Source organism: Terriglobus sp. RCC_193 (assembly GCF_041355105.1).
GTDB lineage: Bacteria > Acidobacteriota > Terriglobia > Terriglobales > Acidobacteriaceae > Terriglobus.
In genome coordinates this window covers 1,281,631-1,339,301 of record NZ_JBFUPK010000002.1, presented here as the reverse complement: position 1 = coordinate 1,339,301, position 57,671 = coordinate 1,281,631, and the positions used below count along the sequence as shown (strand labels likewise).

The following is a 57,671-nucleotide window of genomic DNA, read 5'->3' as shown; positions in this document are numbered from 1 at the left end:
ACCAGATTGCTGCCATTGCCGACATCAAGCGCGACATGGAATCGAATCAGCCGATGGATCGGCTATTATGCGGCGATGTGGGTTATGGCAAAACCGAAGTAGCAATGCGTGCCGCATTCAAAGCGGTGCAGGATTCCAAGCAGGTCGCGGTACTTACACCGACGACGGTTCTTGCGTTTCAACACTTTCAATCGTTCAAAAAACGCTTTGCCCGCTTTCCCGTCAACATTGAACTTATCTCCCGTTTCCGCTCTGCAAAAGAACAGAAGAGAATTCTGGAAGACGCTGCAGAGGGCAAGGTCGATATTCTCATCGGCACGCACCGCTTGTTGTCGAAAGACATTGTCTTCCAGGATCTTGGCCTTCTCGTCGTCGATGAAGAGCAGCGCTTTGGTGTACGGCACAAAGAACGCCTGAAGCAGATGCGTGCACACATTGATGTGCTTGCCATGAGTGCCACACCGATTCCGCGCACACTACACATGAGCCTGCTGGGCCTGCGCGATATGAGCGTGATTGAAACGCCACCCAAAGATCGTATGGCGATTCAAACTATCGTGGCCAAGTTTGATGAAAAGCTGCTGCGCACCGCGATTGAGTTAGAGCTCGAACGCAATGGGCAAACATATTTCGTACACAATCGCGTGGAGACGATTTACGAGCTTGCGTCGAAGATTCGTGAACTAGTGCCGCAGGCACGTGTGATTACAGCGCATGGACAGATGGCCGAGGGCGAGTTGGAAAAGGCCATGCTTGCCTTTATGAATGGCGAGTACGATGTGCTGTGCGCCACCAGCATTATTGAAAATGGACTCGACATTTCTCGCGCGAATACGATCATCATTAACCGCGCGGACCGTCATGGATTGAGCGAGCTGTATCAGCTTCGTGGTCGCGTGGGACGCAGCGATCGTCGTGCTTATGCGTACCTGCTGATTCCGCCAGAGAACGAACTTACTGAGATTGCACGCAGACGCCTTGCCGCATTGAAAGAGTTCAGCGACCTGGGCGCGGGCTTCAAGATTGCTGCGCTTGATCTGGAGCTGCGCGGTGCGGGCAACATGCTCGGCGGTGAGCAGAGCGGCCACATTGAAGCCATCGGCTTTGAAATGTACACGTCGATGCTGCAGGAGGCCGTGAGCCGGATTAAGGGTGAGCTGAAGGATGAACGCCCAGGTATGGTGCTGAATCTTGGCATTTCGCTGCGCATTGATCCAACCTATATCGCCGAAGAGAATCAACGCCTGCGCATGTACAAACGCATTGCCGGTGCAACGGATACAGGTGTGCTCGCAGACGTGCGTTCCGAGATGATCGATCGCTATGGCGAGCTTCCTGACTCTGTTGCGAACCTGCTTGCCGCTGCCGAGATTCGTTTGCAGAGCGAACACATCAGCATTGCGCAGCTTGATCGCAAACGTGTGCAGATGGAAGAAAACCGGCAGAAGGTCTTCCGCGAGATGATCATCATCAAGTTCGATCCCAAGGCAAAGATCGATCCCGGCATGCTGATGAAACTGGTTTCGCGCAATACGAAGAAGGGCGCGAAATTTACACCGCAGGGCGTGCTGTACTGGCCTCTCAGCAGCGCGCAGTCAGCAGATGTTATTGCAGAAACGAAATCATTGCTGGAACAACTTGACCTGACGCCGGTGACTGCATGAAGACAAAACCGCAATCTTTTAAAGCCGCTCTCGAAAAGATGCAGGACACGCTTGGTTGGACGATTGTTCCCGTGCCGTTTGATCCAGCGAAAGTGTGGCTGGAGAAGATTCGTCAGCGCGTGAAAGGCACGGTCAACGGCTTTGCATTTCGCACTTCACTCTTCCCTGTCACGGGGAAAACGGGCACTTACTTCCTGCTGGTAAATCGCGCGATGCAGCAGGGCGGCAAAGTAGCTGCGGGGCAGGTGGCCTCCTTCACGTTGGAGCCGGACCTCGATCCGCGTCCTGCGGAACTCCCCGAAGAACTTGATGCGTTGCTCGACGACGAGCCCGGGCTGCGTGAATACTACGAGTCCTTTACCGAATACACACGCCGCGAAATGGGCAAATGGGTGCTGGGTGTGAAGAGCGACGAAGCACGCATGCGCCGCGCACAACAGATGGCGGAACGCTTGCTGTTTGCCAAAGAAGGTGAAGAGGAGCTTCCACCTGCGATTGCCAAAGCACTCAATGCCCGTCCCAAGGCGAAGGCTGGCTGGGCAAAGATGACCGCATTGCAGCAGCGGAACGGGCTGCTGGCTGTGGGCTATTACCAAACACCGGAAGCACGCGCCAGGCGCATTCAGAAGTTGTGCGACGAAGCGGAAAAACGCGCCGAAAAATAATTCACATCGCAGGACGCACAGTAAGATGTTCGCAAGCCATGCGACTGCTTCTATGCACTCTTACCGCTTCCCTTCTAGCCATTACCACATGCAATCTGCATGCGCAACGCATCTCTGCCGATGGCGCCATGCAGACCTTTGATGTGCTGTCGAATCAATACTTCGATGAGTTTTATTTTCCAAACGCACCGACGTCCGGAACAGCCGTCGGCTATCACCAGTTTGATACGCGGCTGGAGGATTACTCTGCTGCGGCACGCGCGAAGCAGATTGCCGGATTGCATGACTGGGAAAAGAAGTTTGAAGAGATTCCGGCGGATGGACTTGATGCTTCTGTTGCTGTGGATCGCGAGATTCTGCTGAACTCCATTCGGTCGCAGCTTCTGACACTGGAAGTGATTCGCCCTTTGGACAAGAACCCGGATGCTTATTCGTCCGGTGTTACCAACAGCATCTTTGTGTTGATGGAACGTCCCTTCGCTCCATCCAATGTCCGTTTGCGTGATGTGATTGCGCGCGAACGATTGATTCCGCAGGTGTTTGAAGAAGCGAAGAAGAACCTGCATAATCCCGCAAAGATTTCCACGGAAATCGCGCTGGAACAGATTGACGGTATCGTCAGTTTTTTCCAGAGCGACGTTCCCTCCGCCTTTAACGATGCGACAGACCGTATTGCAAAGTTACAGTTTGCAAAGACGAATGCCACGGTAATTCAGGTGCTGAAGGATTACAGCGCATGGATGAAGTCTGATCTGCTGCTGCGTTCGAATGGTGACTTCCGCCTGGGCGCGGACAACTATCGCAAGAAACTGCTGTATGACGAGATGGTGGACACGCCGCTGGACAGGCTGCTTGCAGTGAATGAAGTGAACATGCGGCAGAACCGGGCTGAGTTTGCGCGCGTTGCGAAGGAGCTTGATCCGAATAAGACTCCTGTGCAGGTACTGGCAGAGCTAGCCACCATTCACCCCGCACCGGATAAGCTGCTGGATGCCTTCCGCGACAGCTTTGCTGCAGAGATTGCGTTCATCAAAGATCACCACATCATCACGCTGCCGAATGATGAGCGACCTGTGCTACAGGAGACACCGCCGTTCATGCGCGCCACCACATCAGCCAGCATGGATCCGCCGGGTCCGTTTGAAACGCGCTCCACCAAGGCTTATTTCAACGTGACTCTGCCAGATAAGAACTGGACTCCCGAACACATTGCCGAGCACATGGCAGAGTTCAACGTGGGCACGATTGTGAGCACCAGCGTGCATGAGGCCTATCCTGGGCACTTCACACAATTCCTGTGGCAAGGCCAGTTTCCATCGCGCGTTCGCAAACTGATCGGAGCAAATACCAACGTGGAAGGCTGGGCGCACTACACCGAACAGATGATGCTGGACGAAGGCTTTCAGACACCCGGCGCGGATGCTCGTACGCAGAAGTTAATCCGCCTGGGACAACTTCAGGATGCACTGCTACGCAACGCGCGGTTCACAGTTGGCATCAAGATGCATACCGAAGGTTGGAGCACGGAGCAGGCCGAGCAGTATTTTGTGACGGAGGGATACCAATCCCCCTCCGTTGCAAAGATGGAGACGAAGCGAGGCACCTCCGATCCAACCTATCTGTACTACACGCTGGGCAAACTGGAGATATTGAAATTGCGCGTCGATCTGAAAGCAAAACAGGGTGCGGCATTTAATCTTCAACAGTTTCACGATAACTTTATGCGGCTGGGGCCTGTGCCGATCAAGATCATGCGCCAGGCCATGCTTCATGACAATTCGCCGGTACTGTAATTACAGCGAACGACAAGTTTTCATGAAAGCCTATTTGGTTAACGCAGTTAAATCCGATAGCATGACGAAATCGTCCCAGTGTCTTGTTACGAAAACTTCATGGATAAGCCAGAGATGACCAAGACCATTCGTAAAGCTGTTTTTCCCGCTGCAGGCATGGGCACACGCTTTTTGCCCGCAACCAAGGCGACACCGAAGGAGATGCTTCCTCTGGTGGACAAGCCATTGATTCAGTACGGCGTGGAAGAGGCCGTGGCCGCTGGATGCACCGAAATCATCATTGTGACCGGTCGCGGCAAGGGCACGATGGAAGACCACTTTGACCGCGCGCCCGAGCTTGAAGCTTCATTGGAAAAACGTGGCAAGCACGCATTGCTGGAGATAGCACTGTCAACCACGAGGCTGGCGAAGATCACCTACGTGCGCCAGCCTGAGGCGCTTGGCCTGGGCCATGCCGTGCTGATGGCAAAGGAACTCGTAGGCGATGAGCCTTTTGCTGTTCTGCTACCAGATGACATCGTCGACGCGAAGACACCATGCATGAAACAGATGGTGGAAGCCTTCGCCAAGACAGGCTCGTCTATCCTGGGCAGCGAAGTGGTGGAAGGCGATGCCATTCAAAACTACGGCTGCCTGGACTGCACACCGGATGCTTCTGATCCGCGCTTGCTAAAGGTTTCTGACATGGTGGAGAAACCGAAACCCAGCGAAGCACCAAGCCAGAATGCGATCATTGGCCGCTATATTCTGACGCCACGCATCTTTGAGATGCTGGAAACCATCACGCCCGGTGCGGGCGGCGAACTGCAGCTTACCGATGGCATCAAGGCCCTGCTGCAATACGAAAAAGTCTACGGCTTCACGTACGAAGGCAAGCGCCACGATGCGGGCGACAAGCTTGGCTTCCTGAAGGCAACGGTTGAGTTCGCACTGCAGCGGCCCGACCTGGGACCGAAGTTCCGCGAATGGCTGAAGAACTTTCCCTTGTAATCGACACGCAGCAAAGTCAGAGGGGATGCGATCTGTTCGCATCCCCTCTGACTTTTGCATTACTGGTGTAGTGGCGGGGTCTGCTTGCGCAGCCAATCCCGCAATGCCTCGGGATCGTCCGTGATGATGCCATCCACATGCGCGTCCGTCAGCCGCTTCCATTCTTCCGGAGTGTTGGGCGTGTAAGGCAACACCTGCAAGCCAAGCTTGTGCGCCACGGCAACTTCTTCCGGCGTGACGAGGCTGGCATCGGGGCTGAGAATATTTGCGCCGGACACCTTCGCCATGTTCGCGTAGCTCTTGTCCGGTTCATTGATGCCCATCAGCTTGTCGTATTTTGCCTGGCCAAAAAGTGCGGAGCGGCGAATCGCCGGATCAAGTGTCTGCATGGCGTGCAGCGTGCGGAAATCAAAGCTCTGAAGAATCACGCGCTGCTGCAGATGGTGTTTCCGCACTGCGGTGTCGATCATCTCCACGAAGACCTCAGGCGGAGGCGTCATCTCCGGATGCAACGGAAAAATCTTTGTCTCCACATTGAATTGGAAGTTGCCCTGCGGTGCCAGATCCAGCACTTCATCGAATGTGGGGATGTGCGTGTGCGGCACGGCCACCTGCTTTGGAAATGTTGTCAGCGTCTTCGCTCCGCAGTCATATTGCTGCAACTGCTGAAGCGTCAGTGTATGGATAGGAGTGTCTTTTGAGAGCGGTGGGCCAACACACTCGCGCTCGCCGGGAAAGCTTGCATTCAACACCGGTGAATGCGACACCACCAGGACATTGTCCTTGGTGACGGCGAGGTCCAGCTCCAGAACATCGGCTCCGTGAGCAATGGCGTACTGAAAGGCTGGGATGGTGTTTTCCGGCCGGGTAGCACGAGAGCCACGATGCCCATGCACCACGACCATTTGCGCAGGGCACGCAGCGGCGCATAGCAACAAAGTAAAGACGCATTTGATTTGCATACATGCAGCTTCTGCTAAAGCAATCAACGCACGATGAACCGTTCGGAAATTGCTCGACAACAGAGTGCGGAGCTTACTGTTGTTGTGCCTGCTGCATCTGTTGCATGTGTTTAATGTGATCGGCAACTGGGTTTGGCGGTGCAGGAAGCTGCTGTGCTTTTTCCACCAGCATGGACCAGTCTTCCGGTACCGGCATCTCCTGGTCAGGCAGCGGATTCCCCTGACTGGGACTGACATGCACGGCCACCGCCAGTTCCGAATGGGTAGAGCCGCGAAAGATGCCGTGCGTCGGTGGCACATCTGCATAATCGCGGCCAATGGCTGTTCGGATGTGACGGTCGCCCGTCACAAGCCAGTTTGTAGGATCGAATCCTACCCATCCAAGCTGTGGCAGATAGCATTCCACCCACGCGTGCGTTGCCGAGTTGATGCTGCGGTCGTTGTCACGTTCGCCATGATAGAGATAGCCACTTACATAGCGGCATGGAATCTTCAGATACTCACGCACCAGTGCGATCATGACATGCGAAAAGTCCTGGCACACACCACACTTCTGCGTCATCGCGACATCAATCGGGGAGTCCACATCTGTGGATTTGGGAACGTAATCAAAGTAGTGGAAGAGCTTCTGATTCAGGTCGTGCAACACCATCAGTGGATCGTCGCGGCGGCGCACATCCAGAGTCTTTGCCAGCTCTGCCAGCAATGGCGAAGGCTTTGCAAATTCACTGGGGAAGAGGAATTCCCAGAAGTCCCCTGCCTGCACATCGTTATCCAGAGCGACCCAGGCGTCGGGCGACAGAAACGATGGCACGGGTGCAGTCTCGCCCATCTCCACAAGACTTTCCGCAACGATCACAAGCTGCTCATGTGCGCCCGGGATATCGAAATGATGTACATGGTTGCTCAGATGATCGCGATAGGAAAATACGCGGCAACGGGGTGACACCGAAAGCTGAAAGTTCAGGCAGCGCTGCAACGTATCCGAACGAGGATGCATGCGCGTCTCCATGATGCTCTCGCTCACGGAATTGGAATAAACGAACTTGGTCAGATGCCGCACGGTGTAATACATAGTTCGTTTTCCTCACTAACCTGCAAGTGCAGCCTGAATAGAGTAGTCCACATACAGTTCGTAGATGGCGTTATGAATTTCACGGCATTGCCGCTGGATATCGCGCAGGTATGTCACCACATCGCCACTCATAATCTCTTCCACGCTGGAGTAACTCAACGCAGCGCGCAGACGGCCGGAGATGCGCGTCAACTTATCGCCGCGTGTTCCTCCGCTCAGATCCTGAATCACCTCCAGCGCCTGCTGCATGGCATCAATGGAGAAGCGCAGCGAATGCGGAAAGTCCGCATCCAGCAGCAGGAACTCCAGAATCCATTCGGGCGATAAATCGGCGGTGTACACCTTGCAATAAGCCTCGAACGCAGTTGCACTGCGGAGCAGCCCCATCCATTCCAGGTACTCATTCGAATCCGGCAGAGCATCGGTGTTCGCCCACAACTCCGGCTGATACGCCTCCAGCAACATGGCCGTTGCGGATGCGCGTTCCATGAATCGCCCCACCTGGATAAACTGCCATCCTTCGCCGTGGCTCATGGTGGAATCAGTCACACCCTGAAACTGGTGGACACCCTCCATCACCTGGCCAAGAAACTCTGTGGGGCCTTCGTTATGTTGCAATGATGACTCGGCATGAGTTTCGCTCTGCATCTCAGGCCGTGTTACCTGCAAATACAGTGAGTTCAAACGCTGCCACATCTCCGTGGAAATCTGCTCACGCACATGCCGCGCATTTTCGCGGGCCCCGATGATGCATCCCAGCACGCTGGAGCCATTGGAAGCATCGAACGTGAGCCTGCGCACAAGGGCAATGGCATCGCCTTCAAACTGCACATCGCGCGGCGCACCCAGCGCCTGCAGCACACGCTGCCACCGGCGATCAGCCACGTTGCTGGGTTCATCCAGCATCAGGTTCAGGTTCACGTCCAGAAGACGTGTGGTGTGCTCCGCCCGCTCCAAATAGCGGCTCATCCAGTACAGACTGTCAGCAACGCGTGAAAGCATTTGGGGAACAACTCCTGTGGAGAGTGGAGTATAGAGTACCAAGACCAGAAGGAATCGCCTGCTTTTTGTCCGTTTATGGACACTTTATCCATTTATGGACACGTGGACTTTTGGGCTCTGAGCGTAAGTTCTATGAAACCAGCATCTTAATTTTGCTGCGGGATGGTGCATGGCATGCGTATTCATTACGTAACCATGGACATCGCAAGGCCAGATCTAAAGCGTACAAGGGCTCGCCGCCGGTTGGTAATCGGCATCGTTGCGGCGATTGCCGTTGCTGTCATCGTTTACTTCGTCTCCCGCCTGAAGCCCGGGGCTCCTGAGGTGGACCGAGCGTCCATCTGGACGGACACCGTGAAAAACGGCCCACTGCTGAGGCAGGTGCGCGGACCGGGGACACTGACGCCCCGCGAAGATAAGTTACGGCTGGTTCCGTCGCAAACGGAGGCCACCGTGGTGCGCATCCTGGTGCTGCCGGGCGCTCATGTGTCGCAGGACACACCGCTGATGGAGCTGGTGGACCCGCAACTGTCGCAGGAGCTTATGGATGCGCAACTGCAACTGAAAGCTGCGGAAGCGGACCTGGTGAACACCAAGGCCAAGCTGCAGAGTGACCTGATGACGCAGCGCGCTGCGGCGGCTACCGTAACCCAGGACGAGAAGCAGGCCAAGCTGCAGGCTGAAACCGACAAGCACCTGTTCGATCTTGGCGTAATCAGCGGTCTGACCTATTCCGCCTCCCGGGGCAAGGCTGAGGAATTGAACACGCGCAACGGCATTGAAGGCCAGCGCCTGACGCTGAATGAACGCGCGATCCAGACACAGCTTGCAGTGCAACAGACCAAGGTGGATCAGGCACATGCGCTGTTGGGCCTGAAAGAGAAGCAGCAGGCAGCCCTGACGGTTCGCGCCGGAATTGACGGTGTTCTGGTGGATCTGCCGCACCAGGTGGGTGAACACATTGCCGTGGGCACCACATTGGCCAAGGTGGTTCAACCGGACCAGTTGAAGGCCAGCCTGAAGATTCCGGAAACACAGGCGCGCGACATCCAGATTGGCCAACCTGCGGAAGTGGACACGCATAACGGCGTGATCTCCGGACAGGTCATGCGTATCGATCCGGCCGTGGTGAACGGCACCGTCACCGTGGATGTGGAGCTGGCAGGCGCGTTGCCGCAGGGTGCGCGGCCTGACCTGAGCGTGGACGGCACCATCAACCTGGAAAACATGGGCAGCGTCCTGCAGATTGGCCGGCCCGCCAACGGCGCAGAAAACAGCACGATCAGCCTCTTCAAATTGAACTCCGATGGCAAAACCGCCGTAAGAGTCCCTGTACAGGTTGGACGGGGCTCGGTAAACAACCTTCGGGTTCTGAACGGACTGCAGGCTGGCGACACCGTCATCCTGTCGGACATGTCCAAATACGACAACACAGACCGCATTCGCCTGGAATAAGGAGAAGAAACGCATGTCAAGCACGCAACCCGTCATCCACATTGATGGACTCACGAAGGTCTTCTACACCGATGAAGTGGAAACGCATGCGCTCAGCGGCGTCCAGCTTGAGATTGGCCGCGGAGAATACGTGGCCATGAGCGGTCCCTCCGGCTGCGGCAAATCCACGCTGCTGTCCATTGTGGGATTGCTGGATACCGCCACCGCCGGCAGTTATCTGCTGAACGGACGCGAAGTTGCCGGCCTGGATTTTGCGGAGCGTTCGCGCATCCGCAACCAGGAGATCGGCTTCATCTTCCAAAGCTTCAACCTGATCGGCGACCTGACCGTTGCAGAGAACGTGGAACTGCCGCTCACCTATCGGGCAGGGATGTCTTCCACGGAACGCAAGCGTCGCGCACAGGAAGCGTTGGAGCGCGTGAACATGGCGCATCGTATGCGGCATTACCCTGCGCAGCTTTCCGGTGGTCAGCAGCAGCGCGTGGCTGTGGCGCGTGCATTAGCGGGTTCACCCAGCATCCTGCTGGCAGACGAACCGACCGGAAACCTTGATTCGAAGAACGGCGAAGCAGTGATGACGCTGCTGAAGGAATTGCACTCGGACGGCGCCACCATCTGCATGGTGACGCATGACCCGCGCTTTGCCGCGCATGCAGAGCGTCAGATTCATCTCTTCGATGGTCGCGTGGTCAGCGAAGGAGAGTTGAACGCGCTATTAAGCGAAGCGGCATTGGCATAAACCACTGCGGATATGGTTCGGCGCCGGTTGCCCAGAGGGAGCGACAACGATGATGCTTGGTCAAAATTTTCAGTACGCATTTCGGCAGTTGCGGCGCAGCCCCGTGTTTACAGCAACTGCACTACTCACGCTGGCGCTTGGCATTGGCGTCACCACGGCCATGTACAGCGTGGTGCAATCGCTGCTGCTGGAACCGCTGCCTTACACGCAGCCGGATCGTCTTGTCGCGATTGCATTTCAGTTCCCGAAGGAAAAGCCTTCCACATCGCAGGTGGGTTCTGTTGCCGACTTCCTGATGGAGCATGCCCACTCCTTCTCCTCCTTCGGCATTTCGGATGGCGGCACGACGGGTGTGAATCTTGCCACATCCGCCGCGACAGGCGGACGGCCGTTCCAGGTACAGCAACTGCGCGTATCGCGTGATTTCCTATCCACACTGGGACTGCATCCCGCGCTGGGTCGCTTCTTCACTCCGGAGGAAGACCGCAGCGGCGGTCCGCGAGCGGCGCTGATGAGTTATCGCCTGTGGCAGACCGCCTTTCAGAGTGACCCCACCATCGTGGGTCGCACAATACGCATCAACGGTGACGATGTTCCCGTCGTCGGCATTCTTCCAGAAGGCGTGCTAGGCGATCTCTACGGCGGGACTACGCAAGCTCCTCCCGCGGGCCTGTGGCAGCCGCTTCAACTTGGAGCGAAAGACCCAGGATACGAAGGCGACAACTACCAGATGATCGCGCGGCTGCGCGATGGCGTTACGCTTCCGCAGGCACAGGCAGAGATGCAGTCGCTGCTGCCCGCATTCGCGCAGCAGAATGCATGGTATTACCGCTGGAAAGCACCCAACGGTGCATTGAATGAGTTCCGTGTCTGGCCGCTGCAGACGGCACTTGTCGGTGAAGTGCGCGGCAGCCTCATCATCCTGATGGGAGCGGTCGCTGCGGTGCTGTTGGTGGCGTGCCTCAATCTGGCCGGTCTCACGGTCGCGCGCAGCATTGCACGTTCACGCGAACTCGCCATGCGCACCGCATTGGGCGCCAGCCGTTCGGACCTGCTGCGCCTGATGCTTGCCGAGAGCATTCTGCTTGCCTTCGGCGGTGCTCTGCTCGGCCTCTTCTTTGCACGCACATTGGCTGTCGCATTCGTTGCCTATGCGCCCATTACACTTCCCCATTTCCATCCCTCTTCCAATCTCTGGATGATGGCGCTGGTGGAGTGTGCGCTGGCGATGTGTGCCACACTCTGCTTCGGTCTGTTGCCCGCACTTGTAGTGTTGCGCCGCGGCGTGAATGACAACCTGCGCAACGCAGGCTCACAGGGCCAGTCCGCAGGCTACGGCCGCACAGGCCGCGTGCTCGTTGTGGCACAGGTGGCTCTGGCATTCACCTTGTTATCCGCAGCTTCTCTCACACTGCATGCCTTCCTGAGCATGCGTTCCGTTGCTCCCGGTTTTGATACGAAGCAGATCTCTATTGCGCAAGTGACATTGAAAGGTGACGCGTACGCCAACGCGAAGCACACAGTACAGTTTGTTCAGAGCGTGCTGCAGAGCCTTCAGCAACAACCCGGAGTCAGACAGGTGGGCGCGGTCAATGGCCTTCCTCTGGACCGCGGCCTGAACCTGGGCGGCGCTCCCGTAGAACGCAAAGAGCAGCAGCAAGTCATCAATGCACGTTTCATTACGCCGCACTATATGCAGGCACTGGGCATCGCACTCTTGCAGGGACGTGACGTGACGGATGCAGACCGCTCCGACACACCACACATTGCCATTGCCAGCGAGACAGCGGCAAAGAAATGGTGGCCCGGAAAATCAGCGATCGGGCAGCGCATCTCCATTGGCTCCGCGGGTGAGTTTGAAATCGTCGGAATCGCCCACGATACACATGAGCATTCACTGTTGGATCAGCCGCGTGTTCTCTTCTATATCCCGCTGACACAGATCGATGACAAGTTCATGTCCATGATCAACGGCTGGTTTCCCACCAGCTTCGTCATACGGCAGGCAGGAGGTATGGATCTATCTGCAGCAGTGGCAGGTGCCATTCAGCACGCTGACCCGGAGCTTCCTGTCGCGAAGTTTGAACGTATGCAATCGGTGGTGGATGAAACCGTGGCTGCGCCGCGCTTCTTCTCCTGGATGTCCAGCGCTTTCGCTTCATTCACGCTCCTGCTTACCTCCATTGGTGTCTTTGGGTTGCTGAGTTATCAGGTGGTGCAGCGCACGCGCGAAATCGGCGTTCGCATGGCGCTGGGCGCCAGCCGCAGCCGCGTTCTGACCGATGTAATGTGGCAGGGCATGGGCCTTACCGCCATTGGCCTCTGCATCGGTATGCTGGCCGCCTCCTACATGCCGCGATTGATTGACCGCATTCTGTCGGACTTTATCTTCACACCGGACGGCAGCCTGCACATGCCGCTTCTGCAACAGGTGAATGCAGGCGCCATTGCGCTGGCGATGATGCTTTTGATTGCAGCGATTGCCAGCGTGCTTCCCGCGCGCCGTGCCGCTTCCATTGACCCCATGCGCGCGCTTCGCAGCGAATAAAACCGAAAGGACGACAAAGGATGAACGAGCTTCTTCAGAACATTCGTTATGGATGGCGCAGCCTGCGCAACGCTCCGCTGTTTACCTCTGCGGTCATCCTTACGCTGGCTATCGGCGTGGGTCTGAACACTGCCATCTTCACCATGGTGGACTCCGTCCTGCTGCGTCCGCTCGGCTATCATGACGCGGACCGCATCGTCGCCCTCAACACGCTCAACCTCAAGAGTGGCCATGTCAACACACGCATTGGCGGCGCTGACTTTACCGATCTGCAGCAGGTTCATGGCCTTGAATCTGTCGCGTATTACAACGCGGGCGAATCTGGCGTCTCCGTCAACGGCCATGCATACTTTCTGCCGATGGGCTGGGTCAGCCCCGCCTTTGCAAAGGTCATGGGAGTCGCGCCCGTTGCCGGAACCGTTTTCCTTGAAAGTGATACCGCAGCCAACAAGGCCATGGTCAGCGAGGCCTTTGCGCGCGAGCATTTTGGCTCCGCTGAGGCCGCACTCGGGCAAACCGTAAAGTCTCTCGGCACCTACACCATCGTTGGTGTGCTTCCCACCGGATTCAACTTCCCCAAACAAAGCCAGATATGGCTGGAAGAGGCTCCCAGGCCAGACGTTCAGAACCGCACCGCCTACAATCAGCGAGCCATCGGCATACGTCGTGAAGGAGTCTCGCAGCAGCAGCTCGATGCGGAGCTCGACAGCCTTTCGCATCGCCTCCAAGCCACCTATCCGGAAGAGAAGCTCCATGCGCTCACCGCGCTCTCTCTGCAAGAATTTATCGTCGGTAATCTGCGCCCAACACTACGTCTGCTCATGGGATCCGTCGGCGTGGTGTTGCTCATTGTCTGCGCCAACATCACGCATCTGCAACTGGTGCGTTCCACGCGCATGCGCCGTGCGCTCAGCGTCCGTTCCGCACTCGGAGCCACGCGCAAAGATCTCCTCCTCCGCGCCATCACGGAGTCTCTCCTACTCGCACTCGCCGGTGGTGTCGCCGCACTTGGCATTGCCTCCATCGGCCTGCGTGCACTCACGCACATGGCCCCGCCGGACACACCACGACTCGCAGACATTCACCTCAACCGCGATGTTTTTTTCTTCTCACTCGCCGTCAGTGCTGTGCTGATGCTGCTGACATCCATTCTGCCCGTGTGGCGTTCCTGGCGGCTTGATCCCGCCACGGTCCTGCGCGCGGACTCTGAGCGCACCAGCGAAAGCCGCCGTTCCGTGCGCCTGCGCGACGGCCTCATCATTGCGGAAGTTGCTTTCACCCTTGCGCTCTCCGTCACCGCTGTCACACTCACACGTCAGCTCATGCACGATGCACAGCAGCAACTCGGCTTCCAGCCGCAACATCTGCTCATGGTCGACACGCACCACGTCTCCAGCGACGCCTATCCCACCTTCGACAGTGGCGATCCCACACCGGAGCAGCTTGCCATGCGCCAGGCATGGCGTCTGCGCAACACTGCACGCCTTGACGCATTAGTCGCCTCTGTCCGTAACACTCCGGGCGTAGAAGCAGCAGCAGCCATCGACGGCGCGCCCATGGGCGGCGGCTTCCCCAACGTGGGCTATGCCATACACGGACGCACCGTCTTTGCACCCGGCAGCACACTGCCCATCGCAGATATCCACGCCATCACCCCCGAAGCCTTCTCCACCATGGGTGTTCCTGTTCTGCGCGGACGCAACCTCGCCGTCGCCGACAACTTCGACGCCGCCAAAGTCCTCGTCATCAACCAGGCACTCGCCGACGAGCAGTTCCCCGGCACGGACCCCGTCGGCCAGCAGATCATGTGCGGCTTTGACAGCACGCTCGGATGGTGGACCATCGTTGGTGTCGTCGGCAACGTGCGTCATGACGCACCCGGCACACCTGCATCACCCGCCTTCTACGTCCCGCTGGCGCAACATCCCAATCGCGCCACAGACATTCAACTCATCGTCCGCACCAAGTCCGACCCCGGCGTCATGACCGGATCTCTGCGCGCCTCCATCCAGCGGAACTTCCCCGAAGTCGCCACCACCGTCACCACACTGCAACAGAACATCGGCGAAAGCCAGCGTTCTGACCGCTTCCGCAGCACGCTGCTCGCATCGTTTGCAGCAGTCAGCCTGTTGCTCGCAGCCATCGGCATGTACGGCGTCACCGCATACACCGTGGCCCAGCGACGCTTTGAGTTTGCCCTGCGCTTTGCTCTCGGCGCACAGCGCGGACAACTCGCAGGCATGGTGCTTCGCCACGCCGCCATTACCGCCGCACTCGGCATCCTTGCAGGCATCGTCTTCAGCATCGGACTGGTTCGCATCGTCAGTGCAGCTGCAGGCAAGCTGCCACCGGCAGACGCACTCTCCTTCACCATCGCAGCGGCAATCGTCTTTGCCCTTGCGGTCGCAGCCACCGCCATCCCCAGCAGACGCGCCGCTTCCACAGAACTCATGCAGGCCCTTCGCTCCGAATAAGGTCAGGAACACCATGATTGAACTCAAGAACATCGAACGAAGCTACAAGCACGCCGTCGGCGAGACATGGGTTCTGCGCCGCATCAACATCTCCATTCGTCCGGGCGAATTCGTCACGCTGATGGGTCCCAGCGGTGCTGGCAAGTCCACGCTGCTGAACGTACTCGCCATGCTTGACGATGGCTGGCGCGGCGAATACTGGTTAGGTAACGAACCTATCCATGTCATGAATCGCAAGCAACGCGCAGAGATTGCTCGCCGCAAGATCGGCATGGTCTTTCAAAGTTTTCACCTGCTGGATGACCTCACTGTGGCGGAAAACATTGAGCTTCCGCTCAGCTACAAGAACATGCCTCGAGGCGAACGGCAGGCACTGGTAGCGGACACGCTCGATCGCTTCCAGATTGTCGGCAAGAAGGACTTGTATCCTTCGCAGCTTTCGGGCGGTCAACAACAGATCGTGGGTGTGGCACGCGCTGTCATCCATAAGCCTGAACTTCTGCTTGCCGATGAGCCAACCGGCAATCTGCATTCAGCACAGGCTGCAGAGGTCATGGAACTCTTCACAGAACTGAATCGTGCAGGCACCACCATTGTCCAGGTAAGTCATTCCATTGAAAACGCGCGCTTCGGCTCACGCATCATCGAGCTGCGTGACGGCTGGATGACGCCGGAAAACGAAACGCCCGCATGACATTCTTTTCTTCCCCAACAGAACAACCGCAATCTATGAAGGATCGACTGATGGCATCTGCAAAACACGACCGATACCGCGAACTTCTCCACACAACATGCATAGGAGCGCTGACGCTCGCGTTCTCTGCTGTGCACCTGCATGCGCAGGGAGCTGCTGCTCCGCTGCCACAGAATCCTGCGCCCACGACGACGCAATTAAAAGGCACTGCAGCCGTGTTGCCGCCGCCGCTGCCCGACACCGTGCCGCATTCGTGGAATCCCTTCCGCGCCTATATGCCAAGCTCCGTGGCACCGGCCAGCATCGCCAATTCGCCACGCCTGGAAACGCTCACGCGCGATGGCAAGATTGAACTGCATCTTCGCGATGCGATCGAACTCGCACTGGAAAATAACCTTGATCTCGCCATTGCGCGCTACAACCTTCCCATTGCGGAAGCAGACGTGATGCGTACGCGCGCTGGCGGATCAACCCGCGGCGTGAATACGGGCATCGTCTCAAACACACCCAGCGGCGGCTCCGCAGGTTCCGGCAACTCTGGCGGTGGCGGCGCAGGTGGCACCAGTGCCGGCGCGGGTGGTGCGGGTGCTGGCGCATCCGGTCTCGTGCAATCCACACTCGGTACGGGTACTACTGTGTCTTCGTATGACCCTATGTTTGCAGGAGATTTCAATGTGCATCACTTTGCCGAGCCGCTCTCTAACCTGTTGCTCAACGGCGTACCCATCCTGCAATCCAATACCGTTGCGGGCGACATGAGCGTAACACAGGCCTTTGCTACCGGAACCAGCGTGAAGGTCAGTTTCTCCGGTGACCGCGTGGCTACGAACAGTAAGGGAAACTTCCTGAATCCGCAGCTCGACAGCTACTTCCGCGTGCTTGTGCAACAACAATTGCTCGCAGGTTTTGGCCTTGGCCCCAACCTTCGTTATCTGCGCATCGCAAAGAACAACCAGAAGATTTCTGATGCGGCGTTCCGCCTGCAAATCATTGCCACGGTTTCCCAGATTGAAAACATGTACTGGGATCTTGTCAGCGCATGGCAGGATGAACGCGTGAAACAGGAATCGCTTGACTTCGCGCAGAAGACTCTTGAAACCGGGCGTCAGCAGCTTGCGCTGCAGGCCATTCCCGCCATGGATGTCCTCAAGGACGAGGCGGAAGTCGCCAAGCGCGAGCAAGACCTCAGCATTGCAAAATCCACGCTGGAGTTTCAGTCGCTGTTGCTGAAGAACGCATTGACACGCAACCTGGACGATCCCACGCTGGAAGCCATGCCCGTGGTTCCCATGGATGTGTCGCGTCCTCTGCAACCGATGCCCAGCGGCGATGAGCTTGTTACACGCGCATTGGCCTCGCGGTTGGAAATGGAAGAGCAGCAATTGGATCTGTCGAACCGCCAGATCAGCCGCAAAGCAGCCAACAACGCTCTGCTTCCCACCGTTGCACTCACCGGGTACTGGGCGGGTACAGGTCTTGCCGGCGTAAACAACCCGCTTGCCGGTGTCACGTCTGCTGTTCCGTCGGACTATGGCGGAGCGCTCCGCAACGCTTTCAACGGAAGCGCACCGGATTACTACGTGGGCGTCAATGTAAATATTCCTATCCGCAACCGCGTAAACAAGAGCGATCAGTATCGTTCAGAGCTGGAATACCGCCAGGCTGAACTTCTGCTGCAGCAGTTGAAGAAGCAGATTCGTATCGAAGTCCGTAATGCGGAATACGCCCTGCGACAGGCCGAAGCACGCGTTGTCTCCGCGGATAAAGCACGTGATCTGGCGCGCCGCACCTTTGACATCATGCAGCAGGAACAAAGCTTTGGTGCGGGCAGCGCTGTGCAAACTCTCGCAGCCCGCAATGATCTTACGACCGCCGAGTCCGCCTACTTCGCTGCCGTGGATGCACGCGAAAAAGCTCGCGTCGAACTGGAACGTGCCGGCGGAATGACATTGGAAAACAACGGTATCTCGATAGAATCGGCTAAGCAGGGACAAGCGCAGCTAACCGCCACGGCGGCTCCGCAAACCCAAACCCCCTAGCCGCATCAGGAAACACCATTGGACACTGCATCAAACTCGTCGCCTCACGCTGCTTCCCTGGCAACGCAGCAGCGCCCCTGCCGTCTGTTGCTGGCGGATGATCAGCCACACATTCTGGATGCGCTGGAACTTCTTCTGGAACCGGAAGGATATGTGCTGGAGCGCGCAGGCACACCTGCGCTGCTGATGTCCGCACTGTCCAGCGAAGACTTTGACGGCATCCTGATGGACCTGAACTACACCCGCGACACGACCAGCGGCGAAGAGGGTCTTGCACTCATCGAACGCATTCGCGGGCACCACGCGCACCTCCCGATCATTGTGATGACGGCGTGGGGAAACATCGACCTTGCGGTAAAGGCGATGCACAGTGGCGCGAGCGATTTCATTCAAAAGCCATGGGACAACACGCGCCTACTCACCGTGCTGCGTACACAGCTTGAGCTGTACCGCATGCAGCGTTCTGCGGCACTGCTGGAAGCAGAGAACAAGATGCTCCATGCAGAAGGCGCGCCGGTTATGATCGCGACCGCGCCTTCCATGCAGCGCGTGATGGAACTGATCTCGCGCGTTGGCCCATCGGATGCCAACGTTCTCATCACCGGCGAACATGGCAGCGGCAAAGAAGTCGTGGCACAAACACTGCATCGCATCTCGCTCCGTTCGCAGCGCACCATGGTCGCCGTCAATACTGGCGCACTCTCAGAAGGCACCTTCGAAAGCGAACTCTTTGGCCACGTCAAAGGCGCATTCACTGACGCTCGTGCAGAGCGCGTTGGCCGATTCGAACTCGCGCACAGCTCCACACTCTTTCTGGATGAGATCGCGAACGTCCCACTGCGTCAGCAGGCCAAGCTGCTACGCGTACTCGAAACAGGAGAATTTGAACGTCTCGGTTCTTCACGTACACAAAGAGCCGACGTCCGCGTGCTATCCGCCACCAATGCTGACCTTCGTGCCGCTGCAGCCGCAGGCACCTTCCGCCCCGATCTTCTCTTTCGTTTGAATACCGTGGAGATCGCTCTGCCGCCCATGCGTGAGCGCCGCGAAGATATTCCTTTGCTGGCAGCGCATTTTCTTTCGCGCTATGCCGCACAGTATCGGCGTCCCGTGCATGGCTTTGAACCCGCCGCACTGGAGCGTATGTTGCACTACGCGTGGCCCGGTAACGTGCGCGAACTGGATCACACGGTGGAGCGTGCCGTCCTGATGGCACGTGCTGAATACATCTCGCTCTCAGACCTTGCGCTTCAGTCGGATGGTCCCGCAACAACGAACTCTTTGGATGAGATGGATCTGGAGGCAGTGGAAGCGCACCTGGTACGCAAGGCGCTTAACCGTTATCAGGGCAACGTGAGTGCTGCGGCGGAGGCTTTGGGACTAAGTCGTGGCGCTTTGTATCGCCGCATGGAAAAATATGGCCTTTAGCGGAAGTATGCTCTTTGCGCTACCCGCTGGAGTAACTCCATGAAGGAAGAAGAGCGTTCCGAAGTTTTTCTGGACTCCGCGCCCTGGAAACCCGGACAGAACGGCGCAGCCTCCTCACGCAGCGTGAGCTACGAATTGCGCATGCGCCTGTGGCTGGCCGCCATTGGAACGCTGCTTCTGGTGCTGTGTGGCACGTTGCTCCACACATGGGGCGTTGATAGCTTCACCATCTTCATCTGCCTTCTCACTCTCGCCATCCTCTGGCTCTTCCTTGCAGAACGCGCGCTTCACCGCATCGTCACACCACTGCAAACACTCACCAATGTCATTGCGGCCATTCGCAGCGAGGACTTTTCATTTCGTGTGCGTGGTGCGCGTCGTGGGGATGCGGCAGGCGATCTCGCCATGGAAATCAATCGACTCTCTGAGTCGTTGCAGGCGCAGAAACGTGACGCGACCGAAGCAAGAGCATTGGTGGATCGTGTCCTCTCCACCATGGATGCGCCGGTGCTCGCGTTTGCAGAAGACGGTGCATTGGCCATGGTCAATCGCGCGGCACGCACCGCGTTGGGATTGCAGCTCACGGATATGGGCTGCTCCGCGGAGGAGCTTCAAGTCGAATCGCTCCTCGAATTGGAAGACAGCACACTTATGCCGCAACCGCCTCGCGGCCTTGCCGGAAGATGGATGCTGCGGCGCAGCGCTTTCCGCCTGCAGGGACGCAGGCATTGGCTCGTGATGCTGACAGAGATCGGCTCAGCACTCCGCGAAGAAGAACGCCAGGCATGGCAACGTCTCATTCGAGTTCTGGGGCACGAGATTAATAATTCGCTTGCCCCGATCAAGTCCATTGCCGGAACGCTGCAACTGCGTCTCGCCCCTGAAACAGACGCTGAAAGCAATCCATCGCGCGATGCCCAGTTGCGCAAGGGGCTGGGGATCATCGAGTCGCGTGCCGACTCGTTGAATCGATTCCTTCAGGGCTATCGCAAACTCTCCGCGCTACCCGCTTTGCAACGTCAACCCGTTGCAGTCCTTGCATTCATGCAGCAGGTCACGGCTCTGGATCATGGCGTTCCAGTGACCATCACCGAATCTGAAGATCGTGTTGCTTTGATTGACCCGGTGCTGATGGAACAGGCAATGATTAACCTGCTCAAGAATGCAGCAGAAGCCACACTGGAGCGTTCTGCGCAGGAAGGCAGCGCCGCTCGCCCAATTGAAGTCATGTGGCGAGTCGCTGGCGATGACCTTGTCATTGAAATCCGCGACTACGGCCTGGGCGTGCTCAATGAATCGAACCTGTTTGTGCCCTTCTACACCACCAAGCCGGAAGGAAGCGGCATTGGCCTGCTGCTGACGCAGCACGTAGTGGAGGCCCACAGCGGCACCGTGCAGCTTGCAAACCACCCCTCTGGACAAGGCTGTGTCGTCAGCATCACCATTCCGGCGTGACTTTCGTTCGCCCCGCGAAGTAATTGCCACAGCCATGCCCTTCCGGCTATGCTTCAGGCGAGCATTACCCACCTGAACTTCCCGGAGCAGATCCGATGCGACGTTTGATCGCGGCACTTCTTTTCACCACCGTACTATCTGCCAAAGCGCAGCAGCCTGCATATCAAAACACGTCACTTTCTCCCGCGCAGCGCGCCGCAGACCTGGTGGGCCGTATGACATTGGAGGAGAAAGCTGCGCAGATGGTCAATGGGGCCGCCGCTATCCCCCGCTTGAATGTTCCCGCATATGACTACTGGAACGAAGCGCTGCATGGCGTAGCCCGCTCTGGATACGCGACCATGTTTCCGCAAGCCATTGGCATGGCCGCCACGTGGGACGCGCCGCTGCTGAAGACCATTGGCGATGCCATTTCCACCGAGGCACGTGCCAAGAACAACGAAGCCCTGCGGCATAACAATCACGACATCTACTTCGGCCTCACATTCTGGTCGCCGAACATCAATATCTTTCGTGATCCCCGCTGGGGGCGCGGGCAGGAGACATATGGTGAAGACCCGCACCTGACCGCACAGCTTGGCGTGAACTTCGTGGAGGGTCTGCAAGGGATCAACCCGAAGTACTACAAGGTGATCGCCACGCCGAAGCACTTTGCCGTGCACTCCGGCCCGGAGGAAAGCCGCCACCGCTTTGACGTGCAGCCCTCGCCGCATGATCTGTGGGACACCTACCTGCCGCAGTTCCGCGCGGCCATTGTGGATGCCAGGGCCGACTCCATCATGTGCGCTTACAACCGCATCGACGGTGAACCCGCATGCGGCAGCAAGATGCTGCTGCAGGACATCCTGCGCAAAGACTGGAAGTTCCAGGGCTTTGTCACCTCCGACTGTGGCGCCATCGACGACTTCTACCGCAGCTACGGCCACAAAACCGATCCTGACGCCGAACATGCCGACAAGACTGCATTGCTTGCAGGCACTGACACCAACTGCGGCGGAACCTATAAGAAGCTGGATGCCGCGGTGAAGGCCGGACTCATCAAGGAGTCAGACATTGACGTAAGTCTGCGCCGACTCTTCGAGGCACGCATTCGCCTCGGGCTCTTCGATCCTCCTTCGATGGTTCCCTACACTCAGATTCCCTTCAGCGCGGTGAACTCGCCTGCGAATGCCGCAGTAGCCAGGCGCGCTGCGGAAGAGTCGATGGTGCTGCTGAAGAACGATGGCATTCTGCCGCTGCGTGGGGGTAAGTACAAGACCGTCGCCGTCATTGGCCCCAATGGCGCGGCGCTGTCCTCGCTGGAGGGCAACTACAACGGTCAGCCGCATGATCCGGTGATGCCGGTGGATGCCCTGCGCACCTCATTGAGTGGCACGCGTGTGCTCTATGCGCCGGGCGCGCCGTATGTTGCAGGCTTCGCCATGCCTGTGTCGCGCACCATGCTGCATCCCGCTAAGGGTTCGCAGGAGCATGGGCTGAAGGCGGAATACTTCGCCTCCTCCAGCTTCAGTGGCTCACCCGTCATCACACGTGTCGATCCGGAGCTGAACTTCGACTGGTCAGGCGTCAGCCCTTTGCGTGCTGCCCCGGATGGGCCCTTTGCCGTACGGTGGAGTGGCACCATCAGCGCACCGGCTGCGGGTACGTATGAGTTTCTGGTGAAGACCGGGCGTTGCCGCGGTTGCGGTTCGTCGCAGGCGTACACGGTCACCGTAGATGGCAAGCAGGTGACGGAGCTGAAGCGTCAGGCCCCCGTCGCTCCGGGAGGGCGCATCAATGGCACCACCGGGATGCCGGAAGCCGATCGTCCTAATCGTCCCGGCGCGTTCCAGATCACCTTTGATGACGCGAAGCAGGAACACGAGATCACGGTCGAGTTCGCCCGCGACTCTGCCTCCGCTGGTTCCGGCATCCGCCTGGAGTGGACACCGAAGCCGGAAACACTGCTGCCGGAAGCCATTGCCACGGCAAAACAGGCGGACCTTGTTATCGCCATGCTGGGCCTTTCACCCGACCTGGAAGGCGAGGAGATGCCGGTGAAGCTGCCGGGATTCGTTGGTGGCGACCGTTCCGACATCAACCTGCCCGCATCGCAGGAGGAGTTGCTGAAGGAGATCGTCGCCACAGGCAAACCGACGATTGTCGTGCTGCTGAACGGTTCCGCGCTCGCCGTGAACTTCGCCGATGAACATGCCAACGCCGTACTGGAAGCCTGGTATCCGGGCGAGGCCGGCGCGCAGGCTATTGCGGACACGCTGCTGGGCAGGAACAACCCCAGCGGCCGTTTGCCAGTGACCTTCTATAAGGCAGAGAGTGATCTGCCGGACTTCGATGACTACTCCATGAAGAACCGAACCTATCGCTACTTCACGGGAACGCCGCTGTACGGCTTTGGCTACGGCCTGAGCTATACACGCTTCGGCTATTCCGGGCTGAAGCTGTCCACCGCGAAGCTGAAGGCGGGCGAGCCGCTGACTGCCGAGGTGACGGTGAAGAACACGGGCAAAGTAGCTGGCGAGGAAGTGGCGCAGCTTTACCTTCTGCCGCCTGCGGATGGCAACGGCGGGCTTTCGCCAAAGCAGCTTGAGGGCTTCCAACGTGTTTCGCTGAAACCGGGTGAAGCGAAGAAGATCACCTTTACACTTTCGCCGCGGCAGCTTTCCGAGGTGGATGCGCAGGGCGTGCGAGCGGTGCAGCCGGGTAGCTACTCCGTGGCCGTTGGGGGTGCACAGCCGAAGGAGGCGCGGGCCACAACTCCCGCCCAGACGGCTGGTTTCACCATTGACGGGATGCAGGAGCTACCTCGCTAGCCGGGACTAACCAACTAGGCCGTCATCCTGAACGAAGCGCAGCGAAGCTGAAGGACCTGCATTCCCCCTGTGCCACTCCAACGCTCCGGGCGACCACAAGCCAAGCCTCACGACGACCATTATTCGGAGACGGGCCGGTTCACGTTGTCGACGACGATGACTTCGATGGGGCCTTTGGCAGATTGCAGGCGGAGGCCAAGTTGTTCGCGGATGACGGCGAAGAGAGTGGCGTCGTCGGACTCCGGCGACGGGTCGGTGGCCCAGCGGAGTTGGAAGTCGTACCTGCCGGAGAGGCCGGTGTGGTCTTCGATGGTGCGGCCTGCGCGCTTCTGAATGGACTTGGCGAAGTCTGTCATGGAGGCATTGGTCACGCGCATGTCGATGCGGCGGTCGCCATTCATGCTCATGTTCATCGGCGTACCGGGTTTGGTTTCCTTCAGCGCCGGGCCGGTTTTACCCGGCTTGTCCACGACCAGCCAATAGACAGGGCCTTCGCGCTGCTCGCGGTGAAAGCGGAAGCCGAACTGATCCTGCAACAGCGAGAGGATCAGTTGCTGGAACTGTTCCGGGGTGGTGATCTCTGCGTGGTCGGCGATGGTGGCCTGCATGTCGAAGAGTTCGCTCTCGGTCCACGCAGGCGCATTGACGATGGCTTTCGGGTCGATGCCGAAGGCGGTGCGGATGAGCGTCTGCACGGAGGTTGCTGTGGCGATGAAACGTCCGCCGATAACCTGCCGATTGGATGGATCATCACCGGTGGATTTGTGTGGATGGACTGCGGCGACATCGATGTGGATGGGCTGTGTATGCGCGTGCAGTGCGGGGATCGCAAACGCAAAGAAGAGTGCACAGATGGTGGGAAGTCGCATGGTCGGCCAGCCTCCGTATGGAGTACGTGAGGTGTTAGGCTGCGGTTCCGTGCTTCGCTCGTTTGTGCGGCTGAACATGGAAATGCGAATGGCCCCGCCAAAGCAGGGCCATCGCGAAGAGATTGATACGGTGCTTAAGCAGCCGGCTCGATGGAGACGAAGCGGCCGTGGTTGCCACGATCTGAGAAGATCACGCGTCCGCCGACCTTGGCGAAGAGGGTGTCATCCTTGCCGCGACCGACGTTCAGGCCAGCCTTGAGCGGTGTCCCACGCTGACGCACGAGGATGCTGCCACCCGTGACCTGTTCACCCGCGAAGCGCTTCACGCCCAGGCGCTGCGCGTTAGAGTCACGACCGTTGGAAGAGGAACCGCCACCTTTTTTATGTGCCATTGCTTTGCCTCGTTGCGGTTGCCGTCGTCATTAAGACGTGGTCCGCGAATATTCAGAAATAGGTGCCGCTGACGCGGCGAAACAACAAAAATCAAAAACGCAGAGGGCGCGAGTTACTTGCTCTCGACCTTGAAGCTCTTGCCGTTGACCAGGATCTCGTTGATCTTTACTTCAACGAAGTTCTGGCGGTGGCCCTGCAGCTTCTTGTACTGCTTCTTGCGCTTGTAGTGGAAGACCAGGATCTTGTCGCCGCGGCCTTCGCCGACAACGGAAGCGAGCACCTTGGCTCCGCCCAGTTCCTGCTCAAACTTGCCTTCTTCGGCGCTGACAGCCAGGACGTCTGCGAACTCGATCGCGCCGTCGTTGTGTGCTGCCGTTTCAATCTTCAGGGTGTCGCCGGGGGCGACACGGTACTGCTTACCACCGGTACGAATCACTGCGTACATCACAAACCTCCACGCCCGGCCGTGTTGCCGGTGCGCCTGAAACACCATTGAGCTCAATAAAATGAGAGGCGATGCGGAGTGATCTTTGTACAGACCCCACCACGACGCGGCCGGATGCCCCACAGCCATGCGCCAGATGCGCCAAACCTGACAAGAATATCGTGAATCGGAGGTGGGGTCAAGGGTGATTGCGACTGGAAATTCCCTCGATGGCTAAAGTCCCTTGCTCGTTATGGTTGGTACGGTTCATGCCCGTTGAAAGGGACGCGCCTGGTGCGTTGGAGCTTCGCTGGTTCGTGCTTCGCACGAATACCCAGGTTAGCTTCGTGAACCTGGGGCACCCGTTTTGGGCTGCTGGTTCGTTTGGGCTTCCTGGCGCATTGTCGAGGGTTGAGAGGAATGCAGGTCCTTCAGCTCCGCTTCGCTTCGTTCAGGATGACGGTCTGCGACCGTACGAGCACTATGCTTTAGCCGGGTCGGAGGTCACCCGTGCAGGCAGCAGGATATGGAATGTGGTGCCGCTGTGGCCAGGGGTGGTGCTGCTTTCAAAGGTCAGGGTGCCGCCGTGATGCTGGATAATTTCCGCGCAGATGGAAAGTCCGAGGCCGGTGCCGCTGGCTCCCTTGGTGGTAAAGAAGGGTTCCAGGATGCGTTTCTGGGTCTCCTGAGAGATGCCTGCGCCCGTGTCGGCAACGATAATTTCAGCGCCACCGGAAGCGGTTGGGCGGATTTTCAGAGTGAGCGTGCCGCCGTGGGCGTTCATGGCGTCGATGGCGTTGCCCACCAGGTTTGCCAGCACCTGGCGGATTTCTCCCGCACGGCAAGGAACAGAAGGCGTGGCTGGATCCCACTGGCGTACGAGCGCGATGTGATGCTTCTCCAGCCGGTTCTGGAAGACGGCCAGGGTGGATTCCATGAGTTCCGCCAACGAGGTTAGCGCCGGGCCGGAGGGCTGGCGGTAGAACTTCAGGGTGTGCGTGGTGATTTCGGCAACGCGGCGCAGTTCGTTCTGTGCCGTTTGCAGGAATCTGCGCTCCTCGTCACCGACATTCCCTTGCTCCGCCAGGTAGAGCAGATTGGTGACGGCTTCGAGCGGGTTGTTGATTTCATGCGCGATGGAGGCGGCGATGCGTCCTGCCGCGCTCATGCGTTCCGCGGTTCGCTGCGCGTCGATCGCCTTGTTCTGCGCGGCGGAGGTTGTTTGCAGCAGGCGCACCTTATCGCGATAGAAGACGACCAACAGGCACGCCATGAAGACCAGCGCGTTGCCCACGCCGACGCGCGCCAGCGATGTTCCGAAGAATTCGTGAGACTGCTGAATGGAAACAGCTCCGGCAGGCAGCATCATGGCGAGCATGCCGGTGTAATGCATGCCGCAGATGGCAATGCCGATGACCAGCGATGCCGCGATCTGGCGAGGGATGCTGAATGTGCCGCTGTGACGCAGCATGGACATGGCACCGAGCGATGCAAAGATGGCGATCACAAAAGACAGCGCCACGCCCGGGATGCTCCACATGATGGGCTGGGAGAACCGCAGGGCGTCCATGCCGATGTAATGCATGGCACAGATACCGGCGCCCACCGCAAACGATCCCAGAACGATGTTGCGGGTACTGGTGCGATGAGTGACGGCGAGATGCATGGCCAGCCAGGACGAAAGAATCGCCACCAGAACGCTAAGCAGTGTCGGAGTGACGGCGTAATAGAGCGGGAAAGGTGGCTGCCAGGCCAACATGCCGACAAAATGCATGGACCAGATGCCAAGGCCAAGTGTGAGGCCGCTGATCATGGTCCACACGGCAGGGCGGGGGCTGTAACGGGTGTGCTCCATGGACTCAAACGCCACAAACCCCGCAAGCGAGGCAATGGTGAATGAGAACAACACAGTCCAGAGATCAAATGTGCCAGGCACGAAAAATTACTTTCCTTGCGAACGCGTCTATTGACGTTGCGCCTTCCTACTGTATGCGCAGAGACGGGATGTTTTACCAGCGAAAAAGCGCGGGGACTGTGTACTCGCGATATGCTCAGAACCAATCCCATCCATTACTGAGGTGCTTCCGGACCGATGAAGACTCGTTGGCTTGCTGCATGTGTATCGCTGGCTGTTGCCGTTTCGCCGTTTTCCGCGTTGGTGGCGCAGGTTTCGCCCACGCCTCAGCCCGTCCGCACGCAACACGCGATGGTGGTGAGCATTCATCATCTGGCAACAGACGCTGGCGTGGAAGTGCTGAAGCAGGGCGGTAATGCCGTGGATGCCGCCGTGGCCGTGGCGTTTGCGCTGGCAGTGGTGTATCCGCAGGCAGGCAACATTGGCGGCGGCGGATTCATGTTGATTCGTCCGGCGCACAAGCATGGGAAAAAGAAACTGGGCGATGGCAAGGCGCACTTCATTGACTATCGCGAAGAGGCTCCGGCAGCGGCGTTCCGCGATATGTACCTGGACAAAGACGGCAAGGTGATCAATGGGATGAGCCGTCAGGGATACAAAGCCAGCGGTGTTCCCGGCACCGTGGCAGGCATGGCGTATGCGGAGAAGCATTACGGCAAGCTGGGTTTGAAAGCCGCGATGCAGCCGGCGATCCGATACGCTCGCGATGGCTATGTGGCTACCGAAGAAGAATTGGGTACGTGGAAGAGCAAGGTACTGGCGGCGAATCCGGAAGGGCGCAGGATCTATCAGCGCGATGGCAATTTCTACAAAGGTGGCGAGACTGTGAAGCTGCCGGATCTGGCCGCGACACTGGAACGGATTTCGAATGACCCCGATGATTTTTATAAGGGTTCGATTGCCGATGCGATTGCCGCAGATATGGCCGCGCATGACGGCAACATGACGAAGGCTGATCTGGCCGCGTATCAGGTGAAAGATCGCGTTCCGCTGGAGGGCAAGTATCACGGCTACAAATTCGTGACGGCTCCGCCGCCTTCTTCCGGCGGTATTGTGCTGCAGGAGGTGCTGAACATCCTGACCGGCTATGACCTGAAGAAGCTGGGCGCGGACCGTTCGCCGGGGCAGGTACACATCATCACGGAAGCGTATCGGCGTGCGTTTATGGATCGCAGCGACTACCTGGGCGATCCGGATTTCACCACCATGCCGCTGAAGCAGATGGCCGATAAAAACTATGCCAAGGCATGGCGCAAGACGATTGATCCGGTGAAGCCGACTGCTTCCAAAGACCTGGTCCGTCCGGCAGGATTTATGCCGGAACCGCCGAAACAAACCGACAAGCATGAGAGCACGCAGACCACACACTTCAGCGTGGTGGATGCGGATGGCAACGCTGTTTCGAATACTTACACGCTGAACTTTTTGTTTGGTTCAGGAGTCGTGATCAAGGGCGCAGGATTTGCCATGAACGACGAGATGGATGACTTCACCAGCAAGGTAGGTGTGCCGAATGGATTTGGCCTGATTCAGGGGCCGAATAACTCGATTGCTCCTTACAAACGGCCGCTGTCCGCGATGACGCCAACGATTGTGACCAAGCGTGGCAAGGTGCGGCTGGTGCTGGGATCGCCGGGTGGGCCGACGATTATTACCACCGTGGCCAACGACATGATCAGCGTCCTGGATAACGGGCTGAACATTCAGGAAGCAGCGGATGCTCCGCGCTTTCATCATCAGTATCTGCCCGATGAATTGCAGGTGGAGAAGAAGTTCCCGGCGACGACGGCGGATGCTTTAAAGGCCAGCGGCTACGTCATCAAACGTTCCGGCGAGTTTGATGAAAAGAACCCCGGCGTATGGGGCGATAGCGAGTTGATTGCTGTCGATCCGAAGACGGGTGAGCTGCTGGGCGGGCATGACACGCGCAAGCCGTATGGCAAGGCGGATGGGTATTGATACGGCTTGCACCATCGCTCGTATCTAAGCGCAGCTTGCACGCACGAAGCGCAGCTTGCACGCACGAAGCGAAGCTTGCACGCACGAAGCGAAGCTTGCACGCGCGAAGCGAAGCTCGTACGCGCAAAGCAAATTGTACGCACGAAGCGAAGCTCATACGCGCAAAGCGCGTCAGCCGAAGGACCTGCTTTTCTTGTCCCCGATGGGAATGCTTCATGAAAACCATCCTGTGGTTTTCTTGGCGCATGGCAGAGGGCACAGAAGAATGCAGGTCCTTCGACTTCACTTCGTTTCGCTCAGGATGACGAACTTCGTTCGTTTGAGCTTCGCTGTGTTTCCTTACGCGCAGCAAGCACCGTTACGCTTTGGAGGACACCAGCGCGAAGGCGCCGCCCTGCGGATCGGTTGCCTGCAGGATGCGTGATCCACCAGGAACATCCATAGCCGGCAGCGTGATCTTACCGCCGCCTGCTTCGATTTTCGGCACTGCCGCGTCCACATCTTCCACCTGAAAGTAGTAGACCCAGCGCGGCTGCCCCATGCTGCCATCGGGAGGAAGATTCATCATGGCGCCGGTGTAGCGGTCAGTGTCGATGCGGAAGGTCTGATAGACACCCATCGCTCCCATGTCCATGGCAAAGTCCTTCTCCCAGCCATAATGCTTGGAATAGAACTCCCACGCCTTCTCCCCGTCAGAGGTGAGGAGTTCGTGCCAGCCGACGTTGCCCACCTCATTCTGCGCCAGGCGTGGCGGAGCATATTGCGTGGAGGGTTGAAACAGCAGGTATTCCACGCCCTGCGGATCAGCAACCACAGCGAAACGACCGATGTTGGGAATATCCTGCGGCGGACGATGCACCGTGCCGCCGTCGCGCTTGACGGCTTCGGCTTCCTTATCAACGTCCGGCGTGTAGATATGAGCCTTCCACACGCTGGGGCCGTTCATGCCGATGGACTGCCAGCTCATCATGCCGCCAACGTCCTTGCCGCCCTTGCCGAAGAGGAGATATTTCATGCCGGGCATTCCGGCGTCGCGCACGTCCCAGCCCACCACGTCGCCATAAAACTTTGCAGCGGCATCCACATCGCCGCTGGTTGTCAGTTCATACCAGACGAATCCTGCCTTGCCTGCCATTTTCCGCTCCCTCATTTCACCGCATGTGTACGGTGTCCACATTGAACCACCGGACATACGTTTTGTCCATGCGATTTGATGAAACTTCGATTTAGAATTGGTTTTAGCAATCATGGCCAAAACAGAATCGAAGTCGCGAGGACGAAGTCCTGCAAAACGAGCCGCGACGGGCACCCCACGTGACACGTTTCGACATGGCGATCTCCGGCGTGCGCTGCTGGATGCGGCTATTGAAATGGCACGGGCCGGTGGTCCGCAAGCCGTGGTTTTGCGGGAAGCAACGCGACGGGCGGGAGTGGTGCCCAATGCGGCATATCGCCACTTTGCCAACCAGAATGATCTGCTGGCGGCGGTCCGGTCCGAGTGCATTGCAAGATTGGCCGTGGCAATTGAAGCGGAGATGAACAGCCTGCGACCGGGTAAGGATCCCGCGAGTTACGCGCGACGCAGCCTGCGTGCCGTGGGTACGGGCTACCTTACCTTTGCGCTGAGCGAGCCGGGGCTGTTCAAAACAGGATTCAGCGTTCCTGCGCCGGTGTTTGAGACGCCGAACCCTGCGAATGCAGGCGCTACCGGGCTGAATCCGTTTCAGTTGCTTAGCCTGGCATTGAATCGGATGTTGGCTGCGGGGATTTTGAAGGCAAAAGACAGGCCGGGAGCGGAGTTTCTGGCGTGGTCCACGGTGCATGGCATGGCGCTGCTGATGCTGGATGGACCGCTGCGCGGCATTGATGCAGCAACCGCGCAGATGCTCGGGAAACGCCTGCTGGATATGGTGGAAAAGGGGCTGAGCGCCTGAGGCAGAACCCTGTCAGAAGCGCCATACAGGCCCTATACGTACACCCCAGTTGGTGGAGTTGATGTAGTTGTCGTGCGACAGGAAATAAAGGTACGGCGGCGTGCCAATGCCCTCCGGATCGCGGTACGAGCTTTTGTATCGGATCAGGGTGTTATGAACCTCAAAGCGCAGGCCCATGTTGTGCGCCACCTTTACATCGGCGTTGATGCCCACGGTGGCCGCGAAGTCCGTGGTGCGATAGTAGTCGGCGGAAGGCGTGCCCGGCGGACTGTCTGATGTTCTGGAATAACTGACAAACCCGGGCGCGATGGACGCTTTTACGGAAAATCGTTTGCCGTTATAGCCGGAGCGGAGTCCGAACATGGCAGCGCTGATGTTGCCACCAACATTTGTGCTGGACTCCGGGCTGGCATCGGGAGCCATGTTGAAGTCGCCAAATACATCCAGGTAGCGCCGCAGTTGAACCGCCACGGTGATGCCACCGCCACGTACCCATCGGCGGCATTCCATGCAGCCATCGCGGTTGGTGCGCAGATACTGCGATTGGAAATAAAGGGAGACATCACCGCGCTCCACCGGCTCCTTGTCCAGAGCGCGTTGAAAGGCGTGGACCATTGCGGAATCGTATTGGCCGGGATGTTCGTAGTCGCGCCACCAGGGGTAATGGCCACGCAGAACATTTGCCAGCGAGCGCGAGGGATTCGCGCCAGCGCGCAGCAACAGAAACGGAAACGAACCCGGATGCCTTTGCACCAGCGCATCGGTCACGTAGCGGTCCAGAACATCCTCTCCCACCACCCACAGCGTTCCCACCGTGGGTGTGATCACCAGGTCAACCCACCCGGTGTTGTTCGTGTATTTGGAGTTTGGTCCGCAATTGGGTTTGCACTGAATGGGATAGGTAAAGCCGCCCTGGTTGAACACGGCAGATTCACCCAGCGGCCCCAACTCCCACTGTGTGCTGTAAACGGCTGCCCATGCAGTTCCGCGCAGGCGGCTCATCCAGTAATGCCGGTTGTTACCGAACCGCACGGCACGGTCGCGGGGATTGTTCTGGATTTCCAGATAGCCTGCGACAGCTCCCTCCATGGAATGGCCAACATAATTCACAGAGAAACTGTCTCCATCATTCCACCGCCTCCAGTTGAACTGGTCGACAGAGGCCCAATAGTCGCTCCAGTAGGGCTTATTCACCAACAGGTGCATGTCGTGATCATTGGCCATGGCAATGCGGACGCTGTGCTGTAGCAGCAGGAGTCCCATGGACTGCAGAACCAGCCCCTTCCAATGGAATTTCTCGTTGGGTGCGGTATCGGCGGGGCTTTGCTTCAGATGGGGCGCTGGCTTCACCGGGACTTGCAGATTGGCGGGGACCGGGGCCTCTGGCAGGTTTTCCTGCGCTCGCAGGGTGACGCTGGCCAATAGGAGCGCGGAGAGGGCCAGGTGTCCAAATCTGCAGAATCCGACCATTCCTACAGACGGTAACCGGAACGGAAAGGCAGAAAAGCTGGCAAAAGAATCAGTCATCCACTTCCGGGTGAACGGTGTGACGCCCATGTGCGCCAAACTTCGTACAATAGGGGTATCGTGACACTCGACTTTCTCGGCCAACACCAGCGCACACACATGTGCGGAGACCTGCGCGCCGCCGACGCAGGACAGAACGTCACCCTGATGGGGTGGATTAACCGGCGCCGCGACCACGGCGATTTGATCTTTCTTGACCTGCGCGATCGCAACGGCATCACCCAGATCGTGGTGGACCGCAGCAATTCCGGCGCGGAGACGCTGGCCAAGGCCGAAGCCGCCCGCCCCGAGTTTGTGGTGGCGGCATTGGGCACCGTCCGCGTACGCGGCGAAGGCCTGACCAATCCCAATATGCCCACCGGCGATATTGAAGTGGTCTGCACGGAATTGCTGCTGCTGTCCGATGCCAAGACGCCTCCCTTCTCGCCTGCGGAAGACGTGATTGGCAATGAAGAACTGCGGTTGCAGTATCGCTACCTTGACCTACGCCGTCCGGAGATGCAGCACAACTTCCTGACGCGGCACAAGGTTGCGCAGGCCGTGCGTGCGCAGCTTTCCAGCGAAGGCTTCCTGGAGATTGAAACGCCATTCATGACGCGTTCCACGCCGGAAGGTGCGCGCGATTATCTGGTTCCGTCACGTGTGCATCCGGGGAATTTCTATGCACTGCCGCAGTCGCCGCAGATTTTCAAGCAGATTCTGATGGTGGGCGGTTTCGACCGCTACTTCCAGATAGCGCGTTGTTTCCGCGATGAAGACCTGCGCGCCGACCGCCAGCCGGAGTTCACACAAATTGATCTGGAAGTGAGCTTCCCCACTCAGGAGACGATCTTTGGCGTGGCGGAGCGATTCCTCGTGGCTGCGTTTGAAGCCGCAGGGCAAAAGATCAACACGCCATTTCTGCGCATGACGTATGACGAAGCCATCAGCAAGTACGGCATCGACAAGCCAGATATGCGGTTGCCGCATATGGCGGACCTGTCTGCGGTGCTGACCGATGAGCTGCGCACGACGCTGAAGATTGAACAGGGTCTACCCGTCTATGGCTTTGTGATTCCGAAGGTGGGCGAGCTGAGCAGCACGGCGCGCAAGTCGTTGCTGAGCGAGATTCGTACCTTCTTTGGCGATAGCGGCCTGGATGCGCTGGACCTTGTACGTCTTCGCACCGCAGAACAGTTTGTGCCTCTGGCAGAAGAGATTGGCTCACACCTGAACGCGACCACCATTGCGTTTAACGGCGAAAGCTTCACCACGGATGATCTTGCTGTGGTGATCACGCCGAAGCTGGGCACGCCTGCGATGTGGAATTTCGATCGCCAATGGATTCCGAAGCGCGTGGGTGGATTACGCCTCGAACTCGCGAAGAAGTACGCGGATAAACACAAGCTCTTTGAGAAGAAGGGCACCGCTGACGACTACCGCTTCCTGTGGGTGACGGACTTCCCGATGTACGAGTTCAATGAGGAGAAGAAGACGTGGGATGCGGCGCATCATCCGTTTACTTCGCCGCATGAGGACGACATCAAGAGCGGCGCTCTCTTCAACGACAAGGGCGTAGTCCGCGCGCTGGCGTATGACGTGGTGCTGAACGGCCTCGAACTTGGTTCGGGTTCCATCCGTATTCATCGCAAGGATGTGCAGGCGGAGATCTTCCGTTCGCTCGGCATGTCAGAAGAAGAGGCGAAGGAGCGCTTTGGCTTCTTCCTGGAAGCGCTGGAGTACGGCACGCCTCCGCATGGCGGCATTGCGCTCGGACTGGACCGCATCGTGATGCTGCTCACAGGTTCGACTTCGTTACGTGAAGTGATTGCGTTCCCGAAGACAGCGAAGGCTGTGGACCTGATGGTGGATGCTCCGAGTGCGCCCACGGAACAGCAGATGCGGGAGTTGCATTTGCGAACTGCGGTCCGGAGTTAATTTAGTAATCCAACGATCACGTATGGATCCCGTAGGCCACAAGGAATGCAGTTATCTACTGCACTTCTTGTGGCCTATGCGATGAGTACGCAGTCTCTGCCATTCTGCTTTGCCTGGTAGAGCAATTTGTCCGCGCGAGCCAGCATCGTTTCCACAGTATCGCTGCGATGTGCCACGGTTCCGCCGCTGCTGAGAGTGAAGGGTCTGCCCGGAAGGCTACTCACGTGGATTCGCACGCTGTTCAGCGTACGAATTGCGTAGTCGGGCGTGGCATCCGGCAACAAGACCAGAAACTCATCGCCACCAAAACGTCCTGCCCTGTCGCAAGGCCGCATGTGGGAGGTGAGCGAATTGGCCAGTTCCACCAAAGCCGCGTCACCCGCCGGATGCCCATGCTCATCGTTGATTTTCTTGAAGTGATCCAGGTCGATCAACGCCAGTACCAATTCCCCGCCGCTGCGCTGCATCTGCAGGAAGAATGCCTCCAGTTCTCGCTCCATCCCTTTACGATTCAACATGCCCGGCAGAGTATCCTGCATGGCGCGGCATTCTGCCTCGTGCGTTACGCGCTCATGGACCAGGAGAAATACGCACAATGCGATGGCTACCTCATGGCAAAGCTGCAGGAACAGCAGTGCCGATTGCACAGGCGCTGGGGGAGTGAGGGCACGCGGCGCGGCAGGTAACAGGAGAAGCTGCACGGCCTGAAAAGTGGCACCGAGGCCCATGACCAGTTCCATTGCCGCAAGCAACTTTCGTGCGAACAAACCACGGGCATGGCGACCTGACTGCGCTGCCAGCAGTAGATGCATTGGTGCGGTAGCGACACAAATAAGCATCCATCGCAGGTTGATATCCGGAGCAACCAGCATGGCATAAGAAATTGCAATGAAGACAGAAGCGAAGAGTATCTGAATCCACTTCAGACGTGCTCGCACAGCAATTAACCGGGCGAAGCCCAGGTAATAGCAATAATTCGCCGCCAGGACAGTGAGATCGGTGAGGAGATACACCACCGGGCTGTGCCATTGGTTTCGGTTGAGTAGCAGTAACAGAAACAGTTCATCCAGGAAGAAGCTCGCAGCTATCCAGCGCAGCCCCGGCACCTTGACCGTGGGACGCAACAACAGGAAGCTAACCCCGGCGACAAGACATAGCAGTGCGTGACACGCGTAGAGAGTCGTGAAGTCCAGGCGTTCAAGATGCACGAACGACGTACTCAATCCAAGGGGAATCTTTCCGATGCGGGATGGAAGACTCTGTCAAAGTCCTGAGTGCAATGGTAACGTGCGCGCGTTTCTCACTGAGAAAACACGGTGCGCCACTGCTCAATCCCTTTGAATTGGGCCGTTTTGAAGGCGCTAGTGCGCGATACGGGTTTCCCGCCGCAATCGACGGGCTTCTTCGCAGGTGGTGCAGCCTATGAGGTCGTAGAAGGGGCAATAGCGGAAGGCTGCTGTGAGAAGCGGGACGAAGCCCAGAAGCGCGAGCCAGCGCCAGTCGCCTTTGAGCAGGGTTGCCAGGCTGAACAGCGCCATGCCAATCAGAAAGCGCACGAACATATCGAGCGCACCGACGTTTACATCGTCCATGACACTCACCTCCGCTGGCCTGATTTCGACCAGCGGCGATAAAGTACGCCTGCGCTTCCATGCTTGTCCAGCGAAAATTCCGCAGGACGAAATCAGCCTTTGATCCAGCCGGAAAGTGTGTTCCACCAACCCCAGTTCTGGGCAAAGTTGGCGCAGACGCAGACGATGGTATTTGCAGTAAATGCCACGGGATAAGCGGCGTAAAGCTTGCCTTTGCGCTTATCGTCGACCATGAGCATCAGCAAAACGAAACTCATGAGGCCGACCATCAGGTTCACATTCAAACGAAAGTGAGTGCGCAGGTAGGCGGACATAAGTCCCGCACGCGCCAGCGCCGGCGGCATCAGAAGCATCACCGTGCATGCAATGTATCGCGCGTGCAGTTGAATGTTGCGGGCGTACCAGATACCCAGGCCCACAAACAACGGAAACAGGAAGAGCGAAGCCACATCCAGAAACGCAAGATGGTCCACCATGAAGGGCGGGATCAGCGTGAAACGTAGCATAGAGCGGATCATGAAAAAGACACACACCACGATGGCCGGGACCAGCAGATATACCGCCCATCGGCCCAGTGTGCGGTGCAGCTTCATCCTGCCCTGCTGGTACAGGATGGGTTGCACGATGAGCGTGAGGATCCATCCGCCCATGAGCGCGCCATGGACGTGGTGCAGCAGCGGCTGCGTTCTGATCTGCGCGAAATAGCTATGGCCGAAACCGACCCAGGTGAGCACAATGCACAGCAGAAACCACCATTGGGCATGGGGATAGAGGATGCCAGGACGTTTGCCCTGGCCGCCGGACAACCAGGAAAGCGTGGATGTCGCCATGGAAGCGACCCTCTTCCTGAAGCAGAGATTGAGAGACGATTGGGAGTATTCTGCGCCGCGATGCTGCGATTCGCAAGCGCAAACTACAGGGCAACGAAAAACTCGGGGGGAGGCCACCAGGCACCGAATGGGCGATACGGTTTCATCCATACAGTTGGGCCATGCCACGCCGGTATTCCGGACATGCCCCATATGCACTACCCGCTTCGGCTGGATAAAATAAAACTGTTATGCCGCTGTTCCCGATCAAAACCTGTGTTGTGTGCGGAGAAGAATTCGAGCTGAAGCCGGATAAGCCCGGCTTTGCCAACCGCTGTCCTGAGTGCACCGAAGAAGAGATGGAAGCACAGAGAGAAAAGCTGGACGCGGACCAGCGCAAAGAGAAATCCGAAATGGATGCTGCGCGGCGCGAAACCATTCGGAACATGCTTTATCGCAAAGAGAGCTAAGGCACTGCGCACGTTGGCGCAACTTCCATACTTCTGATCCCTGAATCTTTATGCGCGCAGGATCAGAAGTGTGGCCAGCGAGAGAAACAGCAGAAGAAGCGCGGTGGCGGCAGCGTGTTGGAAATAACTCTTCATGGTGCGTGTGACCGCATGCCAGCCTGCATGGACTACACGCCAGATTGCTACGCCGCTTCTTTTATCGCCGTGCCAACTGCTGGTTGAAAAAGTCTGCCATGTACTTCCATGCCTCGCGCGTTTCGGGCAGCGAAGAGTTGTTCCAGAAACAGTGCGGCAGAGCTTCAAAGACGATCAAGCGACCATCGCTGCCTGCGCGAAGATAAGCGCGGTGAAGCATGGTGGTGCTGCTCAAAAGAAGGTCGCGCTCGCTGGTGAGAAAGAGTGCGGGCGGCATGTCGTGCAGATCCGCGTACAGCGGTGAGAGCACCGGATCGCGCGGATCGGTGGTGCCAACGTATGGGTTCGTCGTTGCGTTGTTGGGCACCTGCACATAGCCGCGCAGACCATCGGTGTTGTAGAGCGAGCGCGAATCGCCGCCGTCATCCATTGCAGCAGGCACAGAGAACGGGCCGAGTGCTGCGGGCATGGGCAATTTCAACTGCTTGATGCGCACCGCCGCCTGCATGGTGAGGCCAGCACCCGCGCTGCTGCCGAAGATAGCAATGTGTTGCGGACGGTACTTCTTCAGCAGTTCGCGATAGACGGCGACAACATCATCCACGCCAGCAGGGAATGGGTGTTCCGGCGCCATACGGTACAGCACGCTGACCACGCGGCTGCTGGTCATCGCAGCAACGGGAATGGATTCCGAGTAGGAGCCGGAGTCGGCATTGAATCCGCCACCGTGCAGGCAGATGAGCACGCGGTCTGGGTGCTTCATCTCCTTTGGCAATACTTCGCGCACCGGCACGCCCGCAACGGTGCTGTCGTGAACGGTAACGTCAAACATCTTCAGCAGAATGTCGCGATGCTGCGCCTGCGATTTGTCCAGCATCGTGCGGCGCTGTTCCAGTGTTTGCGGAACGTCCGCATCACCTGCAGGACGGCTGAGCCATGCCTTTGCTTCCGGGCTAATTCCTTTGGGCAAAGGTACGATGCGCTGCATGCGGACCGTGCCATCGGATTCTGTCACCGCGTGATTCGTCTGAATACTTGCTGCCGGATTTTCCTGTGCGCACAAACTACCGCACGCAATCGCACTTATCAGAACCGCAGACAACACGCGTGACATGGCCATTTCTCCCGTCCCAAGCTACTTCAGATACAGCGCTGTAAGCTACAGGAATTTTGCGACTCTCATACACTGAAAGACGGGGAGCCCCATGCCACTGCGCCGCAGTTGTCTTCAATGCGAGATCAAAGGCCCGCACTGTTTCTGTTCGCTGGACCATGTCGCCCTGGAGAAGCTGGACGGCATGGGCCAATTCGTGCACCTGGGCGCGCATGAATCGGTGCTGCGCGAAGGCTATGCGCCGGAACAGGTATACGTGGTCTGTCGCGGCACGATCAAGCTAACGACTTCCTCTCCCGATGGTCGATTGCTGCTGCTGCGCATTGTTGGTCCCGGCGATGTTCTTGGCCTTGCTGCTGCGCTCAAACGTAGCCGTTACGAAGCCACCGCCGAAACACTGGAACCGTGCTCCGTGAAAGCAATTCCGCGGACACAGTTCCTGTTGTTCATGGAGGAGTTTCAGGCGGTAAGCCGTAACTCCGTAATGGCCATGGCGCGCGAGTATGACTCTGCTGTGTTGAGCGCGCGGCGACTGGCGCTTTCCAGCTCTGCATCTGCGAAGCTCGCCAGCGTTCTGGTGGAGTGGGGCGGCCTGGTGCTGGCTGGCGAGCATGACAATCACAACGGCCGCTTCCCCAATACTGTCCGCTTCCACATGCCGCTCACGCACGAAGAACTGGGCCATATGGCTGGCATCTCGCGCGAGACAGTGACACGTGTTCTGTCGTCCTTTCGAAAAGAAGGATTGTTGCAGATGGATGGAAACACGCTTCAACTGAAAGACATGGAACAACTGCGCCACTGCGCTGAATAACCTTCGTAAAAAAAGCGGCCTGCCAGGAGAAGTCAGCAGGCCGCAACACGAAGGTGGTTATAGGTGGACTGGAGCGCAAAGAAAAACGTCACGGCCACATGTACATCAGGGCGATACGCTTGTGGTCACTGGTAAGCAGCCAGTTCTTTACCCCATGCCCGTTGTTCAGATAGTTGTGTTTGTTGTAACGCGGCGTTGCCACGTTCGGGACAACAGGTGCAACGGCGCTCATCGGCATTCTCCTGCCGCATCGCATGTGGATGTGGCCAGCACCGCCAGTACGATCAGCGGCGGGCAGTTTGAGCTGGTGCCATAGCCTGCACACTTCCCTGCGCAGGGCCGGTTGGAGCTGGGGCAGATCTTCGTCGATGGAATACGCATGGGCGGAACCTCGTATGCGTATCGTCTGCGGTTTCGCGCGACGGGTCTGTGACGACGGTCACACGGTTTGTCAGGCTTGTGTCAGATATGTGTCATGGATACACACGTCTGTGGCAGAATGGCTTCACTCACTTATGACCATTCCCCTGCTCTCCCGGCGTTTTGCCGCAGTGCTGTTTGCAGTGCTGTTTTGCCTGTCCCTGCATGCGCAGACGACCATTCGCGTCCCTGCTGACAAACCCACGATCCAGTCCGCAATCGACAGCAGCAGCAATGGCGGCACCGTGATCGTTGCTCCGGGAACTTACTACGTGAACCTGGACTTCCACGGGCGCAACATCACGGTTACCAGTTCGGATGGCCCCGCCACCACCATTCTGGATGGCAGTTCGACAGGCCCCGTGGTGGCATTCGGCAGCGGGGAAACCAGCCAGGCGATACTCAGCGGCTTCACCATCCGCAACGGTTCCGGGTCGGGTCCGTCGAACATCGGCGGCGGAGGCGTCTACATTCATTACGCTTCGCCTACCATCCAGAACAATATCTTCACCGACAATGCATGCACCAGCATTAATGCACAGGGAAGCCCCACCATTACGGGTAACACCATTACCCGCACCCATACCTACAACCCCGTGAGCCAATGCACGTATCGCGGAACCGCAATCCTTCTCTACGGCGGATCACGCGCACATGCCACCAGGAACACGATCATCGGGAATACAGAGTCCGGGAACGGTACGATCCTCGTCTGGGCGTCGGAGGATGCCGTCATTGAAAACAATATCTTCCGCAATAACAGCCCTGCTTCGGCAGCGGCTGGGTGCGGCGCCACCATCTGCATGTTCAACGCTTCCAGGATCACCATTGATGGCAACGAAATCAGCAATAACAGCTCAAATGTGGCAAATTCGGCGTCCGCAATCCATCTGGGACTCCTGGATCTCACCGCCCCTGGACTCCTCCCGCTCGGCGCTCCGCTCATCCGCATCCTGAACAACACCATTGCCAACAACGGTACCGGAGCGCTTCCGCAGGTATTTATCGACTCTGCTCATGCCCGTGTACAGGTCGTGAACAACATCGTCTCCAGCAACAGCGGCGCTCCAGGCTTCCTATGCCGTCTCAACTCCGCCTATGCGACGGTCGGCAACGTTCCTGTCTTTGTCTTCAATGACTCCTATACCGCAGGCATTCCCTTTTCGTCAGACTGCGGGGCGGATGCGACTCATGGAAACATCACCAGCGATCCACAACTCAGTGTCGATGCAAAAGGCAATCTCGCACCACACTCTGCAGCGGTCATCGATACAGGCAGCAACAGTGTGCTGCCTCAGCCTGCAACCGATCTGGAAGGTAACCCGCGCACGCAGGGGAGCGCTCCGGTCAATATTGACATGGGTGCAATTGAGTTGCCTGGTATGTGGACTGGCCCCCAGAACCGCATCATTCAGGGCCCCTCACGCTATGTGACTGGACCAGACAACATTACTGTCACTTACGCGCTGGTTCTGAGCGGCACAACAAGTTGGACTACCAATAATCCAGTCACTCTCTATGTCGATGGCGTTGCGGCACAGACGCAGGACATCATCGTTAACAACGCGCCGCCTTATTACTCCGGTAGTTTCTCCATCGGCCTCAGTCCAGGGCAGCACGAACTTCAGGTGCGTTTCGCAGAAACCAACGGAGCAAGAGCCATCTCATTGCCCACCCGGGTCTATGTTTCTTCAACGCCTGCTTCCTCAGCCCTTGTTGTGATGAATGTGGATTCGCAGACATATGTTGGAAGCAAACTCTCCGGTCAGGTTCGCTGCAGACTCAATCAGAATCAATCCCTTCAGGGACACATGCGCATCTTCGATAATGGCAATCTTCTTGTCGATGCCATTCCGACTGGAACCGCAGATGTCTACGCGACCTTCTTCGCAGATGCTGGCTCTCATCAGTACGAGTGCGATTACGAAGGCCTCGACTTCAACGACAGCATAGTCAACTCTCAGATCCTCTCAAATTCGGCGCCCTCGGTGGGTGGTCTGTACTCGCTTCCTGATCCCAGCGAATACGGCGACCCGGTCACCATTGGCGGCAGCACCAAGCCATTTCCAGCAGGTGCGACCGGACATTTGCGTGTGACGGAAGGCAGCACTGTCATCCTTGATAAAGGCCTTGACGCCACGGGCGATGCCAACATCGTCACCACGACACTCACTCCCGGTCGGCATACATTTCAGGGCGTCTTGACCAGTAGCATTCCCGGTGCCGACATCACCGGCGTCTTTAGCCAGACTGTGCACTTTGCACCAACCACGCTCTCTCTGGCCGGCAATCCCACATCAGGAACCACGGCTACCCCCATCGTTCTCACCACGGCGGCATCTTCCAGTTACAAAGGCACGGCGCTTACTGGCACCATAAGCATTCTGGACAATGGCACAAAGCTGGGCATTGCCGGAGTATTAAATGGCAACGTTACGCTTCCCGCAGGAACACTCACGGGTGGAACGCACGTACTTACTGCGGTCTATAGCGGCACTACAATCTTTGCGCCCTCTACATCGAATACCGTCACGATAACGCTTACGGTTCCACCACCGCCAGACTTCTCTATCTCTCCAACCGGCCCGACGCTCAGCGTGCAGACAGAACATCACGCCACGACGAAGCTCACGCTAACCTCCATGAACAATTTCAACGGCAGCGTCTCACTCACCTGTGGCAACCTGCCGCCGGTGGCCACCTGCACCTTCGACAGGGGCCGCTATGCATTGTCGTCCACGGCAGCCGTTTCCTTTGTTGTGGAGACATCCACAATTACAAACTTCAAATCAGAGACACGGTCGATGGCCCCATCGACGATTGCACTGTGCCTTCTGCCTGCGGCTGGAATGCTGTTCTTTGTACCACGACGTCGACTGCCGCTATTCATGGCTGCGTTGGTAACGATCCTGCTGCTGGGTACGACAGCATGCAGTGGCAAGTATCCGGACCACACACCTCCCGGGACGTATGCCGTTACCATCACAGCCACAGGCGTAAGTGGTGGCACATCTGTCACACACACTGTCCCCTTCAGACTCATCGTTGCGCCGGAATGAACCTCCGGCGCAACATGCTTTCGCCCTATCGCGTTCTACACTGACATCCATGTGCGGAATCATTGGCTATATCGGTCCAAAAGATGTTGTCCCCCTGATTGTGGAAGGTTTGCGTCGGCTGGAGTATCGCGGATACGACTCTGCTGGCATCGCCGTCGCGGGCATCGCTGACAACCCCACACTACTCGACGTGCGACGCGCGCCCGGCAAGCTGAGCAACCTGGAGAAGGTGCTGCAGGAGCATCCACTGCGTGGCACCTACGGCATTGGCCACACCCGCTGGGCCACGCACGGCCGCCCCACCGAAGAGAACGCACACCCGCATCGCGACGGCACCGGCACGCTCGTCGTCGTCCACAACGGCATCGTGGAAAACTACCTCTCGCTGAAGCACGACCTCATCGCACGCGGCCATCGCTTCGTCTCCGAAACCGATACCGAAATCATCGCGCACCTCATCGAAGACGAGCTCGAAAAAGCCGCCGGTTCGATTCCAGCCACCGCCACCGAAGCGGGTGCCCCACATCTCGCTTCTGAGATGTGGGATCAGAGCCCCACCGAAGCCAACGCCGCAGAAGCCATCCTCGAAACCCCACCCAGCAACATACCCCTCGAAGAGGCCGTGCGGCGTGCGGTGAAGCGGCTCACCGGAGCGTTCGCCATCGGCGTCCTCAGCGCGCGCGAGCCGGACAAACTCGTCGCCGCACGCAGCGGACCGCCCGCCGTCATCGGCATCGGCGACGGCGAATACTTCCTCGCCTCCGACGTCCCCGGCATCCTGCATCACACACGCGACATCGTCTTCCTCAACGACGGCGAGTGCGCCATCCTGACGAAGTCCGGTGTCACCTTCACCGACTTCGAAGGCATCGTGCATGAGCGCCAGCCGCAGCGCATTACATGGGATCCCATCCAGGCGGAAAAGGCCGGCTACAAGCACTTCATGCTCAAGGAAATCAACGAGCAGCCGCGCGCCGTCCGCGACACTACGCTGGGCCGCGTCTCGCTCGACAGCGGCCAGGTCTACCTCCCCGACCTCCAGATCTCCCCCGAACAAATCAAAGCCGCCACCAGCATGACCATCGCTGCCTGCGGCACCAGTTGGCACGCAGGCCTCGCGGGCAAGTTCATGATCGAGCGCCTCGCCCGCCTCCCCGTCGACGTCGACTACGCCAGCGAATATCGCTACCGCGACCCCATCCCCGGATCGTTAGGTTTGTTAATTACCCAAAGCGGCGAGACGGCAGACACCATCGCCGCACAAATGGAGATGGTCAGCAAAGGCACGCCCACACTGGCCATCTGCAACGTGGTGGGATCGGCGATCACGCGCAAAGCATCCGGCGTCATCACCACCAACGCAGGCCCGGAAATCGGCGTCGCCTCCACCAAGGCCTTCACCGCGCAACTCACCGCGCTGTTTACGCTGGCACTCTACCTGGGACAGCAGCGCGGCCATGTCACCGCCGAGCAGTCAAAACAATATGTCTCCGAGTTAGCCGAAATCCCCCGTAAGTTAGAAGAAATCCTGCGCGGCGTCGACGACCAGTGTTGCGATCTGGCCAAACACTTCTCTACCGCGCGCGACTTCCTCTTCCTCGGCCGAGGCATCCACTACCCCATCGCCCTCGAAGGCGCGCTCAAGCTCAAGGAGATTAGTTACATCCACGCCGAAGGCTACCCCGCCGGCGAAATGAAGCACGGCCCCAACGCCCTCATCGACGAAACGCTCCCCGTCGTCTGCATCGCCACCAAGGACCCCGCAGACCCCACCAGCGTCCTCAAGTACGAAAAGACCCTCTCCAACATCCAGGAAGTAACCGCCCGCAGCGGCCGCGTCATCGCCATCGCCACCGCACCCTACCAGTACGACGAGCAGAACGCATCTTCCTTCAGTACTCCGTCATCCCGACCGGAGCGCAGCGAAGTGGAGGGACCTGCTTCTCCTGTCCCAGTTGGGAATGCAAACGCGGCAGCCACAACGGCCGAAGCGCTAAAGGCCCGCGCAGTCCACGAACAACAGGAACACACCCACCTACAGGGCCTGGTCGAACACGTCATCACCATCCCAGCCGCCCCGGAACTACTCCTACCCATCCTCGAAGTAGTCCCCCTGCAACTCCTCGCGTACCACATAGCAGTACGCCGAGGCTGCGACGTAGACCAACCAAGAAACCTTGCTAAGAGTGTGACGGTGGAATAACTTGGAGCAAATGGAGGCCTAATTGCACTTAAGAAGCATATCTATCGAAAATTTTCGGGCGATAAATCGCCTCAACCTTGATCTAGATGAAGGTGCAAATCTCCTGATAGGTCCTAATGCAGTCGGGAAAACGACTGTACTCGAAGCGCTTCGACTTTGTAAGGCAACCCTAGCGCCCCGTACCCAGAGCGAATCCCGCGCGATTCTCGTGGCGCTAGGAGTAACGCCCCAAAATCTACCCAATGTCCAAAACTTTTCTGCAATTTCTAATGAGCGGCAAGAGCCAATCAAGATTTCGTGCAAATTTGGCTTGAGTCAGTCCGAAGTTACGATGCTACCGGCCATCTTTCCCGATCTTGTACGACGAATAATTTCTGCACAGACGGGCATATCACTTGAAACTGGCCAAACGTCACTCATTCAATTTATGTCATCTCCAAATGGGATCGCGATGAAATCCCAAGTCGATCAATTTGTCCAACAACATATTGCGAGACTCACGGCATCGGCTTCATGCGATTTACTGTTACAGATCAATCCAACAGAAGGAAGCTATGAGGGCGGCGACCTCTTCGCGCAGACGGTATTCTCTGTGTTCGAAAGTCGCCTTAGCCCTTTTAAGTCGCTATTTAGCTTCTTTCCCGCTGATCGCGCAATGCCAACTGGCGACATCCCTATTCAACTTGGCTCCGTAGACGCACAACAACAACTTGAGTCACACAACTCTCAACCATCCTTGAAATACCAACGGCTCAAAACAACCATATTCTCTGCTTTATTGGAGGGCCCCGAAAGCAGAAAACGAATGGAAGACGTCTTCGGACGAGTCTTCAACTCACTTTTGAAGGAACGAGAGCTTGTCGATTTTTCGGTCAATCAATTTGGACAAGCATCGATCACTGTTAGAGATACCAGAAGCGGGAAAGTCTTCGATATCGACTCGATGAGCAGCGGCGAGAAAGGCTTGATCCTTCTGTTTGTAACCCTAGACCGATCCATTGAGAACGGTGGTTTAGTGCTTCTTGATGAGCCCGAACTACATCTTAATCCTGCGGTTTGCAAGGATCTTCTCACCTTCCTAGACGAAGAATTTTTGAAACCAAGGAACATGCAGGCTTTGATCTGTACGCACTCGCCGGAAATATTAGGCGCGGCAATGCGGATTGACAAAGCCAAAGTATTTCACTTGAGACAAGGTGGCATGGCATCGGTAATCCGCAAACAAGATCAACCTGAAGTCGCACAGGCTCTCAAGTTGCTAGGCACCTCAGAAGTTGAAGAAATGCTTTATCAAGCCGTTGTATTCGTCGAAGGGCCTGATGATGTCGAATTATTGGAGACTGCATTTCCAAAAATTCTTTCACGTGTTAAATTCCGAGACCTTGCAGGAAGAAAAGAAGTTGAAAAGCAGATCGTCAAGCTTCAGGAAGCAGAGAAGAACGGTACGAAAGAGGGAACATCTTATTTTCTTTTCGACAGAGATGATCGCCCATCAAATCTCACTAGCTCAAATCAGGTGAAGATCGAACAATGGTCTCGTTACTGTCTCGAGAACTACCTCTTAGATCAACAAGTCCTCTACGATGTGCTTCGCAAAGATTTTGCAGCAACAAATTTGCCGACCGATCTTGGAAGCGCAACCCAACTTTTTGAACAAATAGCGAAGCGGCAGCTTCGCGCGCGAGCCATCGATCAAGCTTATGAGGAACTGGATTATGAGAATCCCGGTCTTCGCCCCCCGGACCGTAGCGCCGGTAATTATCAGAAAGCAGCGGAAGCTTTATTCGGTCGACTATCTAAGATACGCCAACAAGTTACTCTCCTTAATGAAACGACTTGGAAGAACCAATTCATCGAACGCTGCGAGGCAATCCACCGCGAGAAAGAACAAGAGTGGTCAAGCTCTTGGATAACACAATGCAGCGGCAAGCAGTTTTTTAAAGACCTGTATCAGACTGTCGGTTTGAACATAAAGCCTATAGCTCTTAAACGTCATCTTTTGAAGGAAAATAAATTCTTCAATGATGGTGAAGGTTCTGAGAGCTGGAAATTGCTTAAAAGTTCGTTCGATGGCCTGTTCGAGAAATGAGCATTTTCTATTTCATTAGAGGAGGAGCATGCGGAGCCTAGCCTCACTCTTATCCGAAGTCCGTCGAGCGATCCCCGTTGGGGACCACGAGGCACAGGCGAACGCAACGGCACCCATCAAAGACCACGTCGACCTAAGCGAGTACCGCCCCATCACACCGCAGGAAAAGTCCCTCCTCACCGCCATGCTCCACGGCAGCGGCCCCGCAACCCTCGCCTTCCTGCCCCAACTCGAACGGCCACAGCAATAAGCGCCAAAGGCGCGACGAAATATTAGCCTGGGCCGAAGACCCAGGTATCAGCCCCAAAAACAAAAGGGCGCGGCCAACAACTCCAACAGGAGGGCAGACCCAACACCGCGCTCTCACAACGCTCATGGCTGGCCGCGAAGCGATACAAGGCCAAGAGAGAATTAATACCCCACTTATCCACATGAGTTTTCGGTTTTACTCATGCCATGCAGCCGCTCAACTTCACGTACGATCCAGCGAAGGCTAAAAGTAATCTCCGCAAACATGGCGTATCCTTCGCGGAAGCCGAGACGGTCTTTCTCGATCCCCTAGCCTCCACCTTGCCGGACGATCAACATTCCATCGACGAACAGCGCTACATAACCGTCGGCACATCCTCCCAGGGACGCGTTCTGTTTGTCGTTTACACTGAAACCGAATCCACCGTGCGCATCGGCGCGCGTCTCGCAACTGCGACGGAACGCCACCAATATGAAGAAGTCGGCTGAACTCGACCCACTCGCGGAGCGCCCCAATCTCGACTTCAGCAAAGGCGTGCGTGGCAAACACCATGATCGCGCAATGGCGTCGCGAAATACCATCGTTCTGGACGCCGATCTTCTCGACACCTTCCCCGATTCCGAGTCTGTGAACGCCGCTCTCCGCATCCTCAAGCAGGCCGCCGGTAGCATCGCGAAGCGATCTTCCGCCGCATAAGGCCGAGTCTTTCTTTCGGAAAGGGCAGGGCTTCAGCCCTGCTGTAAAAGACCGACAAAAGAAAAGGCGCGGCCAACAAATCCAGCAGGAGGGCAGGTCCAATCCCGCGCCCTCACAACCGCTCATGGCTGGCCTCACGCCGCAGCCCCGGAGAGGGCACGAAATATCCTGTCAAGCCCCCAAACCACCCAACTTCAACAAACCAAAAGAAATTGAGTTGGCATGTTATTTCCATGCAGCCGCTAAACTAAGAACAGGCATAACTTCGCCTCGTCGAGTCCTAAGTTAAATCTTTTAGAAAGAGGATTCTGCCTCTAACCCCAATGCGCAGACGATTTTAGCGCCATCCGCAAAGTAAACCCAATGGAAAGACGATTTTAGAAAAACAGGGGGGGAGGGGTACTCCTCCGGGAATAGCCATGTATAACTATGCACAAATCCGCATAGTTATACATAAATGGCTCATTATGTTGTATTTGCTGGAAATTAACTCGACTTTGTCACTTATCTGGGTCAGACTTGAATAAGTAACAAAGGGTATTTTTATGTTCCACAAGCATGCAGCAAATACATTCCTCCAGAATAAAGGTCCTCGTCTCGTCACCTCACAGGACAACGCAAACTCCGCGTCGTCCTCGTCGCTGCCAGAACTGGTAGCCATTGCTTCGCGGCGCTGCTCGTCCTTCTTTGCAGAAGCGGCAGTGCTGGTTCTGGTCTTCGGCATTCTGGACTTCTTCTTCCAGCGTGGACACATCTCGCTGGTGTGGGCTGCGGGTGCGCTGATGATCAGCGTTGGCCTGCTGGCGGCCAGTGTCGTCACGGACTTCACCGCCCGCCGCTGGCTTGGAGCCCATCCCTAGCGTCTCTGCTGAGGATCACGAATAACGGCAATTCGCATCGCTCTACTTACTTGCTTCCGCCTGCGACATCTGGTTCGTCGTCGTCCCCTTCACCGAAGGTTGGATACGGTGTCGGCTCGCTGCTGGTGCTCATCGCGCTCAGCGTTGTCAGATCGGCCTGTAACTGCTTCCACTGATCCGGGTGTTTGCGGGTGTCAAAGGGCAGATTCATGTTGGAGTAGTAAGCCAGGATGTCCCGCTTGATGCCAGGCGGGATCGCCAACCCAGGCTGCGCGGCCAGCGTGTGCGCCAGTTTGCAGAAGGTCTGGTCTGTGAGCGGATAGCCAGACGGCCGCACGACCACGCCTGTATCCAGATCGCGATTGGCCAGCGGATGTCGCGGATCGGGCGGCGTCCGCGTGCCACGTTGTTCGATTGCCAGGGATGTTCCGTTGGCCAACGTTCCAGCAGGCAGTAAGTCGTCCGGGGCGCGCGTTGTTGTCGAAGAAGCGACGTTCGCGAGCGCCGGGACGATCTCACCTGTGAGTTCTGCGTCCAGCTTCCCTGTTGTTGCGGGCGGTAGCGTTGCCACTGGCACAACCGTTGCCGGTGGGGGTGTGAAGCGTCGCAACGCCGCATTCAGTCTGTCTGTGGAGACGAGCACTGAGTGGATGTATTCGGCTTCGGTATCGGTCGTGGGACCTTTCACGGCAACCAGGCTGATGGGGCCGACCTTCGGCAGAATCCACAACAGGCCCGCAAGGGAATACGTACCGATACCGGGCTTCTGGCGATAGTCGTCCCAATGGTTCTGCGCGGCGACGGTGGCAATCTCCGCGTCGAGTTTGCGCACGTCATCACTGGGCATTTCCTGCGGCAGTTTGCCACGATGCAGCAGCGTAACAGCATACGCAATGCGTGGGATGAAGCTGCGCACGGAGAAGCGATAGCCGCGCACGTTGATGCGGTGTGTGCGCTTCACGGTAAAGTCGGCGCGGATGCCGTAGGTCTGGTAGTAGGCCAGCGACAACTGGCGCGTGGAAACCTCAAGTCCCACATGCCGCAGATAGGATTGCGGAGCAAGACGGTGGTGCGCCACCTCGTTGATGTCGAAAGCAAACTCCACGCGAACGTGCTGGTGTTCGCCCTGCACGTAGTTCACGGTGTTTCCGTAACGCTCCTGCAGTTTGTGGAACTCCACGGGAACAGCGCGGTTGGTGGCGGTGGCGTGCCCCACGTTGTCGCCGATGTAATGCGATAGAGCACCGATGGCGAAGGCGAGTTCGTTGGCGTTCTGCGCGTTGCGGAAGAGGTTCACAACGAAGTCGCCACTGCGCACGTAATGCGTGAGGTTGCTGAAGAAGGCGTCGCCGAAGGGATAGTAGCCGATGTCCTGGATGACACATCCGCCGTAGGCATAGGCGCGCGCCTGCTCCAGTTGCTCGGGCGTTAACGAGGGATAGCGGCTGCGCAGGAGCGGAACGATGGATGCGTCCCATGTGAGGTCGATGAGTTGCTCGTGCGTCATGACGGAGTAGCCGCGGGCCAGCTGACCGCCACCCACGCCAAACAAACAGACCAGCCAGAGAAAGCATCGGCGAAGAGATTTCATGGGGCTAAGGGACATGGGAGCCCTAAGAGTACGCCCTTGGCCGCGATGGGTGCCAGAACTCTTACAGGATGAGTTTGTCAGGATCGAACGAAGAGTCAACTGCACTTCCATCACAACAAAACGAAAGCCCCTTCGTCCATGCGAAAGGGCTTTTCTTCCTGATGCTTACAGCTATTTTTCCTTGGGTACTTCGCCGGGCCACATGAGGTCGTTGTCCACGGAAAAGGCACCGGGCGTGGAGTTGGCCTGCATGAATGCGATATTGGCGTCGGACTCGTTGTTGACCACGCCGGTAAGGATGACATGGCCGTTGTTCACGATGATGTGGATGGCGTGGTAGCCCTGTGGCGGATCCTGCGTGATGCCACCAGCGCGACGTGCTACAGAGGGGAACATGCCGAAGCCCACCGGGCTGCCCGTATATTTACGCAGCACAGCGTTGCTATAGACGCGTGTGTACACACCCACGCGAATCTGGTCGTCAAAGGGCGAGTTGGGCAGAACCTTGATCTGGTTAACGACACTGGCCACACCCTGAATCTTTTTCACGGCACGTTCGGCATCGCTCTTTAACGTGGGACGTGAAGCGTATCCGCGCAGCACAATGCTTTTGCCCTGGATACTGAAACTGAGCGAATCGAACACGCCGTAATTCGTCAGGCTGAGCAGTTCATGCCGCACCTGCTGCACGATGCGCTGCGCATCTTCAGGTGCCCATGTTTTCTGGTTGTATTCCTGCTGCTGCGGTGTAGCAGCAGCCTGTTGCTGTGCCACGATGCCCTGTCCCGCACACAGTGCTGCCGTTATGGTCCAAAGCAGAATCTTCTTCATTGCTGACGTTCCTCCGTACTTCAACGTTCCGGCATGAACTGATCCGAAAGGATGCTTCCGCGCAGTTAAGATGCCGGAAGCAGGCTGGTTAGCTGTTCGGAGAATCAACAAAATTTTGCTGTTACGTCCGAAGTGCGATTGCGGCCAGATCACGGTGTGACGGGGCGTGCGTAACGCTTGGGAGAGCAGCCCATGACGCGTCGAAACGCTTTGCCGAACGCACTGGGGGAGTCGTAACCCAGCGAATGCGCGATGGCGGAGAGACCTTCGGAGGAGTTTCTGAGACGGTCAGCCGCCAACAACATCCGCCACCGTGTCAGATATTCCATGGGTGTGGCGCCTACAGTTTCACGGAATCGGTGGGCAAAGACAGAGCGCGACATGCCGACACGTTGAGCCAGCGAATGCAGTGTCCAGGGATGGCCTGGATCGTTGTGCAGGCAGGCGATGGCTGCGCTCATGTGCCGGTCTGACAATGCGGAAAGCCATCCGGGGGCAATGCTTGCTGCATCGGCCAGATGCAGCCGCAGCGCCTGAATCAACATCATGTACGCGAGCTGCTCGGCAATCAGGGAACCACCGGGCTGCGGGTTGCGCAATTCCTCACGCATGCGCTCCAACGACCATCGCAGTGCGGCCTTATCCTGTTCGCGGCGGATGTGCACGACGGGCGGCAGGGACTGTAGAAGCATCTCAGCATGGCTGCCAGTGAAGGCGAAGAAGCCTCCAGCCATGTATCGCGCGCCATAGTTCAGCGGCGGCGTTTCCGCATTTTTCTTCAGGCAGTCCAGCACTATGTTGTACGGAACAGGCTTCAGGGTGAGATCGCTGGTGAGTTGAAATGGGCGACCGCGCGGCAGGATGAAACAGTCGCCGACATTCATCTCGATGGGGTCGGCAAGCCCTTCCAACACCAGCCAGAATTTGCCTGCCAGAACCGCGTAACACTTGATGCCCTGGTGTTTCGGGAAGGCGATGGCCAGATCGTCCGGAATGGCGAAACCACCACAGGCGAGACTGCGCGGCTTGAGCAGGGACAGAACCTCAGAAAGAGGATCGACCGTTTGGCCGTGGCCAAAGACCGCTGCAGTAGCGAGTTGCAGATCCGGAGCTTCTGTCGGGACGATTGAGCCATTCATGCGGACTATCAGTATAGATCGTCCCAGGCAGCGCTCCCATCTACTGAATCGACGGCTGACGAAGACGATTTCGCGTCGTTCCAATAAGGAGATTCACCATGCGCATTTTTGTTACGGGAGCAACAGGGTTCATCGGTTCCGCGCTTGTGCCGGAGCTGATTCAGGCGGGGCACCAGGTGGTGGGACTGACACGTTCAGAGGCAGGTGCGGAGGCTCTGCAGGCTGCTGGCGCACAACCCCTTCATGGCAACATTGAAGACCTGGACAGCCTGCGCAAAGGAGCCGCTGATTCTGACGGCGTGATTCACCTGGCCTTTAACCATGACTTTTCGCGGTTTCAGCAGAACTGCGAAGATGACCGCAAGGTGATTGAAGCTATCGGCGAAGTGCTTGCAGGATCGAATCGCCCTTTTATCGTCACTTCCGGAACAGCCATTGCCGCGAATGTCGACGGCAAGCCCTCCACTGAAGATGGCCCGCTGGCTCCGTGGAATCCGCGTGGCGCTTCCGAAGCCGCAGTGAGAGTGCTGACGGAGCGCGGTGTGAATACGTCGGTAGTACGACTGCCGCAGGTGCATGACACGCGCAGGCAGGGGCTGGTGCCGTATCTTCTGGCCATTGCGCGGGAAAAGGGTGTGTCCGCATACATTGGCGAAGGGAAAAACCGCTGGCCCGCGGCGCATGTCACTTCGGTGGCGGAGCTCTATCGTCTGGCATTTGAGAAGGCAGAGCCGGGCGCGATCTATCACGCAGTAGACGAAGAAGGCGTGACGATGAACGAGATTGCAGAAGCACATGCCCGTGGGTTGAAGATTCCCGCGGTCAGCATCCCACTGGAGCAGGCGCAGGAACACTTCGGCTGGCTGGCCCACTTTGCGCCGCACGATATGCCTTCTTCCAGCGCGCTGACACAGAAGAAATTGAATTGGAAACCGAGTGGGCCAAGTCTGATTGCGGATCTGGACGCGATGGACTACTCGCAGGCTTAGCTCAAATGAAACATGCGCACTGGCTCCCTTCTGCGGGATGCTGGTGCGCTTTGTTTTTGCGGCGGAATCTGGCGGGAACCAAGGAGACTTGCGCTTCGTAAGAAGTGATTGACGCCATTGGCAGCGTGATAGTTTGTCCTTATCGGAATCGTGAAGAACTTCCCTACTTTCGTTTTGTTACTCAGCACAACGTTGTGCGCTGCACAGCAGAGGCCCAGTGTGGTGCAGCCGGGCGCTCCAGGGCAACCGTCGAAGCAGTTGCCCGCAGACACACATGGCACGCTGCCCGCACCATCGAAAGATGACATCAATTTCATGCAGGGCATGATCATGCATCACGGACAGGCGGTGGAGATGACGGAGATGATTCCGTCGCACACCACAGATCCGCAGATTCGACTGCTGGGCGCGAAGATTCGTTCCTCGCAAACAGATGAAATGAACTTCATGAAGCGCTGGCTCATTGCGCGTGGGCAGCCAACGAGCATGGCCATGCCGGGTATGCCGGAGATGGACATGAGCGGCCAGCCAATGAAGCCCATGCCCGGCATGCTGACACCGCAGCAGATGGATGCGCTGAAACAGGCGCACGGAGCTGAGTTTGACCACCTGTTCCTGACTGGAATGATTCAGCACCACAACGGTGCGCTGATGATGGTGAAGGACCTGTTTGCCTCTCCCGGAGCAGGACAGGACGCCGATCTATTCAATTTCGCCACGGATGCGGACAACACGCAGCGGGCGGAGATTCGCATAATGCAGGACATGTTGAAGGAGACCCGATGAACGCACGAATTACACGCTGGGCATGTGCGGCGCTTGCCGTTGCCATGCTCGGTCTTACCCCCATGCACTCGTTCGCGCAGGATGCAAAGTCTTCCGATGCGAAGTCCACTTCGAAGCCTCAGCCAAAGGATGAGCTGAACGAATTTGCAGCGCAGCCTGCGCCGCCGCTGCCTCCGGGCATGACCGGCTCAGACGTGAATGATCCGCGCTTCAAGCTGAAGCCAGGACTATACGATGCAGGCGAGATTGCCGTAGGCATGAAGCGCCTCACATCGCTGAAGAAGCCCGATGCATTCCAGCTTGGCACGCGTGATCCCAACGCAGCGAAGACTACGGAGACATTGAAGCAGGTCATCGCAGGTGATCCATCGAAGATTCCTGCGCCGCTGAAGCTTGTGCTCGCTGATCTTGGATTTGCCAACAGCGATTTCGCTTTTCAGAGCAAGTATCTGTTTCAGGGAAATTTCTATGGCGTAAGCATCTACGACATTAGCAATCCGGCAAAGACGTCGCTGGTAACGACAATGGTTTGCCCCGGTGGACAGGGCGACGTTTCTGTCTATGGCCACCTGATGTTCATGTCCGTCGAAATGCCAAATGGCCGCGTGGATTGCGGCACTCAGGGCTTTCCGCTGAACCCGCCGCTGCCGGAAGGCACCAAGCCAACGCGTGAGAACTCGATGCCTGCCGCATCGAAAGATCGCTTCCGTGGTGTGCGCGTGTTTGATCTCTCCGACATCAAAAATCCGAAGCAGGTAGCCGCAGTGCAGACCTGCCGCGGATCGCACACGCACACGCTGCTGGTCGATCCGAATGACAAGGACAACGTATATGTCTACGTCTCTGGAACATCGTTTGTGCGGCAAGGCGAAGAGCTTGCAGGCTGCAGCGGAGGAACGCCGGACAAGGACGAAAACACGGCACTATTCCGCATTGACGTGATCAAGGTGCCGGTTTCGCATCCACAGGATGCGGCGATTGTCAGTCATCCGCGCGTGTTTATGGATGCGCGCACAGGTGCGTTCAACGGCCTGAACAATGGTGGTAGCCACGAAGAGAAGGACCCCACGAAGAAGGCCGACACGAACCAGTGCCACGACATTACGGTGTATCCGCAGATGGGTCTGGCTGCCGGTGCATGTTCAGGCAACGGCTTGCTGCTGGACATCAAGGACCCCGTAAATCCGAAGCGTGTGGATGCCGTGAACGATCCCAACTATGCGTACTGGCACTCGGCTTCGTTCTCCAACGATGGAACGAAGGTGGTGTTCACCGACGAATGGGGCGGTGGTCTCGGTGCGCGTTGCCGTCCGAACGATCCACTGAAGTGGGGCGCAGACGCCATCTTTGCCATCAAGGATGACAAGCTTAGTTTTGAAAACTACTACAAGCTGCCTGCCGCCCAGGGCGATACGGAAAACTGCGTAGCGCATAATGGTTCACTCATCCCCGTGCCGGGCCGCGATATCGAAGTGCAGGCGTGGTATCAGGGCGGCCTGAGCATCATGGATTTCACTGATCCGAAGAAGCCGTTTGAGATTGCTTACTTCGATCGTGGTCCCATTGATCCGAAGATGCTGGTGCTGGGTGGTTACTGGTCCGGTTACTGGTTCAACGGCAACATCTACGGCAGCGAGATCTCGCGCGGCCTGGATGTGTTTGAGCTTCTGCCGTCGAAATTCCTGACGCAGAATGAAATCAACGCCGCAAAGACCGTGCATGTGAACGAACTGAACGTCCAGGATCAGCAGCGTATCGAGTGGCCGGCAAAGCTGGTTGTAGCGAAGGCCTATCTCGATCAATTGGAGCGCTCACAGGCACTTCCCTCAGCAAAAATTGCATCGCTGCGCAAAGCGATCAACTCCGCAGAAAAGTCAAAGCTGGCCGCAAAGGATGTGGCAAAACTGAAGACGGAAGCTGCCAGCATCACCGGTGGCACAGGCACAGATGCCAAGCGTATTGAAGCACTGACCGCAATCCTGAACAATCCCACGGTGTAATCCACCGCCTTCACAACAAACGGCCTCTGCCATTGCAGAGGCCGTTTTCTTTTTTTGCTTGCGGAATTTCATCGCGTTACTTTACATTGCAAAGTAGAGGGCACCCATGACGGATCTGCGGCGGGCGCTGGGAGACATTCACGCGATACGAAAGCAGGTGGCAGACCGCACCGAATTTCGCGGCTATGGACCCGCTGCGATGGCTTGCACTGCGCTGTTTGCGTTACTTGCAGCCACGGTACAGCCGTATCTGGCGCCTGATCCGGCACATATGCCCGTACGTTATCTGGCAGTGTGGTTTGCCGCCGCGGCATTGTCATTGTTGCTGTCTGCAGTAACGGTATATACGCGCAGCCGCCGCATACACTCAGGCTTGTCTGACGAGATGATACGCATGGCAGCGCAGCAGTTTATCCCTGCAGTGGGTGCGGGATTGCTGGTAACACTGGTGATGGTGTTTGCAGTACCGCATGTGGTGTGGATGTTGCCGGGTTTGTGGCAGGTGATCTTCAGCCTGGGAGTATTTTCCTCTTGCCGTTCGTTGCCGCGAACGATGTTTGCGCCTGCGTGTCTCTACCTGGGAACAGGCATTGCTGCGATGGCTATAGGCGATACACGCGCTCTATCGCCTTGGGTGATGGGCGTGCCGTTCGCACTGGGACAGATGATGATTGCAGCAGTGCTTCGCTTTGATGGTGCTGCCGAGGAGGATGTCGATGCCTGAACAGGAAGGACGATTCGCATACGAAGGGCTGGACCGGCTGATTCATGAGCGCGCACGGTTGAGCGTGTTGACCTCGCTGCTGACGCATCCAAAAGGGCTGACCTTCGTGGCGCTGAAAGCGATGTGTTCTCTGACGGATGGCAATCTGAGCCGCCACCTGAGCATCCTGGAGCAGGATGGCATGGTGGTAATCGAAAAGGGACACGAGAAGAATCGCCCGCAAACACTGTGCCGTATTACCGCACATGGAAAGAAACGCTACCTGGAATATCTGGAGACCCTGGAGCAGGTGGTTCGTGATGCAGCAAAAGTAGCCGAGGGATCCAAAGCAAATACTCGCGGACGCATGCGTCCCGCCCAAGCTTAATT

Annotated in this window: 47 protein-coding genes (1 of these 47 running past the window's edge); 30 read left to right on the top strand and 17 right to left on the bottom strand. The window is 57.5% G+C overall.

Translation table 11 applies throughout. From position 1 onward, the window contains the following. The 4 genes from mfd to galU all read left to right on the top strand — a co-directional run. A protein-coding gene (mfd, locus tag AB6729_RS14340) for a transcription-repair coupling factor (protein WP_371082307.1) crosses the window boundary here: on the top strand, positions 1-1,664 show its end. Its footprint begins 1,963 nt before the window's first position; 1,664 of the gene's 3,627 nt are visible here — the last part of the coding sequence; its start codon lies beyond the left edge, outside the window; the stop codon is at positions 1,662-1,664. Next, positions 1,661-2,329, top strand: a complete 669-nt coding sequence (locus tag AB6729_RS14335) for a YdeI/OmpD-associated family protein (protein WP_371082306.1) — start codon at positions 1,661-1,663, stop codon at positions 2,327-2,329. The genes mfd and AB6729_RS14335 overlap by 4 nt, the downstream gene beginning before the upstream one ends. A gap of 38 nt (positions 2,330-2,367) precedes the next feature. Continuing rightward, positions 2,368-4,122, top strand: coding sequence for a DUF885 domain-containing protein (locus AB6729_RS14330; RefSeq protein ID WP_371082305.1), 1,755 nt, complete (start codon positions 2,368-2,370; stop codon positions 4,120-4,122). Between the two features lie 114 nt (positions 4,123-4,236). Continuing rightward, a complete protein-coding gene (gene galU, locus AB6729_RS14325) occupies positions 4,237-5,112 on the top strand; it encodes a UTP--glucose-1-phosphate uridylyltransferase GalU (protein ID WP_371082304.1) in 876 nt (291 codons plus the stop codon). A 59-nt stretch (positions 5,113-5,171) separates the two neighbouring features. Here the strand turns inward: galU and AB6729_RS14320 are convergent, their stop codons facing one another. The 3 genes from AB6729_RS14320 to AB6729_RS14310 form a co-directional block, all read right to left on the bottom strand. Continuing rightward, positions 5,172-6,074, bottom strand: a complete 903-nt coding sequence (locus AB6729_RS14320; protein ID WP_371082303.1) for a glycerophosphodiester phosphodiesterase family protein — start codon at positions 6,072-6,074, stop codon at positions 5,172-5,174. Between the two features lie 73 nt (positions 6,075-6,147). Continuing rightward, a complete protein-coding gene (locus AB6729_RS14315) occupies positions 6,148-7,149 on the bottom strand; it encodes a transglutaminase N-terminal domain-containing protein (protein WP_371082302.1) in 1,002 nt (333 codons plus the stop codon). A gap of 15 nt (positions 7,150-7,164) precedes the next feature. After that, positions 7,165-8,151: an alpha-E domain-containing protein gene (locus tag AB6729_RS14310; protein ID WP_371082301.1), complete on the bottom strand. Its 987-nt coding sequence runs from the start codon at positions 8,149-8,151 to the stop codon at positions 7,165-7,167. Between the two features lie 174 nt (positions 8,152-8,325). On the opposite strand from AB6729_RS14310, the gene AB6729_RS14305 reads away from it, so the two are divergent. From AB6729_RS14305 to AB6729_RS14265, 9 genes are all read left to right on the top strand, one after another. Further along, the gene (locus AB6729_RS14305) at positions 8,326-9,606 is read left to right on the top strand and encodes an efflux RND transporter periplasmic adaptor subunit (RefSeq protein WP_371082300.1); all 1,281 of its coding nucleotides are present in this window, start codon (positions 8,326-8,328) and stop codon (positions 9,604-9,606) included. A gap of 13 nt (positions 9,607-9,619) precedes the next feature. Next, complete coding sequence (locus AB6729_RS14300) at positions 9,620-10,345, top strand: ABC transporter ATP-binding protein (RefSeq protein WP_334240964.1); 726 nt, start codon at positions 9,620-9,622, stop codon at positions 10,343-10,345. A 49-nt stretch (positions 10,346-10,394) separates the two neighbouring features. Then, positions 10,395-12,893, top strand: coding sequence for an ABC transporter permease (locus AB6729_RS14295; RefSeq protein ID WP_371082299.1), 2,499 nt, complete (start codon positions 10,395-10,397; stop codon positions 12,891-12,893). Positions 12,894-12,913: 20 nt separating this feature from the next. After that, positions 12,914-15,367, top strand: a complete 2,454-nt coding sequence (locus AB6729_RS14290) for an ABC transporter permease (protein WP_371082298.1) — start codon at positions 12,914-12,916, stop codon at positions 15,365-15,367. Positions 15,368-15,380: 13 nt separating this feature from the next. Then, on the top strand, positions 15,381-16,061 hold the full coding sequence (locus AB6729_RS14285) for an ABC transporter ATP-binding protein (RefSeq protein ID WP_371082297.1): 681 nt from the start codon (positions 15,381-15,383) through the stop codon (positions 16,059-16,061). Positions 16,062-16,111: 50 nt separating this feature from the next. Beyond that, entirely contained in the window at positions 16,112-18,100 is a 1,989-nt protein-coding gene (locus AB6729_RS14280; RefSeq protein ID WP_371082296.1) for a TolC family protein, read from the top strand. A gap of 18 nt (positions 18,101-18,118) precedes the next feature. Continuing rightward, on the top strand, positions 18,119-19,528 hold the full coding sequence (locus AB6729_RS14275; protein WP_371082295.1) for a sigma-54-dependent transcriptional regulator: 1,410 nt from the start codon (positions 18,119-18,121) through the stop codon (positions 19,526-19,528). 39 nt (positions 19,529-19,567) lie between these two features. After that, a complete protein-coding gene (locus AB6729_RS14270) occupies positions 19,568-20,983 on the top strand; it encodes a PAS domain-containing sensor histidine kinase (RefSeq protein WP_371082294.1) in 1,416 nt (471 codons plus the stop codon). Positions 20,984-21,078: 95 nt separating this feature from the next. Then, positions 21,079-23,793: a glycoside hydrolase family 3 C-terminal domain-containing protein gene (locus AB6729_RS14265; protein ID WP_371082293.1), complete on the top strand. Its 2,715-nt coding sequence runs from the start codon at positions 21,079-21,081 to the stop codon at positions 23,791-23,793. Between the two features lie 119 nt (positions 23,794-23,912). Here AB6729_RS14265 and AB6729_RS14260 read toward each other — a convergent pair whose 3' ends face one another. From AB6729_RS14260 to AB6729_RS14245, 4 genes are all read right to left on the bottom strand, one after another. Then, positions 23,913-24,662, bottom strand: coding sequence for a TIGR03435 family protein (locus tag AB6729_RS14260; protein WP_371082292.1), 750 nt, complete (start codon positions 24,660-24,662; stop codon positions 23,913-23,915). A 134-nt stretch (positions 24,663-24,796) separates the two neighbouring features. Further along, positions 24,797-25,054: a 50S ribosomal protein L27 gene (gene rpmA / locus AB6729_RS14255; RefSeq protein WP_371082291.1), complete on the bottom strand. Its 258-nt coding sequence runs from the start codon at positions 25,052-25,054 to the stop codon at positions 24,797-24,799. Positions 25,055-25,167: 113 nt separating this feature from the next. Beyond that, positions 25,168-25,500, bottom strand: a complete 333-nt coding sequence (rplU, locus tag AB6729_RS14250; protein WP_371082290.1) for a 50S ribosomal protein L21 — start codon at positions 25,498-25,500, stop codon at positions 25,168-25,170. Positions 25,501-25,960: 460 nt separating this feature from the next. Continuing rightward, positions 25,961-27,415 carry an MHYT domain-containing protein gene (locus AB6729_RS14245; protein ID WP_371082289.1) on the bottom strand — a complete coding sequence of 485 codons (1,455 nt, stop codon included), beginning with the start codon at positions 27,413-27,415 and terminating at the stop codon, positions 25,961-25,963. Between the two features lie 156 nt (positions 27,416-27,571). Here AB6729_RS14245 and ggt point away from each other — a divergent pair, with 156 nt between their 5' ends. Beyond that, on the top strand, positions 27,572-29,353 hold the full coding sequence (ggt, locus tag AB6729_RS14240; RefSeq protein ID WP_371082288.1) for a gamma-glutamyltransferase: 1,782 nt from the start codon (positions 27,572-27,574) through the stop codon (positions 29,351-29,353). 358 nt (positions 29,354-29,711) lie between these two features. Here the strand turns inward: ggt and AB6729_RS14235 are convergent, their stop codons facing one another. After that, on the bottom strand, positions 29,712-30,488 hold the full coding sequence (locus AB6729_RS14235; protein ID WP_371082287.1) for a VOC family protein: 777 nt from the start codon (positions 30,486-30,488) through the stop codon (positions 29,712-29,714). 112 nt (positions 30,489-30,600) lie between these two features. Here AB6729_RS14235 and AB6729_RS14230 point away from each other — a divergent pair, with 112 nt between their 5' ends. Continuing rightward, positions 30,601-31,287, top strand: a complete 687-nt coding sequence (locus tag AB6729_RS14230; RefSeq protein WP_371082286.1) for a TetR/AcrR family transcriptional regulator — start codon at positions 30,601-30,603, stop codon at positions 31,285-31,287. Positions 31,288-31,299: 12 nt separating this feature from the next. Here AB6729_RS14230 and AB6729_RS14225 read toward each other — a convergent pair whose 3' ends face one another. After that, positions 31,300-32,637 (bottom strand): hypothetical protein, encoded by a 1,338-nt coding sequence (locus AB6729_RS14225; RefSeq protein ID WP_371082285.1) that lies wholly within the window; start codon positions 32,635-32,637, stop codon positions 31,300-31,302. 276 nt (positions 32,638-32,913) lie between these two features. On the opposite strand from AB6729_RS14225, the gene aspS reads away from it, so the two are divergent. Continuing rightward, entirely contained in the window at positions 32,914-34,731 is a 1,818-nt protein-coding gene (gene aspS / locus AB6729_RS14220) for an aspartate--tRNA ligase (RefSeq protein WP_371082625.1), read from the top strand. Between the two features lie 74 nt (positions 34,732-34,805). On the opposite strand, the gene AB6729_RS14215 is transcribed toward aspS, so the two are convergent. The 3 genes from AB6729_RS14215 to AB6729_RS14205 all read right to left on the bottom strand — a co-directional run bounded on the left by AB6729_RS14215 (position 34,806) and on the right by AB6729_RS14205 (position 37,153). Beyond that, positions 34,806-35,939, bottom strand: coding sequence for a diguanylate cyclase (locus tag AB6729_RS14215; RefSeq protein ID WP_371082284.1), 1,134 nt, complete (start codon positions 35,937-35,939; stop codon positions 34,806-34,808). A gap of 153 nt (positions 35,940-36,092) precedes the next feature. Beyond that, complete coding sequence (locus AB6729_RS14210) at positions 36,093-36,323, bottom strand: DUF2892 domain-containing protein (protein ID WP_371082283.1); 231 nt, start codon at positions 36,321-36,323, stop codon at positions 36,093-36,095. Positions 36,324-36,415: 92 nt separating this feature from the next. Next, positions 36,416-37,153, bottom strand: a complete 738-nt coding sequence (locus AB6729_RS14205; protein WP_371082282.1) for a hypothetical protein — start codon at positions 37,151-37,153, stop codon at positions 36,416-36,418. 230 nt (positions 37,154-37,383) lie between these two features. Between AB6729_RS14205 and AB6729_RS14200 the strand changes: the two genes are divergently transcribed. Continuing rightward, positions 37,384-37,602, top strand: a complete 219-nt coding sequence (locus tag AB6729_RS14200; RefSeq protein WP_371082281.1) for a hypothetical protein — start codon at positions 37,384-37,386, stop codon at positions 37,600-37,602. A gap of 196 nt (positions 37,603-37,798) precedes the next feature. Here AB6729_RS14200 and AB6729_RS14195 read toward each other — a convergent pair whose 3' ends face one another. Then, positions 37,799-38,857: an alpha/beta hydrolase gene (locus AB6729_RS14195; protein ID WP_371082280.1), complete on the bottom strand. Its 1,059-nt coding sequence runs from the start codon at positions 38,855-38,857 to the stop codon at positions 37,799-37,801. A gap of 85 nt (positions 38,858-38,942) precedes the next feature. Here AB6729_RS14195 and AB6729_RS14190 point away from each other — a divergent pair, with 85 nt between their 5' ends. Beyond that, the gene (locus tag AB6729_RS14190) at positions 38,943-39,665 is read left to right on the top strand and encodes a Crp/Fnr family transcriptional regulator (RefSeq protein ID WP_371082279.1); all 723 of its coding nucleotides are present in this window, start codon (positions 38,943-38,945) and stop codon (positions 39,663-39,665) included. A gap of 88 nt (positions 39,666-39,753) precedes the next feature. Here the strand turns inward: AB6729_RS14190 and AB6729_RS14185 are convergent, their stop codons facing one another. Next, positions 39,754-39,897, bottom strand: coding sequence for a hypothetical protein (locus AB6729_RS14185; RefSeq protein WP_371082278.1), 144 nt, complete (start codon positions 39,895-39,897; stop codon positions 39,754-39,756). Positions 39,898-40,156: 259 nt separating this feature from the next. Here AB6729_RS14185 and AB6729_RS14180 point away from each other — a divergent pair, with 259 nt between their 5' ends. From AB6729_RS14180 to AB6729_RS14150, 7 genes are all read left to right on the top strand, one after another. Then, a complete protein-coding gene (locus tag AB6729_RS14180; RefSeq protein WP_371082277.1) occupies positions 40,157-43,144 on the top strand; it encodes an Ig-like domain repeat protein in 2,988 nt (995 codons plus the stop codon). A 49-nt stretch (positions 43,145-43,193) separates the two neighbouring features. After that, the gene (gene glmS, locus AB6729_RS14175; RefSeq protein WP_371082276.1) at positions 43,194-45,347 is read left to right on the top strand and encodes a glutamine--fructose-6-phosphate transaminase (isomerizing); all 2,154 of its coding nucleotides are present in this window, start codon (positions 43,194-43,196) and stop codon (positions 45,345-45,347) included. 22 nt (positions 45,348-45,369) lie between these two features. After that, entirely contained in the window at positions 45,370-47,436 is a 2,067-nt protein-coding gene (locus AB6729_RS14170) for an ATP-dependent endonuclease (protein ID WP_371082275.1), read from the top strand. A 28-nt stretch (positions 47,437-47,464) separates the two neighbouring features. After that, positions 47,465-47,686 carry a hypothetical protein gene (locus AB6729_RS14165; RefSeq protein WP_371082274.1) on the top strand — a complete coding sequence of 74 codons (222 nt, stop codon included), beginning with the start codon at positions 47,465-47,467 and terminating at the stop codon, positions 47,684-47,686. A gap of 206 nt (positions 47,687-47,892) precedes the next feature. Then, positions 47,893-48,174, top strand: coding sequence for a BrnT family toxin (locus tag AB6729_RS14160; protein WP_371082273.1), 282 nt, complete (start codon positions 47,893-47,895; stop codon positions 48,172-48,174). Further along, positions 48,158-48,382 (top strand): hypothetical protein, encoded by a 225-nt coding sequence (locus tag AB6729_RS14155; RefSeq protein WP_371082272.1) that lies wholly within the window; start codon positions 48,158-48,160, stop codon positions 48,380-48,382. The genes AB6729_RS14160 and AB6729_RS14155 overlap by 17 nt, the downstream gene beginning before the upstream one ends. A 545-nt stretch (positions 48,383-48,927) precedes the next feature. Beyond that, on the top strand, positions 48,928-49,242 hold the full coding sequence (locus AB6729_RS14150) for a hypothetical protein (protein ID WP_371082271.1): 315 nt from the start codon (positions 48,928-48,930) through the stop codon (positions 49,240-49,242). 46 nt (positions 49,243-49,288) lie between these two features. Here the strand turns inward: AB6729_RS14150 and AB6729_RS14145 are convergent, their stop codons facing one another. The 3 genes from AB6729_RS14145 to AB6729_RS14135 form a co-directional block, all read right to left on the bottom strand. Further along, positions 49,289-50,833, bottom strand: a complete 1,545-nt coding sequence (locus AB6729_RS14145; protein WP_371082270.1) for a zinc dependent phospholipase C family protein — start codon at positions 50,831-50,833, stop codon at positions 49,289-49,291. A gap of 171 nt (positions 50,834-51,004) precedes the next feature. Beyond that, positions 51,005-51,664, bottom strand: a complete 660-nt coding sequence (locus AB6729_RS14140) for a BON domain-containing protein (RefSeq protein ID WP_371082269.1) — start codon at positions 51,662-51,664, stop codon at positions 51,005-51,007. 149 nt (positions 51,665-51,813) lie between these two features. Next, the gene (locus AB6729_RS14135) at positions 51,814-52,803 is read right to left on the bottom strand and encodes an AraC family transcriptional regulator (RefSeq protein ID WP_371082268.1); all 990 of its coding nucleotides are present in this window, start codon (positions 52,801-52,803) and stop codon (positions 51,814-51,816) included. Positions 52,804-52,901: 98 nt separating this feature from the next. Between AB6729_RS14135 and AB6729_RS14130 the strand changes: the two genes are divergently transcribed. The 5 genes from AB6729_RS14130 to AB6729_RS14110 all read left to right on the top strand — a co-directional run bounded on the left by AB6729_RS14130 (position 52,902) and on the right by AB6729_RS14110 (position 57,669). After that, positions 52,902-53,792, top strand: a complete 891-nt coding sequence (locus tag AB6729_RS14130; protein WP_371082267.1) for an SDR family oxidoreductase — start codon at positions 52,902-52,904, stop codon at positions 53,790-53,792. A gap of 150 nt (positions 53,793-53,942) precedes the next feature. Beyond that, positions 53,943-54,578 (top strand): DUF305 domain-containing protein, encoded by a 636-nt coding sequence (locus tag AB6729_RS14125; RefSeq protein WP_371082266.1) that lies wholly within the window; start codon positions 53,943-53,945, stop codon positions 54,576-54,578. Further along, on the top strand, positions 54,575-56,578 hold the full coding sequence (locus tag AB6729_RS14120; protein WP_371082265.1) for an LVIVD repeat-containing protein: 2,004 nt from the start codon (positions 54,575-54,577) through the stop codon (positions 56,576-56,578). The genes AB6729_RS14125 and AB6729_RS14120 overlap by 4 nt, the downstream gene beginning before the upstream one ends. A gap of 106 nt (positions 56,579-56,684) precedes the next feature. Continuing rightward, the gene (locus tag AB6729_RS14115) at positions 56,685-57,302 is read left to right on the top strand and encodes a hypothetical protein (protein ID WP_371082264.1); all 618 of its coding nucleotides are present in this window, start codon (positions 56,685-56,687) and stop codon (positions 57,300-57,302) included. Then, positions 57,295-57,669, top strand: a complete 375-nt coding sequence (locus tag AB6729_RS14110; protein WP_371082263.1) for a transcriptional regulator — start codon at positions 57,295-57,297, stop codon at positions 57,667-57,669. The genes AB6729_RS14115 and AB6729_RS14110 overlap by 8 nt, the downstream gene beginning before the upstream one ends. Positions 57,670-57,671: the final 2 nt, after the last annotated feature.

Bases quoted from the DNA above. Each gene is read 5' to 3' on its own strand.
- AB6729_RS14335 (WP_371082306.1), top strand. From the start codon at position 1,661: ATGAAGACAAAACCGCAATCTTTTAAAGCCGCTCTCGAAAAGATGCAG.
- AB6729_RS14330 (WP_371082305.1), top strand. From the start codon at position 2,368: ATGCGACTGCTTCTATGCACTCTTACCGCTTCCCTTCTAGCCATTACC.
- galU (WP_371082304.1), top strand. From the start codon at position 4,237: ATGACCAAGACCATTCGTAAAGCTGTTTTTCCCGCTGCAGGCATGGGC.
- AB6729_RS14320 (WP_371082303.1), bottom strand. From the start codon at position 6,074: ATGCAAATCAAATGCGTCTTTACTTTGTTGCTATGCGCCGCTGCGTGC.
- AB6729_RS14315 (WP_371082302.1), bottom strand. From the start codon at position 7,149: ATGTATTACACCGTGCGGCATCTGACCAAGTTCGTTTATTCCAATTCC.
- AB6729_RS14310 (WP_371082301.1), bottom strand. From the start codon at position 8,151: ATGCTTTCACGCGTTGCTGACAGTCTGTACTGGATGAGCCGCTATTTG.
- AB6729_RS14305 (WP_371082300.1), top strand. From the start codon at position 8,326: ATGCGTATTCATTACGTAACCATGGACATCGCAAGGCCAGATCTAAAG.
- AB6729_RS14300 (WP_334240964.1), top strand. From the start codon at position 9,620: ATGTCAAGCACGCAACCCGTCATCCACATTGATGGACTCACGAAGGTC.
- AB6729_RS14295 (WP_371082299.1), top strand. From the start codon at position 10,395: ATGATGCTTGGTCAAAATTTTCAGTACGCATTTCGGCAGTTGCGGCGC.
- AB6729_RS14290 (WP_371082298.1), top strand. From the start codon at position 12,914: ATGAACGAGCTTCTTCAGAACATTCGTTATGGATGGCGCAGCCTGCGC.
- AB6729_RS14285 (WP_371082297.1), top strand. From the start codon at position 15,381: ATGATTGAACTCAAGAACATCGAACGAAGCTACAAGCACGCCGTCGGC.
- AB6729_RS14280 (WP_371082296.1), top strand. From the start codon at position 16,112: ATGGCATCTGCAAAACACGACCGATACCGCGAACTTCTCCACACAACA.
- AB6729_RS14270 (WP_371082294.1), top strand. From the start codon at position 19,568: ATGAAGGAAGAAGAGCGTTCCGAAGTTTTTCTGGACTCCGCGCCCTGG.
- AB6729_RS14265 (WP_371082293.1), top strand. From the start codon at position 21,079: ATGCGACGTTTGATCGCGGCACTTCTTTTCACCACCGTACTATCTGCC.
- AB6729_RS14260 (WP_371082292.1), bottom strand. From the start codon at position 24,662: ATGCGACTTCCCACCATCTGTGCACTCTTCTTTGCGTTTGCGATCCCC.
- rpmA (WP_371082291.1), bottom strand. From the start codon at position 25,054: ATGGCACATAAAAAAGGTGGCGGTTCCTCTTCCAACGGTCGTGACTCT.
- rplU (WP_371082290.1), bottom strand. From the start codon at position 25,500: ATGTACGCAGTGATTCGTACCGGTGGTAAGCAGTACCGTGTCGCCCCC.
- ggt (WP_371082288.1), top strand. From the start codon at position 27,572: ATGAAGACTCGTTGGCTTGCTGCATGTGTATCGCTGGCTGTTGCCGTT.
- AB6729_RS14235 (WP_371082287.1), bottom strand. From the start codon at position 30,488: ATGGCAGGCAAGGCAGGATTCGTCTGGTATGAACTGACAACCAGCGGC.
- AB6729_RS14230 (WP_371082286.1), top strand. From the start codon at position 30,601: ATGGCCAAAACAGAATCGAAGTCGCGAGGACGAAGTCCTGCAAAACGA.
- aspS (WP_371082625.1), top strand. From the start codon at position 32,914: ATGTGCGGAGACCTGCGCGCCGCCGACGCAGGACAGAACGTCACCCTG.
- AB6729_RS14210 (WP_371082283.1), bottom strand. From the start codon at position 36,323: ATGGACGATGTAAACGTCGGTGCGCTCGATATGTTCGTGCGCTTTCTG.
- AB6729_RS14205 (WP_371082282.1), bottom strand. From the start codon at position 37,153: ATGGCGACATCCACGCTTTCCTGGTTGTCCGGCGGCCAGGGCAAACGT.
- AB6729_RS14200 (WP_371082281.1), top strand. From the start codon at position 37,384: ATGCCGCTGTTCCCGATCAAAACCTGTGTTGTGTGCGGAGAAGAATTC.
- AB6729_RS14195 (WP_371082280.1), bottom strand. From the start codon at position 38,857: ATGGCCATGTCACGCGTGTTGTCTGCGGTTCTGATAAGTGCGATTGCG.
- AB6729_RS14190 (WP_371082279.1), top strand. From the start codon at position 38,943: ATGCCACTGCGCCGCAGTTGTCTTCAATGCGAGATCAAAGGCCCGCAC.
- AB6729_RS14185 (WP_371082278.1), bottom strand. From the start codon at position 39,897: ATGAGCGCCGTTGCACCTGTTGTCCCGAACGTGGCAACGCCGCGTTAC.
- glmS (WP_371082276.1), top strand. From the start codon at position 43,194: ATGTGCGGAATCATTGGCTATATCGGTCCAAAAGATGTTGTCCCCCTG.
- AB6729_RS14165 (WP_371082274.1), top strand. From the start codon at position 47,465: ATGCGGAGCCTAGCCTCACTCTTATCCGAAGTCCGTCGAGCGATCCCC.
- AB6729_RS14160 (WP_371082273.1), top strand. From the start codon at position 47,893: ATGCAGCCGCTCAACTTCACGTACGATCCAGCGAAGGCTAAAAGTAAT.
- AB6729_RS14155 (WP_371082272.1), top strand. From the start codon at position 48,158: ATGAAGAAGTCGGCTGAACTCGACCCACTCGCGGAGCGCCCCAATCTC.
- AB6729_RS14150 (WP_371082271.1), top strand. From the start codon at position 48,928: ATGTTCCACAAGCATGCAGCAAATACATTCCTCCAGAATAAAGGTCCT.
- AB6729_RS14145 (WP_371082270.1), bottom strand. From the start codon at position 50,833: ATGAAATCTCTTCGCCGATGCTTTCTCTGGCTGGTCTGTTTGTTTGGC.
- AB6729_RS14140 (WP_371082269.1), bottom strand. From the start codon at position 51,664: ATGAAGAAGATTCTGCTTTGGACCATAACGGCAGCACTGTGTGCGGGA.
- AB6729_RS14135 (WP_371082268.1), bottom strand. From the start codon at position 52,803: ATGAATGGCTCAATCGTCCCGACAGAAGCTCCGGATCTGCAACTCGCT.
- AB6729_RS14130 (WP_371082267.1), top strand. From the start codon at position 52,902: ATGCGCATTTTTGTTACGGGAGCAACAGGGTTCATCGGTTCCGCGCTT.
- AB6729_RS14120 (WP_371082265.1), top strand. From the start codon at position 54,575: ATGAACGCACGAATTACACGCTGGGCATGTGCGGCGCTTGCCGTTGCC.
- AB6729_RS14115 (WP_371082264.1), top strand. From the start codon at position 56,685: ATGACGGATCTGCGGCGGGCGCTGGGAGACATTCACGCGATACGAAAG.
- AB6729_RS14110 (WP_371082263.1), top strand. From the start codon at position 57,295: ATGCCTGAACAGGAAGGACGATTCGCATACGAAGGGCTGGACCGGCTG.